Here is a 57,671-nt window from a genome sequence, read left to right as displayed (position 1 = left end):
TTCATCCTGCCGATCATCATGGGTGCCACCATGTTCATCCAGCAGCGCCTGAACCCGACCCCGCCCGATCCTATGCAGGCGAAGGTAATGAAAATGATGCCGATCATCTTCACCTTCTTCTTCCTGTGGTTCCCGGCTGGTCTGGTGCTGTACTGGGTTGTGAACAACTGCCTGTCGATCGGACAGCAGTGGTACATCACTCGTCGTATCGAGGCTGCGACCAAGAACGCAGCCGCTTGACGGGCTGCTACGCTAGCCTGTGAACAAAAACGCCCCCCTGGGGCGTTTTTGCTATCTGTCGTATTCGTTGTAGAGGTTCGAGCATGAACACAGTGCGTGAAACCATTGCCGCCATCGCCACCGCCCAGGGCCGTGGCGGGGTAGGCATCGTCAGATTGTCCGGCCCGCTGGCCCGCCAGGCCGGGCAAGTCATTACCGGACGCAATACGCTGAACCCGCGGCATGCCCATTACGGCCCGTTCCGCGATGACGATGGCCTGGTGCTGGATGAAGGGATCGCGCTGTTCTTCCCCGGGCCGAACTCGTTCACCGGCGAAGATGTGCTGGAGCTGCAGGGCCACGGCGGCCCGGTAGTCATGGACATGCTGCTGCAACGTTGCCTGCAGCTCGGTTGCCGACTGGCACGTCCAGGCGAATTCAGCGAGCGAGCGTTCCTCAACGACAAGCTCGACCTGGCCCAGGCCGAGGCAATCGCCGACCTGATCGAAGCCAGCTCCACGCAGGCTGCGCGCAATGCCTTGCGTTCCCTGCAGGGGGCATTCTCCAAGCGTGTGCATGGCCTCACCGAAGCTCTGATCGCCCTGCGCATCTATGTCGAAGCCGCCATCGACTTCCCAGAGGAAGAGATCGACTTTCTTGCCGATGGCCATGTGCTGCGCATGCTCGATGAGGTGCGTGACACGTTATCCACAGTTCAGCGCGAAGCGGGGCAAGGCGCGTTGCTTCGCGATGGCATGACCGTGGTCATCGCAGGCCGGCCGAACGCCGGCAAGTCGAGCCTGCTCAACCAGTTGGCCGGGCGTGAAGCGGCAATTGTCACCGATATCGCCGGCACCACCCGGGATATCCTCCGCGAACATATCCACATCGACGGCATGCCGCTGCATGTGGTCGACACCGCAGGCTTGCGCGACACCGATGACCATGTGGAAAAGATCGGTGTGGAACGGGCGCTCAAGGCCATCGCCGAGGCCGACCGTGTGCTCCTGGTGGTCGATTCGACGGCACCGGAAGCCAGTGATCCGTTTGCCTTGTGGCCAGAGTTTCTCGATCAGCGCCCCGACGTGGCCAAGGTCACCCTCATTCGCAACAAGGCGGATCTCAGTGGTGAGGTCGTGGGCCTGGAGCAAAGCGACGATGGGCACGTCACCATCACCCTCAGCGCCCGGGACAGCGACATGGGCCTGGACCTGCTGCGTGAGCATCTCAAGGCTTGCATGGGCTATGAACAAACCGCCGAAAGCAGCTTCAGCGCTCGTCGCCGGCACCTGGAGGCGCTACGCCAGGCCAGTGCCCACCTCGAGCATGGCCGTGCGCAGCTGACCCTCGCCGGTGCCGGTGAGCTGCTTGCAGAGGATCTGCGCCAGGCACAGCAAGTGCTGGGTGAAATTACCGGAGCATTCAGCTCGGATGACCTGCTGGGGCGGATTTTCTCCAGCTTCTGCATTGGCAAGTGATCCCATAGGGTTCGATTCGCAACAAAGCCGCTCTCTGGAGCGGTTTTTTTTTGCCCGCGATTCGTGTGGGTACGGGTCATTGCAAGCAGACCAGCAACCACGGACGACACGCGCCGCGGAAAGAATTTCATCAACAGCGCCTCGCACGCCTGGATAAGCTCTGTGGAAAACTCGACCTCAGCTCCGTTGATAACCAGGCTTTTTTTCTGAGGACAAACCTGCCTGTGGGTAACAGCATGATTCATCCACAGGTTAAACAGCGGTATCCAGAGCCCCCAGGGCCACTTCGACACAGGGTTTTGATTCTCTGTACACATTGATATGTATGGGCTGCAGAGACTTATGCACAGATAGGTTGGTGCCTAAACATAAACATAAAAACAAAGCTTTTTTAAATTTTTCCTCTTTGTTTTCTTTTACCTGCCACTCATCCACAGCCTGGTCAAATTTTGCTCAGAAGGTTTCTTTGAAGGGCGGGAAGTCCCTATACTTGTCCGCTTACCTTCTCTATTCGCAAAAACAGGCACGAGGTGCGTGGTGGATTTCCCTTCCCGTTTTGAAGTGATCGTCATCGGCGGCGGCCATGCCGGTACCGAGGCTGCGCTTGCGTCCGCACGCATGGGTGTGAAAACCCTGCTGCTGACCCATAACGTGGAAACCCTCGGTCACATGAGCTGCAACCCGGCCATCGGTGGCATTGGCAAGAGCCACCTGGTCAAGGAAATCGATGCGCTCGGCGGCGCGATGGCGCTGGCCACCGACAAGAGCGGCATCCAGTTCCGCGTTCTGAACAACCGCAAGGGCCCGGCGGTACGCGCCACCCGCGCACAGGCGGACCGCGCCATCTACAAGGCCGTGGTACGTGAAATCCTGGAAAACCAGCCGAACCTGTGGATATTCCAGCAGTCGTGCGATGACCTGATCGTCGAGCAGGACCAGGTCAAGGGCGTGGTCACGCAAATGGGCCTGCGGTTCTTCGCCGACTCCGTGGTACTGACCAGCGGGACTTTCCTCGGCGGACTTATCCACATCGGTTTGCAGAACTATTCCGGTGGCCGCGCGGGCGATCCGCCCGCCAATGCCCTGGCCAACCGCATGCGTGAATTGCCGCTGCGTGTCGGCCGGCTGAAAACCGGTACACCGCCGCGCATCGATGGCCGTTCGGTGGACTTCTCGGTGATGACCGAGCAACCGGGCGATACGCCGATCCCGGTAATGTCGTTCATGGGCAACGCCGACATGCATCCGCGTCAGGTGAGCTGCTGGATTACCCACACCAACGCCCGCACCCACGAGATCATTGCCTCGAACCTCGACCGTTCGCCGATGTACTCGGGGGTGATCGAAGGCATTGGCCCGCGTTATTGCCCGTCGATCGAGGACAAGATCCATCGCTTCGCCGACAAGGAAAGCCACCAGGTGTTCATCGAGCCGGAAGGCCTGACCACCCATGAGCTGTACCCCAACGGTATTTCCACGTCGTTGCCGTTCGACGTGCAGCTTGAGATCGTCCGCTCGATCCGCGGCATGGAGAACGCCCACATCGTGCGCCCGGGCTATGCCATCGAGTACGACTACTTCGATCCACGCGACCTGAAGTACAGCCTCGAGACCAAGGTCATCGGCGGCCTGTTCTTCGCAGGCCAGATCAACGGCACCACCGGCTACGAAGAAGCCGGTGCCCAAGGCCTGCTGGCCGGGACTAACGCCGCGCTGCGCGCCCAGGGCCGTGAAAGCTGGTGCCCGCGTCGCGACGAGGCGTACATCGGCGTGCTGGTCGACGACCTGATCACCCTCGGCACCCAGGAGCCGTACCGCATGTTCACTTCGCGAGCCGAGTACCGGCTGATCCTGCGCGAAGACAACGCCGACCTGCGCCTGACCGAGAAGGGCCGTGAACTCGGCTTGATCGACGATGAGCGCTGGGCGGCCTTCAGCGCCAAACGCGAAGGCATCGAGCGAGAAGAACAACGCCTGAAAAGTACCTGGGTGCGCCCGAACACGCCGCAAGGCCAGGCCATTGTGGATAAGTTCGGCACGCCATTGGCGCATGAGTACAGCCTGCTCAACCTGCTTGCCCGCCCTGAAATCGACTACGCTGGCCTGATCGAGGCAACCGGCGGCGAGAACATCGATCCACAGGTCGCCGAGCAGGTCGAGATCAGGACCAAGTACGCCGGCTACATCGACCGTCAGCAGGAAGAGATTGCCCGCCTGCGCGCCAGTGAGGACACGCGCCTGCCTGTGGATATCGACTACACGACCATCTCCGGGCTGTCCAAGGAGATCCAGGGCAAGCTCGGCGACACCCGGCCAGAGACCCTGGGCCAGGCTTCGCGTATTCCCGGCGTCACCCCCGCGGCGATTTCCCTGTTGTTGATTCACTTGAAAAAACGCGGCGCAGGCCGCGAATTGGAGCAAAGCGCTTGAGTTCCCCGGTCACCCCGCAACATGCCGAAGAGTTGTCCACAGGTGCGCGTCAGCTTGGTGTCGAGCTGACCGCGCAGCAGCACGAACTGCTGCTGGGCTACCTGGCCCTGTTGATCAAATGGAACAAGGCCTACAACCTGACGGCCGTGCGCGACCCCGACGAGATGGTCTCGCGTCATTTGCTCGACAGCCTCAGCGTCATGCCGTTTATCCACAACGACACCCAGCGTTGGCTGGATGTCGGCAGCGGCGGCGGCATGCCGGGCATACCGCTGGCCATCCTGCATCCGCACAAGCAGGTGACGGTGCTCGACAGCAACGGCAAGAAGACGCGCTTCCTCACCCAGGTGAAGATGGAGCTGAAACTGGACAACCTCACGGTTATCCACAGCCGGGTGGAAGAGGTCCAGCCCGAGCAGCCGTTCTGCGGGATCGTCTCCCGGGCCTTCAGCAGCATGGAGAATTTCACCAACTGGACCCGCCACCTGGGTGACAGCCGCACGCAATGGCTTGCAATGAAGGGGCTGCATCCTGCCGATGAACTGGTAGCATTGCCCGCAGACTTCACAGTGGAAAGCGAGCAGGCCCTGACCGTTCCAGGTTGCCAGGGCCAGCGCCATCTGCTGATACTGCGCCGCAAGGCATGACTGGGAACACGAGCAACAATGGCTAAGGTATTCGCAATCGCGAACCAGAAGGGTGGTGTGGGCAAGACCACCACCTGCATCAATCTCGCCGCATCGCTGGCCGCGACCAAGCGTCGCGTGCTGCTGATCGACCTCGATCCACAGGGCAACGCCACCATGGGCAGCGGTGTGGATAAGCACGAGCTCGAGCATTCGGTGTACGACCTGCTGATCGGGGAATGCGACCTGGCCCAGGCCATGCACTACTCCGAACACGGTGGTTACCAGCTGTTGCCGGCCAACCGCGACCTGACCGCCGCCGAAGTGGTGCTGCTGGAAATGCAGATGAAGGAGAGCCGTCTGCGCAACGCGTTGGCGCCGATCCGCGAGAACTACGACTACATCCTCATCGACTGCCCGCCGTCGCTGTCGATGCTGACGCTCAATGCGCTGGTCGCCTCCGATGGCGTGATCATCCCCATGCAGTGCGAGTACTACGCGCTGGAAGGGTTGAGCGACCTTGTGGATAACATCAAGCGCATCGCCGCCCGGTTGAACCCGGAGCTGAAGATCGAAGGCCTGCTGCGGACCATGTACGACCCGCGTCTGAGCCTGAACAACGATGTTTCGGCGCAGCTCAAGGAGCATTTTGGCGAGCAGCTGTACGATACGGTGATCCCGCGCAACATCCGCCTGGCGGAGGCGCCGAGCTTCGGCATGCCGGCACTGGCCTACGACAAGCAATCCCGTGGCGCGCTCGCCTATCTGGCGCTGGCCGGGGAACTGGTCCGTCGGCAGCGTCGTCCCTCACGCATTGCACAAACAACTTAAGGAATCCGCATGGCCATCAAGAAACGCGGTCTCGGACGTGGGTTGGATGCACTGCTCAGTGGTCCTTCCGTCAGCGCGCTCGAAGCGCAGGCTGTCAAGATCGACCAGAAGGAACTGCAACACCTGCCGGTCGAGCTGATCCAGCGCGGCAAGTACCAGCCGCGTCGCGACATGGATCCCGAGGCGCTGGAAGAACTGGCGCACTCGATCCGCACCCATGGCGTCATGCAGCCGATCGTGGTTCGCCCGATCGGTGACAACCGCTACGAGATCATCGCCGGTGAGCGCCGCTGGCGCGCCACCCAGCAGGCTGGCCTGGATACCGTTCCGGCCATGGTCCGCGAAGTACCCGACGAAGCCGCCATTGCCATGGCGCTGATCGAGAACATCCAGCGCGAGGACCTCAACCCGCTGGAAGAGGCGCTCGCCCTGCAGCGTCTGCAACAGGAATTCGAACTGACCCAGCAGCAGGTGGCCGATGCCGTCGGCAAGTCGCGGGTCACCGTGGCCAACTTGTTGCGGCTGATCTCGCTGCCCGAGGCGATCAAGACCATGCTCGCCCATGGCGACCTGGAGATGGGCCACGCCCGCGCCTTGCTCGGCCTCGAGGAAGATCGGCAGGAAGAAGGGGCGCGTCATGTTGTCGCACGCGGCCTCACCGTGCGCCAGACCGAGGCACTGGTGCGTCAGTGGCTCAGTGGCAAACCTGAGCCGGTCGAGGCGAGCAAACCTGATCCGGATATCACGCGTCTTGAACAGCGTCTGGCAGAGCGCCTGGGCTCGGCGGTACAAATTCGCCATGGCAACAAGGGCAAAGGCCAGTTGGTTATTCGCTACAACTCCCTTGACGAGTTGCAAGGCGTGCTTGCTCACATCCGCTGAAACAATTCCTGTTGTAGCGCGCAGTCGGAAATCACTACCCAAGAGTTGAATAGGGGTTAATCCACCCCTATACTCTGCGCGCATTTTGTCGGCACAAATTATGCCAAGTCATTGTTGACGAGGCGGTCGACTTTCGAGGAGCAGTTGTGATGGAAATCCGCACGCCAAACCGCCTGCCTTTCCATCGCTGGGCGGTTTTTCCGGTACTGCTGGCTCAATTTGTCGTACTGCTGCTGGCAACGCTGGTGTTGTGGCAGTGGAAAGGGGTAGTCAGTGGATATTCAGGCCTTTGCGGAGGTTTGATTGCCTGGCTGCCCAATGTGTATTTCGCCTGGAAGGCTTTTCGCTTCAGCGGAGCCCGGGCGGCGCAGGCCATCGTCAAGTCGTTTTACGCGGGCGAGGCAGGCAAGATGATTTTGACGGCAGTGCTGTTTGCACTGACCTTTGCAGGAGTGAAGCCATTGGCGCCGTTGGCAGTATTCGGCGTCTTCGTGCTGACCCTTTTGGTCAGCTGGTTCGCGCCCCTGCTGATGAATAAAAGACTTTCGAGACCTTAGGGCGTTTGAGGCAACCATGGCAGCAGAAACCGCTTCGGGCTATATCCAGCACCACTTGCAGAACCTGACCTACGGTCAACTACCAGACGGCAGCTGGGGCTTGGCCCATTCGGCTGCAGAAGCCAAGGCAATGGGCTTCTGGGCGTTCCACCTGGACACCCTGGGTTGGTCCGTTGCGCTGGGTCTGATCTTCCTGTTCATATTCCGCATGGCGGCTAAAAAGGCCACTTCCGGCCAGCCTGGCGCCCTGCAGAACTTCGTCGAAGTGCTGGTGGACTTCGTCCACGGCAGCGTGAAGGATTCCTTCCACGGCCGCAGCCCGGTGATCGCCCCGCTGGCGCTGACCATCTTCGTCTGGGTATTCCTGATGAACGCCATCGACCTGGTACCGGTCGACTGGATTCCTCAGCTGGCCATCCTGATCTCCGGTGATCCGCACATTCCGTTCCGCGCGGTGTCGACCACCGACCCGAACGCCACCCTGGGCATGGCCCTGAGCGTGTTCGCGCTGATCATCTTCTACAGCATCAAGGTCAAGGGCATCGGCGGCTTCATCGGCGAGCTCACCCTGCACCCGTTCGGTAGCAAGAACATCTTCGTGCAGATCCTGCTGATCCCGGTGAACTTCCTGCTCGAGTTCGTCACCCTGATCGCCAAGCCGATTTCGTTGGCACTGCGTCTGTTCGGCAACATGTACGCCGGCGAGCTGGTGTTCATCCTGATCGCGGTGATGTTCGGCGCCGGCATCCTCTGGCTCAGCGGCCTGGGTGTGGTGCTGCAGTGGGCGTGGGCGGTGTTCCACATCCTGATCATCACCCTGCAAGCTTTCATCTTCATGATGCTGACCATCGTCTACCTGTCGATGGCTCACGAAGATAACCATTAAGACCGCCTGGCGTGTCTGATAGCCTTCCCCGCCCGTCTGGGGGGAGGGCTTAAAAAGTCCGCAAGGGCATGCTGTATCAAACGATTTGTTTTACCGCTTCAAACTAAAAACCTAACCAATACGACGTAAAAGTCGGGAGGAAAGATGGAAACTGTAGTTGGTCTGACCGCTATCGCTGTTGCTCTGCTGATCGGCCTGGGTGCTCTGGGTACCGCCATTGGTTTCGGCCTGCTGGGCGGCAAGTTCCTGGAAGGCGCTGCTCGCCAGCCAGAAATGGTTCCAATGCTGCAGGTCAAGATGTTCATCGTTGCCGGTCTGCTCGACGCCGTCACCATGATCGGTGTTGGTATCGCTCTGTTCTTCACCTTCGCAAACCCCTTCGTTGGTCAGATCGCCGGCTAATCACTCGTTTCCAACGAGTGAAAGGCTGTGATGAACAAAGACCGAGCGAGGTGTTGGCGTGAACATTAATGCAACCCTGATTGGCCAATCCGTTGCTTTCCTGATTTTTGTGCTCTTCTGCATGAAGTACGTATGGCCTCCGGTCATCACTGCTCTGCAAGAGCGCCAGAAGAAGATTGCTGACGGCCTGGACGCTGCCAATCGCGCTGCTCGCGACCTGGAGCTGGCCCAAGAGAAAGTGGGTCAGCAACTGCGTGAAGCGAAGGCACAGGCAGCCGAAATCATTGAGCAAAGCAAGAAACGCGCTGCTCAGCTTGTCGAGGAAGCCCGTGAACAGGCCCGCGTCGAAGCTGACCGTGTGAAGGCTCAGGCTCAAGCCGAGATCGAACAGGAACTGAACAGCGTCAAAGACGCCCTGCGTGCCCAAGTGGGTGCCCTGGCTGTTGGCGGTGCTGAAAAGATCCTTGGCGCCACAATCGATCAAAACGCGCATGCGGAGCTGGTTAACAAACTGGCCGCTGAAATTTAAGCGAGGGCGATCATGGCAGAACTGACCACGTTGGCCCGACCTTACGCTAAGGCTGCCTTCGAGCATGCCCAGGCCCATCAGCAACTGGCCAATTGGTCAGCCATGCTCGGCCTGGCTGCTGCGGTGTCGCAAGACGACACCATGCAGCGCCTGCTCAAGGCCCCGCAACTGACTAGCGCAGAAAAGGCCGCCGCATTCATTGAAGTGTGCGGTGACAAGTTTGACGCCAAGGCACAGAATTTCATTCATGTTGCCGCGGAAAACGAACGTCTCCTGCTTCTGCCGGAGATTTCGACTCTGTTCGACCTGTACAAGGCCGAGCAAGAGAAATCCGTGGACGTGGAAGTCACCAGTGCTTTTGCGTTGAACCAAGAACAGCAAGACAAACTCGCCAAGGTTCTCAGTGCACGGTTAGGCCAGGAAGTGCGCCTGCACGCGTCGGAGGATGCCAGCCTGATCGGCGGCGTCGTCATCCGCGCTGGCGACCTGGTAATCGACGGTTCGGTTCGCGGGAAAATCGCGAAACTGGCCGAAGCCTTGAAATCTTGAGTTTGAAGGGGCAGCAGAGCAATGCAGCAACTCAATCCTTCCGAAATTAGTGAAATCATCAAGGGCCGCATCGACAACCTCGATGTCGGCTCCCAAGCCCGTAACGAAGGTACCGTCGTTTCGGTTTCCGACGGCATCGTGCGGATCCACGGTCTGGCCGACGTCATGTACGGCGAAATGATCGAGTTCCCTGGCAGCGTATTCGGCATGGCCCTGAACCTGGAGCAAGACTCCGTAGGTGCAGTGATCCTGGGTGCCTATGACACCCTCGCCGAAGGCATGAGCGCCAAGTGCACCGGCCGCATCCTGGAAGTTCCGGTTGGTAAGGAACTGCTGGGTCGCGTCGTCGACGCACTGGGTAACCCGATCGACGGCAAAGGTCCTCTGGGCAACACCCAGACCGACGCGGTCGAGAAAGTAGCTCCAGGCGTGATCTGGCGTAAGTCGGTAGACCAGCCTGTACAGACTGGCTACAAGTCCGTCGACGCTATGATCCCTGTTGGCCGTGGCCAGCGTGAGCTGATCATCGGTGACCGTCAGATCGGCAAGACCGCCATGGCCATCGACGCCATCATCAACCAGAAAGACTCCGGTATTTTCTGCGTTTATGTTGCAGTCGGCCAGAAGCGTTCCACCGTTGCCAACATCGTTCGCAAGCTGGAAGAAGCCGGCGCCCTGGCCAACACCATCGTGGTTGTTGCCAGTGCTTCGGAATCCGCCGCACTGCAGTTCCTGGCGCCTTATGCCGGCTGCACCATGGGCGAGTTCTTCCGTGACCGCGGTGAAGACGCCCTGATCGTTTACGATGACCTGTCCAAGCAGGCCGTTGCCTACCGTCAGATCTCCCTGCTGCTGCGCCGTCCACCAGGACGTGAAGCGTACCCAGGCGACGTGTTCTATCTCCACTCCCGTCTGCTGGAGCGTGCATCGCGCGTTTCCGAAGAGTACGTCGAGAAGTTCACCAACGGTGCCGTAACTGGCAAGACTGGCTCGCTGACCGCTCTGCCGATCATCGAAACCCAGGCTGGCGACGTTTCCGCGTTCGTTCCGACCAACGTGATCTCGATCACCGACGGTCAGATCTTCCTGGAATCGGCCATGTTCAACGCAGGTATCCGTCCTGCCGTTAACGCCGGTGTGTCGGTATCCCGTGTTGGTGGTGCCGCCCAGACCAAGATCATCAAGAAGCTGTCCGGTGGTATCCGTACCGCCCTGGCCCAGTACCGTGAACTGGCGGCCTTCGCCCAGTTTGCTTCGGACCTGGACGAGGCTACCCGCAAGCAGCTGGAGCATGGTCAGCGCGTTACCGAGCTGATGAAGCAGAAGCAGTACGCGCCAATGTCGATCGCCGACATGGCCCTGTCGCTGTACGCCGCTGAGCGTGGTTTCCTGACCGACGTAGAAGTCTCCAAGGTTGGCAGCTTCGAGCAAGCTCTGATTGCCTACTTCAACCGTGATCACGCCGAACTGATGGCCAAGATCAACGTGAAGGGTGACTTCAACGACGAAATCGACGCTGGCATGAAAGCCGGTATCGAGAAGTTCAAGGCCACCCAGACCTGGTAAGCCGCAGCGGGGGCTCCGGCCCCCGCTTGCTAACCTGATAGGTGATACATGGCAGGCGCAAAAGAGATTCGCAGTAAGATTGCGAGCATCAAAAGCACGCAAAAAATTACCAGCGCCATGGAGAAAGTGGCGGTCAGCAAGATGCGCAAGGCACAAATGCGCATGGCTGCTAGCCGTCCTTACGCGGAGCGTATCCGCCAGGTGATCGGTCATCTGGCCAACGCCAACCCGGAATACCGCCACCCGTTCATGATCGAGCGCCCTGTAAAGCGCGCTGGTTATATCGTGGTGAGCAGTGACCGTGGTCTGTGCGGTGGCTTGAACACCAACCTGTTCAAGGCCCTGGTCAAGGACATGAGCGAAAACCGCGAACAGGGCGTTGAAATCGACCTGTGCGTGATCGGCAGCAAGGGTGCGACTTTCTTCCGCATCTTTGGCGGCAACGTCGTAGCCGCGATCAGCCACCTGGGCGAAGAGCCATCGATCAACGATCTGATCGGCTCCGTCAAAGTGATGCTGGACGCCTACCTCGACGGCCGTATCGATCGCCTCTCGGTGGTTTCGAACAAGTTCATCAACACCATGACCCAAAAACCGACGGTCGAGCAGTTGGTACCGTTGGTGGCAACCCCGGATCAGGAACTCAAGCACCACTGGGACTACCTGTACGAACCCGACGCAAAAGAGCTGCTGGACGGCTTGATGGTGCGTTACGTGGAGTCGCAGGTGTACCAGGCGGTGGTCGAGAACAACGCTGCTGAACAAGCGGCCCGGATGATCGCCATGAAGAACGCCACAGACAACGCCGGTGATTTGATCAAAGAGCTTCAGTTGATCTACAACAAGGCGCGTCAGGCTGCGATCACCCAGGAGATCTCGGAAATCGTCGGCGGCGCTGCCGCGGTTTAACGGTTCAAAAATTCAGAGGATCCAGCTATGAGTAGCGGACGTATCGTGCAAATCATCGGCGCCGTCATCGACGTGGAATTCCCACGTGATGCCGTGCCGAGTGTTTACAACGCGCTGAAAGTACAAGGCGCGGAAACCACCCTGGAAGTTCAGCAGCAGCTGGGCGACGGCGTGGTTCGTACCATTGCGATGGGCTCGACCGAAGGTCTGAAGCGCGGTCTGGATGTCGTCGACACCAAGGCTGCCATCTCGGTACCCGTCGGCAAGGCAACCCTGGGCCGTATCATGGACGTCCTGGGCAACCCGATCGACGAAGCCGGCCCGATCGGCGAAGAAGAGCGTCGCGGTATCCACCAGCCAGCGCCTTCGTTCGCTGACCAGGCAGGCGGCAACGACCTGCTGGAAACCGGCATCAAGGTTATCGACCTGGTCTGCCCGTTCGCCAAGGGTGGTAAGGTTGGTCTGTTCGGTGGTGCCGGCGTCGGCAAGACCGTGAACATGATGGAACTGATCCGTAACATCGCCATGGAACACAGCGGTTACTCCGTGTTCGCTGGTGTGGGTGAGCGTACTCGTGAGGGTAACGACTTCTACCACGAGATGAAGGACTCCAACGTTCTCGACAAGGTAGCGCTGGTCTACGGTCAGATGAACGAGCCACCAGGAAACCGTCTGCGCGTAGCGCTGACCGGCCTGACCATGGCTGAGAAGTTCCGTGACGAAGGTAACGACGTTCTGCTGTTCGTCGACAACATCTATCGTTACACCCTGGCCGGTACCGAAGTATCCGCACTGCTGGGCCGTATGCCTTCGGCAGTAGGTTACCAGCCGACCCTGGCCGAAGAGATGGGCGTTCTGCAAGAGCGTATCACTTCGACCAAGGAAGGTTCGATCACCTCCGTCCAGGCCGTATACGTACCTGCGGACGACCTGACCGACCCGTCGCCAGCGACCACCTTCGCCCACTTGGACGCCACCGTCGTTCTGTCCCGTGACATCGCTTCCCTGGGTATCTACCCAGCGGTCGACCCACTGGACTCGACTTCGCGCCAGCTGGACCCGAACGTGATCGGCACCGAGCACTACGACACCGCTCGTGGCGTTCAGTATGTTCTGCAGCGCTACAAAGAGCTGAAGGACATCATCGCGATCCTGGGTATGGACGAACTGTCCGAAGCCGACAAGCAACTGGTTGCCCGCGCTCGTAAGATCCAGCGCTTCCTGTCGCAGCCGTTCTTCGTGGCCGAAGTCTTCACCGGCTCGCCAGGCAAGTACGTTTCGCTCAAGGACACCATCGCTGGCTTCAGCGGCATCCTCAAAGGTGACTACGACCACCTGCCAGAACAAGCGTTCTACATGGTCGGCAGCATCGACGAAGCGATCGAGAAAGCCAAGAAACTGTAATCCCGGCGCCCCGCAAGGGGCGCTAATCAGGTTGAGGCAAGCAGATGGCTATGACAGTCCATTGCGATATCGTCAGCGCGGAAGGAGAGATCTTCTCCGGCCTGGTCGAGATGGTAGTAGCGCACGGCAACCTGGGCGATCTGGGTATCGCTCCAGGCCACGCGCCGCTGATCACCAATCTCAAGCCTGGTCCGATCACGCTGACCAAGCAAGGTGGCGATCGTGAGGTGTTCTACATCTCCGGTGGCTTCCTCGAAGTGCAGCCGAACATGGTCAAGGTTCTTGCCGACACCGTGCAGCGCGCTGCCGACCTGGACGAAGCTCAGGCTCAGGAAGCCCTCAAGGCTGCTGAGAACGCGCTGAACGCGAAAAGCTCGGACTTCGACTACGGTGCTGCTGCCGCACGTCTGGCCGAAGCTGCAGCTCAGCTGCGTACTGTCCAGCAATTGCGCAAGGGCAAGTAACCTGGCCTTGGCCGGTCACTTCCAATGCGATTGAGTTAAAGGGTAGCCTCGGCTACCCTTTTTCTTTTCTGAATTTCCCCTTTGGTCACGTCCCTGACCGCTTAGGATTGGTAGCCAGTCAATGTCCCTTGATATCGTCATTCTCGCCGCAGGCCAAGGCACCCGCATGCGCTCCGCGCTGCCCAAGGTACTGCACCCGGTCGCCGGCAACTCCATGCTCGGCCACGTTATCCACAGCGCACGCCAGTTGCAGCCCAAGGGTATTCACGTGGTTATCGGCCATGGCGCGGAGTTGGTGCGCGAACGCCTTGCAGCGGACGATCTGAATTTCGTCCTGCAGGACAAGCAATTGGGCACCGGCCATGCGGTGGCCCAGGCGCTGCCGGCGATCACTGCCGACACCGTGCTGGTGCTCTACGGCGATGTGCCGCTGATCGAGGTGGAAACCTTGCAGCGCCTGCTGGCCAAAGTCAGCGAGCAACAGCTCGGGCTGCTCACGGTGACCTTGCAGGACCCGACCGGCTATGGCCGCATTGTGCGTGACGCCGCGGGCAAGGTGGCGGCGATCGTCGAGCACAAGGACGCCAGCGAAGCGCAGAAGGCGATCAAGGAAGGCAACACCGGTATCCTCGCCATGCCGGCCGCGCGCTTGGCCGACTGGATGGGACGCCTGTCCAACAACAATGCCCAGGGCGAGTACTACCTCACCGACGTGATTGCCATGGCCGTGGACGATGGCTTGGTGGTCGCCACCGAGCAGCCCCACGACCCGATGGAAGTGCAAGGCGCCAACGACCGCCGCCAGCTTTCGGAACTCGAGCGTCACTACCAGCTGCGCGAAGGCCGTCGCCTGATGGCCCAGGGCGTCACCCTGCGCGATCCGGCGCGCTTCGATGTGCGCGGTGAGGTGACCGTCGGCCGGGATGTACTGATCGATATCAACGTCATTCTCGAAGGCAAGGTAGTCATCGAGGACGACGTGCAGATCGGCCCGAACTGCGTGATCAAGGACAGCACACTGCGCAAAGGCGTGATCATCAAGGCCAACAGTCATATCGAAGGCGCGGTGATGGGCGAGGGCAGCGATGCCGGCCCGTTCGCCCGCTTGCGCCCAGGCAGCGTGCTGGAGGCCAAGGCACATGTGGGTAACTTCGTCGAGCTGAAGAATGCGCACCTGGGCGAGGGCGCCAAGGCCGGCCACCTGACCTACCTGGGCGACGCCGAGATCGGCGCCCGCACCAACATCGGCGCTGGCACCATCACCTGCAACTATGACGGTGCCAACAAGTTCCGCACGGTGATGGGTGAGGACGTGTTCATCGGCTCCAACAATTCGCTGGTGGCCCCTGTGGAAATCCAGGCCGGGGCCACTACCGCAGCGGGCTCGACCATCACCCAGAAGGTTGAAGCCGGACAGTTGGGCGTGGCACGTGCGCGCCAGCGCAATATCGAAGGCTGGAAGCGGCCGGAGAAAATCAAGCAGAGCTGAGTTATCCACAGCGCGTTTTGCACAGGCCGACTTATGTGAATAAGTCGGCCTTTTTATTTTCCGGTCCTGCTGACTTGACGAATCGTTTGACTTAGGTTTTGATTGCAACACTTATCTTTCGAATCGAAACTTAACCGAAATGTCGAAACGAAATACTCCCCAACGTCGCCACAACATCCTGGCCTTGCTCAACGAGCAGGGCGAGGTCAGTGTCGACGCTTTGGCCAAGCGTTTCGAAACCTCCGAAGTGACCATCCGCAAGGATCTGCACGCCTTGGAGGCCAACGGCCTGCTGCTGCGCCGCTATGGCGGCGCGGTGACGATGCCTCAGGAGCTGCTGGGCGACACGGTTCAGCCGGTGTCCCTCTACAAGCAGGCCATCGCTCGTGCGGCGGTGGAACGCATCCGTGAACATGCGCGCATCATCATCGACAGCGGCAGTACCACGGCGGCGATGATCCCGCAGCTCGGGCGCCAGCCAGGCCTGGTGGTGATGACCAACTCGCTCAATGTGGCCCGGGCTATCAGCGAACAAGAGCATGAACCTGTGCTGCTGATGACTGGTGGTACCTGGGACCCGCACTCGGAGTCCTTCCAGGGCCAGGTGGCCGAGCAGGTACTACGCTCATACGACTTCGACCAGCTGTTCATCGGTGCCGACGGCATCGACCTGGAACGTGGCACAACCACCTTCAACGAACTGCTGGGATTGAGCCGGGTCATGGCCGAAGTGGCCCGCGAGGTCATCGTCATGGTCGAGTCGGATAAGGTCGGCCGCAAGATCCCCAACCTCGAGCTGCCCTGGGGCAGCGTGAACACCCTGATTACTGACGATCGCCTGCCCGCCGAGGCACGCGACCGGATTCAAGCCCGCGGCATCACCCTTATCTGCGCCGCTATCAGCTAGGAGCAACATCTTATGTGTGGAATCGTCGGTGCCGTTGCTGAGCGCAATATCACAGCCATTCTCATCGAAGGCCTCAAGCGTCTGGAGTACCGTGGTTATGACAGCGCCGGCCTGGCCGTCCTGACCCAGCAAGGCGCGCTCGAGCGTCGCCGCCGCATCGGCAAGGTCAGCGAACTGGAAGGCGCGGTTGCCGCCGACCCGCTGGCTGGCCAACTGGGCATCGCCCACACCCGTTGGGCCACCCATGGCGCGCCGACCGAGCACAATGCCCACCCGCACTTCTCTGGCCATGAAGTGGCGGTGGTGCACAACGGCATCATCGAGAATCACGAGGAACTGCGCGAAGAGCTCAAGGGCCTGGGCTACACCTTTGTCTCGCAGACCGACACCGAGGTGATCGTGCACCTCATCCACCATCTGCTCAAGACTATCCCCGACCTCACCGATGCGCTCAAGGCAGCGGTAAAACGCCTGCATGGCGCCTATGGCCTGGCCGTGATCAGCGCCAGCCAGCCTGACCGTCTGGTGGCTGCCCGCAGTGGTAGCCCCCTGGTGATCGGCCTGGGTCTCGGTGAAAACTTCCTGGCCTCGGATCAACTGGCCCTGCGCCAGGTCACCGACCGTTTCATGTACCTGGAAGAGGGCGATATCGCCGAGATTCGTCGCACTCAGGTGCAGATCTGGGACCAGGCCGGTCAGCCGGTCCAGCGGGAGACGGTGCAGTACCACGAAGGTGCGGAAGCCGCCGAGAAGGGCAACTACCGCCACTTCATGCTCAAGGAGATCCACGAGCAACCCGGCGTGGTACAGCGCACGCTGGAAGGTCGCCTGGGCAATGACCATGTGATGGTGCAGGCCTTCGGTCCACAGGCCGCCGAGCTGTTCGGCAAAGTGCGCAATGTGCAGATCGTCGCCTGCGGTACCAGCTACCACGCCGGCATGGTCGCCCGTTACTGGCTCGAAAGCCTGGCCGGCATCCCTTGCCAGGTGGAAGTTGCCAGTGAGTTCCGCTATCGCAAGGTGGTGGTGCAGCCGGACACGCTGTTTGTCTCCATCTCGCAATCCGGCGAGACCGCCGACACTTTGGCTGCCTTGCGCTATGCCAAGGAGCTGGGTTTCCTCGGCAGCCTGGCCATCTGCAACAAGGGCATCAGCTCGCTGGTGCGTGAATCCGACCTGACCCTGCTGACCCTGGCCGGGCCGGAGATCGGCGTTGCCTCGACCAAGGCCTTCACCACCCAGCTGGTCTCGCTGATGCTGCTGACCCTGGCCCTCGGCCAGGTGCGCGGTACCCTCGAGGCCGGTGTCGAAGCCGAGTTGGTGGACGAGTTGCGCCGCCTGCCGGCGCGCCTGAGCGAAGCGCTGGCGATGGATGGCGTGGTCGAGAAGATCGCCGAGCTGTTCGCCGACAAGCACCACACCCTGTTCCTTGGCCGCGGTGCCCAGTACCCGGTGGCCATGGAAGGCGCGCTCAAGCTCAAGGAAATCTCCTATATCCACGCCGAAGCCTATCCGGCCGGTGAGCTCAAGCATGGTCCTCTGGCGTTGGTGGACAACGATATGCCCGTGGTGACCGTGGCTCCTAACAACGAACTGCTGGAAAAGCTCAAGTCGAACCTGCAGGAAGTCCGAGCCCGTGGTGGCGAGCTGGTGGTGTTCGCCGACGAGAATGCTGGCATGAGCAATGGCGAAGGCACCCACGTGATCAACGTGCCGCACATCAACGATGCGCTGGCGCCGATCCTCTACACCATCCCGCTGCAACTGCTGTCCTACTACGTCGCCGTGCTCAAGGGCACCGACGTAGACCAGCCGCGCAACCTGGCCAAGTCAGTGACGGTGGAGTAACGCTACTGCTGTTGCAAAGGGAGGGCGCCGCACAGGCGCCCTCCCTTTATGCTGTCTTCCTTCCTCTCAAAGTCTCCTTCGCAACCTGTTCGAGCAGGTAAAAACGCATATTCGATATGCAGTGCTGGTGCATCGCGTAATCGAGAAACGTCATATCCTTCTGCTGCTCGATGAAGCCGTGCCTTGCGGCCTAGCGATGCAGCGACACACTGGTCGACCCAGGATGGGCGATCCGACAACAAGAACAAGAGAAGTCATCGACATGGATGTGAGATGTGATCAGCTCAAGACGCTGACGGGCACGCTGTGCCTGGCATTTGCCAGCGGCCTGCCACTGTCGGCTGCGGCGGCCTATCAGGACACTGGCCGCCTGGGCGACCCCGCCAGCTGGCGCTCGGTCGAATACCTGCAGGACTGGGGCCTGGAGCGCATGCAGGCGAGCCAGGCCTATGCCGCCGGGTTCACCGGTGCCGGGGTCAGCATCGGCGCCCTGGACTCGGGATTCGATCCCGCCCATCCCGAAGCCAGCCCCGGGCGTTTCCACGCGGTCACTGCCACCGGCCAGTACCTGGACGGTACCCCGTTCAGTGTGTCCGGGGTGCTCAATGGCGCCAACGACAGCCATGGTACCCATGTCACCGGCACCATGGGCGCGGCCCGTGATGGCGTGGGCATGCACGGCGTGGCCTTCAATGCCCAGGTATACGTGGGCAACACCAACAAGAATGACAAGTTCCTGTTCGGCACCGATCCCGATCCGCGGTATTTCAAGGCGGTCTACGACGCCCTGGTGGATGCCGGGGCTCGGGCCATCAACAACAGCTGGGGCAGCCAGCCCAAGGATGTCAGCTACCAGACCCTCGGCGACCTGCGCGCGGCCTACGCCCAGCATTTCCAGCAGGCCACCTGGCTCGATGCCGCTGGCGATGTGGCGCGTCGGGGTGTGATCAATGTGTTCAGCGCCGGCAACAGCGGCTATGCCAATGCCAGCGTGCGCTCGGCGCTGCCGTACTTCCAGCCGGAACTGGAAGGCCACTGGCTGGCGGTATCGGGCCTGGACAAGAACAACCAGCAGAAATACAACCAGTGCGGCATCGCGAAGTACTGGTGCCTGGCGACTCCGGGGGCGGCAATCAGCAGTACCGTGCCCGGTGGCGGCTATGCCACCTACAACGGTACTTCGATGGCCGCGCCCCATGCTACCGGGGCTTTGGCTGTGGTCATGGAGCGTTATCCCTATCTGAACAACCAGCAGGCCCTGCAAGTGCTGCTGACCACTTCGCGCCAGCTCGACGGCTCGCCGACCCAGGCACCCAGCGAGCGGGTGGGCTGGGGCGTCCCGGACCTGGGGCGGGCCTTGCACGGCCCAGGGCAGTTGTTGGGGGAGTTCAACGTCAACCTGGAGCGTGGGCAGGGCGATAGCTGGAGCAACGGCATCTCCGACCAGGCGCTGGTGCAGCGTCAGGCCGAGGACGTCGCGGAACGTCAGGCCTGGCAGCAGACCCTCAAGGATCGCGGCTGGGAGCATGGCCTGGCAGCGGGCGCCAGCCAGCAGGACCGCAGTGACTATGCCCTGGGCATGGCCCGTGACGCAGCGGCTGCGCAGCGGGTTTACCAAGGCAGCCTGGTCAAGTCCGGGGCCGGCTGGTTGGTGCTCACGGGTGACAGCAGCTACCGCGGCCCGACCCGCGTCGATGGCGGGTTGCTGGCGGTTAACGGCAGCCTGCAATCAGCGGTGACGGTCAATGCTGGCGGTACAGTGGGCGGCAATGGCCGGGTCGCTGCCCTGATCGCCAACGCTGGGGGCGTGGTGGCCCCGGGTAACTCCATCGGTACCTTGAATGTCGCCGGCAACCTGGACTTGCAGCCGGGTTCGACCTATCAGGTGGAGCTGTCGCCCACGGCCAGTGATCGACTCGTGGTGGATGGTCAGGCCAGCGTCGGTGGCGCCAACCTCAGCCTGGTGCCCCAGGCTCGGCCGAACCTGCTGGCCGGTGGCCCGGTCACCAGCCTGGTAGGGCGCCAGTTCGACATCCTGCAGGCAGCAGGCGGCGTCGATGGGCGCTTTGCCCAGGTCCAGCCCGGCTACCTGTTCCTTGGAACCGTGCTCGACTATTCCGCCAACGGCGTGCAGTTGGACGTGACGCGCAGCGCCGCAACGTTCGACAGCGTCGCGGCCACGCCCAACCAGCTCGCCAGCGGCGCCGCCGTGGAGCGCCTGGGGCCGGGCAACCCGGTGTATGAAAGCCTGCTGCTCTCGACCTCGGCGAACCAGGCCCGGGACGGCCTGCGCCAGCTCGCCGGGGAGATCTATCCGGCGCTGGACTCGATGCTGCTCAGCCAGGGCTCGGTGTTGCGTGACGCCTTGGGCGAGCGTGTGCAAGGCGCCGCACTGCCTGCCAATGCGCCTGGGACGACGGCGCCCGAGACAGGCTCGACCCAGCTCTGGCTCAAAGGCCTGGGCAGTTGGGGGCGCATCGAGGGCGTGCAGGGCAGCGAGTCCTATACCAGCTCCCTGGGCGGCATGCTGCTGGGCTTGGACCGGGACTTCGACGAGCAGACCCGCGCCGGCCTGGCCGTTGGCTACAGCGACAGCTCCCTGGGCATGGGCGGCAGCCACTCCCGGGCCACGGTCGACAGCTACCACTTGGGCGCCTATGTCCGCCACGACGTCGACCAGCTGCGCTTGAGCCTGGGCGGTAGCTACAGCTGGCACCGTGCCGAAGTTCGCCGCGACCTGGCCTATGCCGAGGTGTCCGGCCGCCAGCGCGCGCGGATTGATGCCCGCAGCCAGCAGCTGTTTGCCGAGGCGGCCTATCGCTTGGCGTTGCCGGCGGTGCAACTGGAGCCGTTCGCCAACCTGACCTACCAGCACCTGGACCGTGATGGCTTCCATGAGAAAGGCGATGCCGCAGCGTTGCAGGCGGGCGACGAGCAGCGTGATGCCTGGTTAAGCACCTTGGGCCTGCGTGGGCGCCAGCAATGGCAAGTGGGCCCGCAGCAGGACCTGCAGCTGGCGGCGAGCCTGGGCTGGCAGCACCGGCTGAGTGGAACCCAGGACCGCGAGCACCTGGCCTTTGCCGGCAGTGACCTGCCGTTCCGGGTGGAGACGTCGCCGGCCTTGCGCGATGCCGCGCTGGTCGGGCTCCAGGCACGGGTGGGACTGACCCGCGACCTGGACCTGAGCCTGGACTACCAGGGGCGCCTGGCCAGTCGTGAACAACAGCATGGCGCGGGGCTCAACCTGCAATGGCGTTTCTGAGGCGTCGTGGCGCCAGTTGTTGCAATACGGAGTTCGACCAACGCGGTATTCAATCCATACAACTAAGGAAGGTCGTAGTGAAGCGAGTCAGACAGGATGACAGCGCACTTGGGCAGGGCTGGGCCCTGGCACCACTGGGGCGAGTATTGGTGGGCTGGGCGGCATTGATGGGCACGGCCCAGGCCGCGCCCTATGTGGAGAGTGGCCGGCTGGGCGACGCCAGCAGCTGGCGCAGCAGCGAATTCAAGGCCGAATGGGGGCTGGGGGCGATCCATGCCGACAGCGCCTATGCCGCCGGCTACAGCGGCAAGGGGGTGAAGCTGGGAATCTTCGACCAGCCGGTGTATGCCCCGCACCCCGAGTTCGCCGGCAAGGACAAGATCGTGACCCTGGTCACCAGCGGCATCCGCCAGTACACCGACCCCTACATCCCGGTAAAGGCCGGTGATGCCTTCCGCTACGACGGCAGCCCGTCGGTAGGTTCGGATGGCAAGCTCGGCTCCCATGGCACCCACGTCGGCGGGATCGCCGCCGGCAACCGTGATGGCGTGGAGATGCATGGCGTGGCCTTCAATGCGCAGATCATCAGCGCCGACAACGGCGACCCCGGCCCCGAGGATGGCATTGTCCTGGGCAACGATGGCGCGGTGTACAAGGCCGGCTGGGACAGCCTGGTGGCCAGCGGCGCGCGGATCATCAACAACAGCTGGGGCATCGGCATCACCGATCGCTTCGCCAAGGGCGGGCGTAATCCGGACTTCCCGCATTTCACGGTGGATGATGCCCGGGCGCAGTTCGCGCAGATCCAGCCGCTTCTGGGCACCTTGCCTGGCGGCGCCTATGACGGCGCCATCGCCGCCGCCCGTAGCGGGGTGCTGACCATCTTCGCCGCCGGCAACGACTACAACCTGAACAATCCCGATGCGATTGCCGGGTTGGGCTATTTCGTACCGGAGATCGCCCCCAACTGGATGACCGTGGCGGCGTTGCAGCAGAACCCCGACACCAGCAGCGCCAACCCGTACGTGATCAGCACGTTCTCTTCGCGCTGCGGCTATACCGCAAGCTTCTGCGTATCGGCCCCCGGCACCCGCATCTACAGCGCGGTGATTGGCGGTACCAGCCTGGAGGACCTGACTCAGGGTTACGCCAACAAGAACGGTACCTCCATGGCCGCGCCTCATGCCGCTGGCGCAGCGGCGGTGCTGATGGAGCGTTTCCCCTACATGAGCGGCGCGCAGATCGCCAGCGTGCTGCGCACCACCGCAACCGACATGGGCGCGCCCGGTATCGATGCCCTGTACGGCTGGGGCATGATCAACCTGGACAAGGGGATCCGCGGCCCCGGCATGCTGGTTACCGAGCAGGACATTCCCGAGGAGTTGCGTATCGCTGGCGGCTACGGCCCAACCCAGTTCGTCGCTGACCTGCCGGGTGTCGGCGCCCTGGTGGATGCCGGCAGGCCTACTGAAAGGCGCTGCACCGACCTGAGTTGCGTGCTGGACCTGTGGAGCAACGACATCTCCGGGCATGGCGGCCTGACCAAGCAGGGCATCGGCACCCTGGTGCTCAGCGGTAACAACACCTACGCCGGGCCGACGCTGGTCAACCAGGGACGGCTGGCGGTCAATGGTTCGCTGCAGTCGACCGTGACGGTCAACGACGGTGGCGTGCTGGGCGGCAATGGCAGGATCGGTGCGCTGGTGGTCAACCGCGGCGGCGTGGTGGCGCCCGGTAACTCCATCGGTACCTTGCGCGTGGCTTCCGACGTGACCTTCCAGCCGGGCTCGACCTATGCGGTGGAGGTGGACAGCACCGGCAGCGACCGCCTGGTCAGCGATGGCCAGATAGCTGTGGGTGGCGCGAACCTGGCCCTGGACCTGCAGAACCCAGGCGTTTCGCTGCAGTCCCAGCAGGCCAGCAGCCTGGTGGGGCGGCAGTTCGACATCCTCGATGCCGCAGGCGGCGTGCAAGGCAGTTTTGCCCAAGTGCAGTCCAACGCGTTGTTCCTCGGTGGTGGCTTGGCGTACACCGGCAGTGGGGTGCGGCTGGCGGTGCAGCGTAATGCCACCTCGTTCGCCAGTGTCGGCCTGACCGCCAACCAGCGTTCGGTGGCCGCGGCGGCCGATCGGCTCGGTGCGGGCAACCCGGTCTACGAGAGCCTGCTGTTGTCGGCCGATGCCGTCAGCGCCCAGCAGGCATTCGATCAGCTATCCGGCGAAATCCACCCGGCGGTGGGTAACTTGCTGCTCAACGACAGTCGCCAGTTGCGCGACGCCATGGGCGAGCGTACCCGGCTACAGGGTGTGGAAGGCCAGGACAACGGCCTGTGGGTCAAGGCCCTCGGCGCCTGGGGCAAGGCCGACGGTGATTCCGGACATGCGCGCTATAGCAGTTCGATTGGCGGCATGCTGCTGGGGATCGACGGGCAGATGAGTGAGGACACCCGTGTCGGCGTCTTCACCGGCTACAGCGACAGCTCGCTGAGCATGGGCGATGGCCGTCATTCCTCGGCCAGCGTCGACAGCTACCACTTGGGCGCCTATGCCGGCAAGGAACTGGAGCAGCTGCGCCTGAGCGTGGGCGCCAGCCACAGCTGGCACCGTATCGAGACCAAGCGCGAACTGCAGTACAACGAGGTCAGCGATCGCCAGAAGAGCAAGCGTGATGCCCAGAGCACCCAGGTGTTCGGCGAGGCGGCCTGGAAGGTCGAACTGCCGAGCGTGGCGCTGGAGCCGTTCGCCAATCTGGCCTACGTGCATATCGCCAGCGACAGCTTCAGGGAGCATGGCGGCGCTGCCGCGCTCAAGGGGGGGCAGGATAACCGCGATGCCTGGCTCTCGACCTTGGGCATGCGGGCCGGCAAGCAATTGCAGTTGTCCAGCGGCCAGGCGGTTGAGCTTGCCGCCACTCTGGGCTGGCAGCACAACCTGAGTTCTACCGGGGCCGACCAGCACCTGGCGTTCGCGGGCCAGGGCGATACTTACAAGGTTCAGGCTCTGTCACTGGATCGTGATGCGGCAGTGGTCGGTGCACGGGTAGGGATTGCCCTGAGTCGCCAGGCCCGGGTCAACCTGGACTACAACGGACTGCTGGGTAGTCGCGACAAGAGCCATGGGGTCGGCCTGACCCTGGATTGGGCGTTCTGACGCCCCGTTTACCCTGGGAGAGACTGCAGAGCGCAAAATGCTGAACCCTTGCGCGACAGGTTCAATGCTCTGAATTCAACGGTGCTCAGCCCCTGCGACGTTAATGTGCAGGGGCTTTTTATTGAGTAATATCCTTATGACCTGAAGCAAAAAGTGCCGTGTCATGGCCTTTACAATTGGACCACACAGTTCGATTAATTGGATAACCATGCTTCCAGGTTCTCTAAACAGTCTTTTTTGCTTTGATCTGTTATCGCCACTCGCGATAAAAGACAAGGCGTTCTGGACAAAACCCAGCAGATAACTGCCCCTCATTTGAATGGTTGTCCATCACCCTCATCAACTTGGTGTGATCAATACCACTTATAAAACGACCCACCATTCGATAAATTTACCGTTGTGGTTATCACCTGCTGCATGAAATAGTGCAGCCGCCGCCGTACCTGAACTATTGTTCAACTAACTGATCTGTTGAGTTTTTTGTTTACTTTCCACAGATGGCGATGTGATGGCCTTTTCCAGAAAGCACGCACTTATGCCCATTCAGTTGGCTACAGGCTGGTGTCGTTATTCGATAGCCGGCCAGCGTGGCGTAGCAAAACGGTAAACATCTATTTGTAGGGTCTACCTGGCTACCGCGTCGGGGGGGCAGCGCTGGACAATGTAAACAGTGCCTGCTTAGGATTTTGCAGCTGATCGATTCAGCCGTTGTTGCCTATTGTCGAGTGGCCGTACAAGAGACGTACGCCGTTGCCCTGCTCAAGGAGAGAGACTGATGGTTTCCCAGGAAACGTCTACCCTGGCTGCCGCCGCCCTGAAGAAACTGGCCATGAACAAAGCGTGCAGGGAGGCGTTCAGTGAGGACGCCTTGTTCTTCAAGTTGTTCGAGCCTGCCGCGCAACGCTATTTTCTTGCGGCGAACCGGGAAGCCCTGCTGCCCAAATTGCAACTGCTCAACGGCAAGGGCTATGCGCTGAGCGTCGAGTACGTGGGCGAGGAGAATGCCGACCCGGCGGTGGTACAGCGTTTCGTCGATGAATACCTTGCATCGATCCAGCCATTTGCCGAAGCGGGGCTCAAGCCCCAACTGAGCTTCGACCTCAGTGCCGTTGGCCTGGCGGTCTCCCAGGAGATGGCCTACAAGAATGCCTCCATCATCATTGCCGCTGCGGCGGAGCATGATCTGCCGGTCATGATCAGCATGGAACACGCCTCGGCGGTGGATAGCATCCTTGAGGTATACGGCGAATTGGCGCCTGCCCACGCAAACGTTGGCGTGACCCTCCAGGCCTATTTGCACCGCACCCTCGACGACCTGCCGAAGGTCCTTGGTTACGGACGCAAGATCAGGTTGGTCAAGGGTGTTTACAACGAACCATTGGAAGTGGCACTGCCACGTGGCGACGCGCTGGATGAACGCTACCTGCACCTGCTGCGCAGGGTGCTGGACGCGGGTGTGCCCGTCAGTTGCGCCACTCAGGACCCGGCGCTGATTCCGCGGATTCTGGCTGAGCTACGGCATGCCGCGAACCTGGAACTGGAGATGCTGCATGGTGTGCAACCGGCAGTGCTACGCCGGGCCAGGGAGACCGGAGTGCCTTGCCGTATCTATGCGGTGTACGGCGGTAGTTGGTACCTGCACTTCTTGCACCGCCTGGCGGAGTCGCCAATCGAGATCCTGGGGGCGCTGGCCGATTTTAGCGACCCTTCCCGCGTTGTATTTGGCGCCGATTACTAAACCACCCAGCGGTTATATATCCGTTGACCTGCCTACGTTTCAGCTAACGTTGGTTTCCCTTCGTTGCTTCGCGCTTGAGCGGCAATGTTTTGACAATAAACGTGAAAGTTTCACGCGGTGCTCCGTGTGAACTAAAAGGCATGCCTTTCACATGACAATATCAGGGAGTAGACATGTTCATTGACCTCAGAAGCGATACTGTAACAAAGCCCACAGAGGGTATGCGCAAGGCAATCTACGAGGCCGAGGTCGGTGATGATTGCTTTGGAGAAGACCCCAGTGTCAGCGCGCTGGAAAGGTATTGTGCGGACTACTTCCAGAAGGAAGCCGCGCTGTTTACCACCGGTGGCACGTTGAGCAATCAATTGGCGATCAAGGCCATGACGCGGCCGGGCGACGAGATCTTCCTGGATGCGTCCTATCACATTAACTTCTATGAATCCGCTTCGACTTCGGCCTTCTCCGGGGTGAACTTTTCCCTGACCCAGCATGACGATGGCTTGTTCGATGTAGCGGACCTGGAGCGACTCCATGCCTCCAAATGCCGTTGGAGCCAGAATTATGCGACGCCTCGTGTCGTTGTGGTGGAAAACACCCTGGGTTGCAAAGGCGGCGGCATCTTTCCGCTCGAGCAGATGAACCAGGTGTTTGCCTATGCCCAGCGTATCGGCGCGTACCGCTACCTGGATGGCGCGCGCATCCTGCATGCGTCAATTGCTACCGGTATCGATGTGACGTCGTACACCGACAATGCCGACCTGCTGTCCATGTGCCTTTCCAAAGGCCTCGGTGCTCCGGTCGGATCGATCATGATGGGTTCGCGTGAGCTTATCCAGCAGGCCAAGAAGTACCGCAAGTGGTTCGGCGGCGATCAGCACCAGAGTGGAATGATGGCTGCGGCAGGCCTTTATGCCATGCGCAACAACATCGAGCGCCTGGCCGAGGACCACGAGCACGCGGCGCTGTTGCATGCCCAGTTCGCCGAAGTTGAAGAAGCGCGCTCGGGTTACAAAGGGACCAACATGGTCACCCTCGACATTTCCCGCCTTGGGGTCACGCCGATGCGGTTTGCCGAGCTGCTCAAGGATCGTGGCGTGGGGGCACTCCCCTACAACGACAAGGAAATCCGCCTGGTTCCCCACATCAATATCGATCGGGCACAGATCATCAAGGCCGCAGAGCTGATCAAGACCCAGGTAGGTGAACTCGCCCATGCCAAGGAGGCCGTGAAATGATCTACAAGAAGAACGTGGTGCTGGTGGTGGATGCCTATTCCATCGGCAGCCTGATCGCCCCGGCATTCATTTCACGCGGCTACGAGTGCATTCATGTGCGTTCGACCGACAACGTCAACGCGTTCTACGAGTCATGGTTCCGGGCAACGGACTTCATCGCCGATCTGCATTACCAGACCGACGCCACGCTCGATGAAGCGCTGAGCCAGTACAAGGTGCAGTTCGTCCTCGCAGGGTGCGAGTTCGGCGTCGAGCTGGCGGCTCATCTGGCGGCGCATTTCAATGTCGCGCGGCACAACGATCCCGCGCACGCGATTCGCTGGAGAAACAAGTATGAAATGCACGAAGCCCTCAAGGGGGCGGGGGTGCGTTCCATCAAGCATTTCCGTTCGGCGGAGTTGGCCGAGATCCAGGCATGGATCGAACAGCAGGATCTCTTCCCGGTTGTATTGAAACCCATCAACAGTGCGGGTTCCGACAACATCCACATCTGTACCGATTCTGCCGAGGTGGCTCACGCCTTCGCGACCATCAAGTCCAGTCGCAACATTTTCCTGGCGCAAAACGAACAGGTTTTGGTGCAGCAGTATCTGGACAACTCCGATTTCTTCTCCGAACTGAAGTCGGACAAGGGTAGGGACGTCGATATCGAATACTGCGTCAACACGGTCAGCGTGGACGGCCAGCATTTCGTCAGTGAGATCATTCGCGTGTACCGCACCCGCATCGGTGCCGCGCCCGTGCATGACTACAACCAACTGATGTGCCCGGTCGACAATCAGGACGTGTACCGCCGGTTGTCCGAGTATGTCTTCTCGGTGCTGGATGCCTTGGGTATCCAGCAAGGGGTCGGGCACAGCGAACTGATGATCGTCAACGACGAGCCGGTTTTGCTCGAGACTGCCGCCCGGATGCCAGGGGGGATCGACCTGTCGGCCTATACCCGGGCCCTGGGGCACAACCAGCTCAATCTCTGGGTGGAGTCGCTGATCAATCCACAAGGCTTCCTGGAGTACCGGGCCCAACCCAGGAAGAAACTTTACTTCCACTCCAGCTGTGTCTTCCTCATTGCCCGTGCCAGCGGAACCATCAGGCAGCGCCCAGATATTTCGGTGTGGAAGCACATCCCTGGGTTGCACAGCATCAAGATCCAGCATGAGGGCGTGCTCAGCGAGACGAATTCGCTGGAGAACTCTCCAGGGCATGTATTCATCCTGGACAAGGACCGCTCTTCGATTCAGGACAGCATCCAGCTGTTGCGAGAGGCCGAACCGGCCATCTATCAGGGCATGCTGGCATGAAGCAGGGCGCTGCCGAGCTGACGCTGGCCGAGGGCAGGCTGTACACCCCGCCTGTGATGCTGCTGCTGTCGGCCACCTTCATCCTCACCCTGGCGCGGGCAATGACCCTGCCTTATCTGGTGGTCTATTGCGCGGAGCGCTTCGGCCTGGGGGTGGCTGATGTCGGGTTGGCGCTGGGAGGGGCGTTGATGGCGAGCTCCCTTCTCAGCCTGTACGGTGGTTTCCTGGTCGACCGGTTTTCCAGTTATCGGATTCTCCTGGTGGCCGGAAGTCTGTTCGCCCTGGCGTTTGGCGCTGCCTTTCATACCACCATGCTCGGCGTGTTCTTCCTGGCGATCGTGGTGGTGAACCTCGCCTATGCAGTCATCGATATCGCCGTCAAAGCCTGCATCGGCACACTGGTGGTCGCGCAGCGAAGAGGCGCGGTGTTCTCGGTCAAGTACACACTCACCAATATCGGCTTTGCCGCAGGGCCATTCCTTGGGGTCATGCTTGCCAAGGTAAGCCCTGGGGTACCTTTCGCGGCTGCCGGACTGGTGGGAGCGGTGTTCGTGCTGGCGTATGCCTTGCTGGGCGAAAAGTTATCCACACCCGTTGCCAATGCCCCGGCCGAGCAGGGGTTCTTCAAGGTGCTCGGGTATCTCTTCAAAGACTATCGCCTGGTGTGCTTCACCTTGGGTGGCCTGCTCAGCGTGATCGTGTTCGGCCAGTTCTCCGCCTACCTGTCCCAATACCTGCTGGTCACCAGCAGCCCGGAGCACACCTATCAGGTCATCAACTACCTGGTCACCACCAATGCCTGCGTGGTCATTGGCCTGCAGTACCTGGTGGGCTCGCGGATCAACCAGGGCAATCTTTTTCGCATGCTGTGCCTGGGAATGCTGTTTTTCCTGGTGGGATTGGTCGGCTTCAGCGTCGCCGAGCAAGTGCCGGTTTGGGTGATCGCGATGATCGTGTTCACGGTGGGCGAAATCATCATCATCCCCACCGAATACCTGTTCATCGACTACATCGCTCCTGCGCATCTGCGCGGCATCTACTACGGCGCGCAAAACCTGTCGAACCTGGGGGCTGCGCTGGGGCCGGTGCTCTGCGGGCTGGCGCTTTCGCTGTACCAGCCACAGGTCATGTTCTATGTGCTGTGCCTGTGTGTGGTACTGGCGACGGGTTTCTACTACATGGGTTGCAAGGCCAAGGAGGGTGCGCATGATTCACTTTAATACCGCCGGCGCGGGGCTATTGTCGGCGCACGCGTTGGAGGCAATGCAGGGGTTTCTGCAACGCGAACGGGATCAAGGTGGTTACGAGGCCGAGCTGGCCAGTGCGCAAGTGTTGGACAATGAGCTCTACCACAACATCGCCCGCCTCATCGGGGCGCAGCCCGGCGACATCGCGCTGTTCGACAGCGCGACGAAGGCCTGGGTGACGGCGCTCGACGCACTGGATTGGCACGTCGGTGACCGTGTCCTGGTAACGCCCTACGAGTATGCGGGCAATCTCATCGCTCTCGAGCACTTGCGCCAGCGCCATGGGGTGGCGGTCGATGTCATCCCCTTGCTGGAAAACGGCGACCTCGATCTGGCCTGGCTGGCCGAGCATCTGCGCGATGACGTCAAGCTCGTCTCGATCGTCCACGTGCCGTCTTGCTGCGGCATCGTCAATGATGTGGAGGCGGTCGGGAGGCTGCTGCGGGGCCACCCTTGCGTCTTTTTCGTCGACGCCTGCCAGTCGCTGGGGATGTTGCCGATCGATGTCCAGGCCATCGGCTGCGATGTGCTGACAGCTGCCGGGCGCAAGTTTCTCTGTGGCCCCAGAGGCACCGGATTCGCTTACTTGTCCGAGGCGTTTCGGGCCGTTGCAAAGCCGAGGTTCACCGATCTGCATCGGGCGACCTTCAGCGTTGCCAATGGTGTAAGCCTGGATCAGCGCGATGCGCGCTGCTTCGAGTATGCGGAACGCAACAGCGCCGCGTTTATCGGGTTGAACATCGCTGTGCTGGAGCGGCTGGCGGGGGGCTATGTCGATGATTGCGCGGCTTACCGGTTCCTGGTGCAGGCGCTCGAGGGCAATGCGCAGCTGCGCCTGATCGCTCCTGGGGCGCGTCAGCGAGGGATCGTGTCGTTTTTCCATGCAGGGGTTCCTGCACCTGAGGTGGTCAGCAGGCTTCGCTTCAATGGCATCAACTGTTGGGCAGGTTATGCCGTTCACACGCCGTACTTCATGAGTGACCGTGGGGGCCCGCGTTTCGTGCGTGTTTCGCTGGGGTCCGCCAGCACCGTTTCACAGGCCGAACAGTTCGTGCACTTGCTGCGAAACATTCACCAGTAACGACTGTGGCGTGAGTGACACCGCCCTCGATGGCTGTCACCTGCAACTGGGCCCTATCTGCGCCTCGGCATCGGCTGGCGCCAGGAGCAAGGGCCTTCCATCGCCTCGACTTAACGAACAGGGACTTTCGATGAACGATGTGAACCGATTCAAACCGTCCGCTGAAATCAAGGAGCGCTTGCGTCCTTTATACGAGAAGGACAACTGGCACTGGGCGCTTGGCCTTTCTCTGGATGTGGCCGTCATCGCGCTCGCGGTGTACCTGAGCCTGCAAAGCCCGTATTTCTATCCGCTGACCGTACTGATGATCGGCTCACGTCAGCGCGCGCTCGCTTCGTTGTTGCACGAAGCGGCGCACATGACCTTGATGAGCCACAAAGTGCTCTGCCGGCTGATCGGCGAATACTTGCTTGCCTACCCGATCTTCCAGAACTACGAAGCGTATCGCCGCTCCCACGTGCAACTGCATCATCATCACCTGGGGGACCAGCACGCCGATCCCGACCACAGGTACTACATCGACTCCGGTCTGTATGCCGCGAGTGATCGGCTCGACTTTCTCCTGCGTCACCTGCTCAAGAGCATCACGCTGACCAACACCTCGCATTATTTCGTCTACCTGGTGAAAAACCGCGCTGGTGATGTCGTGGCCAAGCCCATGCAGGGCCTCAAACTGCTGGCCGTGCACCTGGTGATCCTGGCCCTGTTCTGGTACTCGGTGGGGCCCTGGGGTTACCTGCTGTTCTGGCTTGTGCCGTACTTCACCGCGTTTCAGGTGATCGGCTGGCTTTCCGAGATATCCGAGCACTTCGGTATGTTCGGGGTATACAAGGATGAAGTGAAGTTGACCCGCAATCGCTTCCCCAGCCTCATCGAGCGCGTGTTCATTGGCATGCATGGCGACAACTATCACCTTACGCACCACCTTTTTGCCGGCGTGCCCTTCTGGAACCTCAAGAAGGCGCACCTGGTACTGATGGACGATCCCAGCTACGCAGAGGCGAACCGTGGTTGTGGCGGAATCTTCACCGCCAAAGGCGAAGCCAGATCCAGCCTTGCCCAGATCTTCGATGCCTATAGAAGCGGTAAGATCAGCGCGGTAATGACCGCCGAGTGACCCGGCAGGGCCGATACGTTCCAATCTGGAACGTATCGGCCACTTGCTTGATTCGCCTTTCATCGAGTGTGTGCCTGGCTGTGTGGTTGTCATGGCATAGGTCATCTTTTCCGGACGGAATCTGCCTTACCTTCACGATCCTGCCTAAACAAGGACGACGAGGTAAACGCTGATGCTGGAAAGGAAACTCGATATTCAGCCACTGTCGGGCGCCGACCTGACGATTCATCTAAACGGTACCCCGGTGGTTGCCGCACCCGGTGAAACCGTACTGAGCGTCTTGAATGCCGTCGGGCTGCGCCAGGTTGCGCGCAACGATCATGGCCAGCTCAGCGGTGCCTATTGCGGCATGGGGGTCTGCCACTGCTGTCTGGTGCAGATCGACGGCCGACCCAAGCGTCGGGCTTGTCAGACTGTGGTCAAGCCGGGGATGAGCATCGAGACTGAAGTCAACCGAGTGCAAGAGGAGGTTCGCCCATGAGCCTTCGTCCTGTGATCGTCGGTGGCGGCTCGGCCGGCATGGGGGCGGCCATCGAGCTGGCCGAACATGGCGTGGATTGCCTGCTGTTCGATGAGGCCTCGCGCCCCGGTGGCGTGGTCTATCGTGGCCCGTTGCGCGCTGGCGTCGACCTGGGCTACCTGGGCCCGCGCTACACCAAGGCCCTGACCCGCCTGCACGAAGATTTTGCCGCCTGCGCCGAGCGCATCGACCTGCGCCTGAACCATCGCGTGGTGGGCGGGGACGACCAGCGGCTGATGGTGCTCGATAGCGATGAGCGCCTGCACGAGATCGACTATTCCCACCTGCTGCTGGCCGCCGGTTGCCATGAGCGCAACGTGCCGTTCCCCGGCTGGACCTTGCCGGGCGTGATCCTGCTCGGTGGCTTGCAATTGCAGATCAAGAGCGGTGTGGTCAAGCCGCTGGGCAGCACCCTGATTGCCGGTACCGGGCCCTTGCTGCCGCTGGTCGCGTGCCAGCTGCACGCTGCCGGTGCCAAGGTGGCGGGCGTGTACGAGGCCTGCTCGTTCAACCGCATCGCCAAGGAAAGCCTGGCGCTGATGAACAAGCCGCAGCTGTTCCTCGACGGCTTGAGCATGCTCGCCTACATGAAGCTCAACGGCATCCCCATGCATTACGGCTGGGGCGTGGTGGGCGCCACGGGGGAAGGCGAACTGCAGGAAGTCGAGGTCGCACCTTATACCCAGGACTGGCAGCCGGACATGACCCGTGTCCAGCGCGAGTCGGTACGGACCTTGGCTGTGGGCTATGGCTTCATCCCACGTACCCAGCTCAGCCAGCAACTGGGCCTGGCCCATGGCTTCAGCGAGGACGGCTACCTGCGCGCCGAATGCAACGTGTGGCAGCAAAGCAGCCAGCCGAACATTCACCTGGCGGGCGACATGGCCGGGATCCGCGGCGGCGAGGCGGCCATGTTGACCGGGCGCATCGCCGCGGTTTCGATGCTCCAGCAGATGGGCAAGCTCGACGCCGAGCAGGCGATCGAGTGCCGTGAGCGCTACCTGGGCAAGCTGGCGGCGATCAAGCGCTTCCGTTCCGGGGTGGAGCGCTACACCGCCCGCGGCGCAGCGCAAGTCGAACTACCCCAGGCCGATACGGTGATCTGCCGTTGCGAACACGTGACTCGCGAGCAGATCGATCTGGCCCTGGAGCAGGGCGTTCAAGACATGGCCAGCCTGAAGATGCGCACACGAGTGAGCATGGGCGACTGCCAGGGGCGAATGTGCGTCGGTTACTGCAGCGACCGTCTGCGCAGCGCCACCGGACGCAAGGACGTGGGTTGGCTGCGCCCGCGCTTCCCGGTGGACCCGATCCCGTTTTCCGCATTCGAACAACTCGGCACGGAGGCCTGAACATGAACAAGCACTACGACATCATCATCGCCGGTGGTGGAGTGATCGGCGCGTCCTGCGCCTACCAGCTGTCCAAGCGCAGCAACCTGAAGATCGCCCTTATCGACTGCAAGCGCCCGGGCAATGCCACCCGCGCCTCGGCCGGCGGCCTGTGGGCCATCGGTGAATCGGTGGGGCTGGGCTGCGGGGTGATCTTTTTTCGCATGATGTCCTCGCGCAGCAAGCGCGAGGCCAACGGCGCGGCGGTGGTGGTCGATTCGAGCACACCGCATATCCTGCCGGAATGCTTCTTCGACTTCGCCTTGCAGTCCAACGCGATTTATCCACAGCTGCACCAGGAACTGATCGAACGCCACGGCATGGACTTCAAGTTCGAGCGCACAGGGCTCAAGTACATCATCCAGGATGAAGAAGACCAGTTGTACGCCGAGCACATCGTCAAGCAGATCCCGCACCTGGCCGATCAGGTGCGCTGGCTCGACCGCGACGCGCTGCGCGCTTCGGAGCCGGCGGTAACGCTCAAGGCCAATGGCGCGCTGGAGTTTCTCTGCGATCACCAGGTCAGCCCGTTCCGCCTGGGTGATGCGTTCATGGAGGCGGCGCGGCAGAACGGCGTCGACCTGTACCCGAACGTGAACATCACCGGCGTGCTGCATGAAGGCACCCGGATCAAGGGCGTGCGCACCGCCGAGGCTGGTGAGTTCCATTGCGGCACATTGATCAATGCCGCTGGCGCCTGGGCGGCGGAATTGAGCGAGTGGGCCACCGGGGAGAGCATTCCGGTCAAGCCGGTGAAAGGCCAGATCGTGCTGACCGAGCGTCTGCCCAAGCTGCTCGATGGCTGCATCACCACCAGCGATTGCTACATGGCACAGAAGGACAACGGCGAGATCCTGATCGGCAGTACCACCGAGGAGAAGGGCTTTGATGTCACCAATACCTTCCCGGAGATCAACGGGTTGGTGCAGGGGGCGATCCGCTGTGTGCCACAGCTGGCGCAGGTGAACCTCAAGCGCACCTGGGCTGGCTTGCGGCCTGGGTCACCGGACGAGCTGCCGATTCTCGGGCCTGTGGATAATGTCCAAGGGTATTTCAACGCCTGTGGACATTTCCGTACCGGGATTCTGACCTCGGCGATTACTGGCGTGCTGCTGGACAAGGTTGTCCACAATGAGGCGCTGCCGCTGGATATCACGCCATTCCTGGCGTCGCGCTTCCACAGCGCTGGGGATAAACAGCGGGCCCATGGCTAAGTGGGCTTTGCCCCGCGATCGCGTTGGCAGGCATGACGCAATCGCGGGGCAAGCCCGCTCCCACGGGCGGTGCTGAAAGGTCCGGTCAGATCTGCATCGCCATCCCTTCCACATTCATCGCCGCCTGGCGCAGGGCCTCGGAGCGGGTCGGGTGCGGGTGGCAGGTGAGGGCGATGTCCTCGGCCGAGGCCGAGAACTCCATAGCCACGCAGAACTCGCCGATCATCTCGCTCACGCTTGGGCCGACCAGGTGTACGCCCAGCACCTCATCGGTCTCGGCATCGGCGATGACTTTGGCGAAGCCCTCGGTCTCATGGTTGATCTTGGCGCGGCTGTTGGCGGTGAAGGGGAACTTGCCGACCTTGTAGGCCCGCCCTTCGGCTTTGAGCTGCTCTTCGGTCTTGCCGACGCTGGCCAGCTCCGGGCGGGTGTAGATGACGCCCGGGATGAGGTTGTAGTTGACCTCATGGGCCTTGCCAGCGATGCGCTCGATGCACGACACCGCTTCGTCCTCGGCCTTGTGTGCCAGCATCGGTCCGGAGGTGACGTCGCCGATCACCCAGATGCCAGGCACCGCGCTGCGGTGATGGTCGTTGGCGAGCATGCCGCGCTTGTCGGTTTGCAGCCCTGCGCTTTCCAGGTTCAGGCCCTGGGTATAAGGACGGCGGCCGATGGCTACCAGCACGTAGTCGGCCTGCAGGGTTTCGGCGGTACCACCGGCGGCGGGTTCCAGGGTCAGTGTGACGCCGTCGGCCGCGGCCGTGGCCTGGGTCACCTTGCTGCCCAGCTTGAAGGCCATGCCTTGCTTGGCCAGGGCTTTCTGCAGGGTCTTGGCGGTTTCTTCGTCGGTGCCAGGGCAGATGCGGTCCAGGTACTCGATCACCGTCACTTCGGCACCCAGGCGACGCCATACCGAACCCAGCTCCAGGCCGATCACCCCGGCGCCGATGACGATCAGGTGCTTGGGCACCTGGGGCAGCGACAGGGCACCGGTGGAGTCGATGATGCGCTGGTTGTCGATGGTCACGCCAGGCAGCGGCGTGGGTTCCGAGCCGGTGGCGATGACGATGTCCTTGGCCTGCAGGGTGGTTTCGCGGCCGTCCTCGGCCTTGACGATCACCTTGCCAACCCCGTCCAGGCGGCCCCAGCCCTTGACCCAGTCGACCTTGTTCTTGCGGAACAGGTATTCGATGCCCTTGGTCAGGCCCGTCACGCTTTCATCTTTCTGCTTCATCATCTGGCCCAGGTTGAGGGTCGGCTTGACTTCGATCCCCAGATGGGCGAACTCATCGCCACTGGCTGCCTCATACAACTCGGAAGCGTGCAGCAATGCCTTGGAAGGCATGCAACCGACATTCAGGCAGGTGCCGCCCAAGGTCGAGCGACCCTCGACACAGGCCACGCTCAGGCCCAGCTGGCCCGCGCGGATCGCTGCGTTGTAGCCGCCGGGGCCGCCGCCGATGATCACCACGTCATAGGATTTCATGGGTTTCGTTACTCCGAGAGTGTGAGGAAGCGAAGAGGGCACAAGGTTAATCTGAGCGGGAAGGATTGTATACAATCTGCTGAATAGGCTGCGCCAGATAGTTCTAGACTATGGTCGTGATTACCGGAAACTTCGTACGAATGAACTACCCTGATGCGGTGACGTCCGACACATTAAGGCGTGGCGTCCCGTATCAACGAAAGGGAGGGTCATGAATGCTTGCGCAACTTCCACCTGCGTTGCAGAGCTTGCACTTACCTTTGCGCGTCAAGCTGTGGGACGGCAACCAGTTCGATCTGGGGCCGAGCCCGCAAGTCACCATCGTGGTCAAGGAACCCCAGCTCATTACCCAGCTCACCCATCCCAACCTCAATGAGCTGGGATCGGCCTTCGTCGAGGGCAAGCTGGAGCTGGAAGGCGATATAGGCGAAGTCATCCGGGTTTGCGACGAACTCAGCGATGCCTTGCTTCAGGATGAAGATGAGGCCGTGCCGGCACGCACTGCTCATGACAAGGCCACCGATGCCGAAGCGATTTCCTATCACTACGACCTGTCCAACGAGTTCTACCAATTGTGGCTCGATCCGGACATGGTCTATTCCTGTGCCTATTTCAAGGAGCCGGACAACGCCCTGGCCCCTGCTCAGCAGGACAAGTTCGACCACTTGTGCCGCAAGCTGCGCCTGCAGGCTGGCGATTACCTGCTGGATGTCGGTTGTGGCTGGGGCGGGTTGGCGCGATTCGCCGCTCGCGAGTATGGCGCCAAGGTGTTCGGCATCACCCTGAGCAAGGAGCAGCTGAAGCTGGGCCGCCAGCGGGTGAAGGAGGAGGGCCTGGCTGACAAGGTCGACCTGCAGATCCTCGACTACCGCGACCTGCCCCAGGATGGCCGCTTCGACAAGGTGGTCAGCGTCGGCATGTTCGAGCATGTCGGCCACGCCAATCTCGAGCTGTACTGCAAACGGCTGTTCGGTGCGGTGCGCGAAGGTGGCCTGGTGATGAACCATGGCATCACTGCCAAGCATGTCGATGGCCGCCCCGTCGGCCGCGGCGCGGGCGACTTTATCGACCGTTATGTGTTCCCCCATGGCGAGCTGCCGCATATCTCGATGATCACTGCACGGATTTGCGAAGCGGGTCTGGAGGTGGTCGACATCGAGAGCCTGCGCCTGCACTACGCCAAAACCCTGAACCACTGGAGCGAGAACCTCGAGAACCAGTTGCATCGTGCTGCCGCGCTGGTGCCGGAGAAGACCTTGCGTATCTGGCGCCTGTACCTGGCCGGTTGTGCCTATGCCTTCACCAAGGGCTGGATCAACCTCCATCAGATTCTCGCAGTGAAGCCTTACGCCGACGGTCACCACGACCTGCCATGGACCCGTGAGGACCTGTATCGCTGACCTGTACAGCGGCGTGCTTGTCCGGCACGCCGCTGCGCGCTACAGGATTGGTGAAATCAGGCGTGCGATGCGCATCCCCAACTGCTGCAGACGATGGGTGTCGCGGCTGTCTTCAGCGGTGATCTCCCTGGCCTGCTCGAAATCATTCACCAGCATGTGCTCGACCTGATCGGCAAAGGCGCGATCCACTGTGAGCAAGGTGATCTCGAAATTCAGCCGGAACGACCGGTTGTCGAGGTTGGCGCTGCCGATGGCACTGACCTCATCGTCCACCAGCACCACCTTCTGGTGCAGGAAGCCCGGTTGATAGCGGAACATGCGCACCCCGGCGCGAACCGCTTCGAAGGCGAACAGGCTGGAGGCGGCGTAGACGATGCGGTGGTCGGGGCGTGAGGGAATCAGGATGCGCACATCGACGCCCCTCAGTACCGCCAGGCGCAGGGCGGCGAAGATGGCTTCGTCGGGAATGAAGTAGGGGCTGGTGATCCATACCCGGCTGCTTGCCGAGTGAATCGCCTCTAGGAAGAACAGCGCGCAGGTTTCCTGGGGGTCGGCCGGGCCGCTGGCCAGTGCCTGGCACAGCACGCCATCCTCGGGGTAGGCATCAGGCAGGATCAGCGGCGGGAGCTGGCGCGTGGCCCAGTACCAGTCCTCGGCGAAGGACTCCTGCAGGCAGGCCAGCACCGGGCCGCTTATCTGCACGTGGGTATCGCGCCACGGCGAGAGCTTGGGGTGTGCCCCGAGGTATTCGTCGCCCACGTTGTGGCCGCCGAGAAAACCTTGCAGGCCATCGACCACCACGATCTTGCGATGGTTGCGAAAGTTGACCTGGAAACGGTTGAACCAGCCGCGCCGTGTGGCGAACGCTTCGATCTGCACGCCACCGTCACGCAGCACCTGGCTGTAGCTGCCCGGCAGCGCGTGACTGCCGACGCGGTCGTAGAGCACGAACACCCGTACACCTTCGGCGGCCTTGCGCAGCAATAGCTGCTGCAGCTCCTTGCCCAGGGCATCGTCGTGGATGATGAAGAACTGCACCAGCACGGTGTCCCGCGCCATGCGGATGGCGGAAAAGATCGCCTCGAACGTGGCCGAGCCATCGATCAGCAGTTTCACTTCGTTGTTGGCCAGGCATGGCATGCGCCCGAGCCTGGGCATGGCGCGCAGGGCGGCATAGCCGCCCGACTCCCGGGCGGTCAGTGCTTCCTCCACCCATGGGCGCCAGTTCAGGTTGGCCATGGCCACATGCATTTCCTGGTTGGCCTGACGCCGCGCCTGGATATACGCATAGAAGGAGCGTGCGCCGAATACCAGGTAGGGGACGAGGGTGAGGTAGGGGATGAACAGCAGCGACATGGCCCAGGCAATCGCACCTTGGGCGGTGCGTACGGTGAACACCGCATGGAGCGCGGCGGTCAGGCCGAGCAGGTGAATCAGACCGAGCACGTAACCGAAAAAGTAGGGGCTGTGGTAATCCATACGCATCCTGCTTGCCGAGAGCACTGCTGCTAACAGACCACGTTCGAGGGGGCCACTGCAACCCGCAGGCGAATTCGGCGTCTAAAGGCTCAGTCCGGCCAGAGCCGGTATTTCGAGGAGCTTTCATCCATGAAGATTCGTCTGCCACTGCTCGCCCTGGTACTGGGGTTGGGCAGCCCGCTGGTTCACGCGCAGATGTTGCAACCCGGCTTGTGGGAGTTGACCACCAGCAACATGCAGGTCGATGGCAAGCCGTTGCCAGACATGGAGTTCATGCTCGGCCAGTTGAAGAACCTGCCGCCCGAGCAACGGGCGATGATGGAAGGTGCCCTGGCCAAGCAGGGCATCACCGTGGGCGGCAAGGGTGTGCGTTCGTGCCTGACACCCGAGCAGGTCAAGACCAACGACATTCCGCTGCAGGACCCGCAATCGGGCTGTACGCAGAAGATCACCGAGCGCAATGGCAATGTCTGGAAGTTCCAGTTCAGCTGCCCGAAAGCCCAAGGCAACGGCCAAGCCACCTTCCTCAGCGACCGTGAGTTTGTTACCAAGGTCAACGGCACATTCAATGCGTCCGGCGTTCAGCAACAGGGCAGCATGGATACCCGGGCGGTCTGGCTGGGTAACGACTGTGGAACAGTGAAGCCACGCAGTTGAAGTAGCGCTCACCACCGATGTTGAGTAACCGCGACCGCGTCGTGGGCATGCAGGCTCTCTGCGTGTTCCACGCGCACGCTGAACCCCGCCACCTCCTCTATCTGCGTCAATGCCAGGTGCAGGCGCCGGGCAGCATCTTCGCAGAACATCAGGTTCTGACCATTGGCCAGGGCAAATGCCTGTTCGTCTGCGCGCTTCACGGCGGTCTGCACTGCAGTGCCCAGCGCAGCTTCCGCCGCGTCGATCAGCCCTGTCAGGTTCAGCGCTTCCCCTGCAAGGCGTACCTGAAGCCTGGCCAGGCTCCGTTGGCTATGGGGCGTCGCGACGATCCCGTCACTGCTGCCCAGCCATTGGCGAATGCCGCGCCTATCCAATGGCCGATGGGCAAAGTCCCTGTCGAACTGCTCCTGGATCAGCTGCCTTGCAAGTGCTGCCGAGCATGGGCAGGTCGACGAGTAGGGCACATCTACTGATAGTTCCACGTGGAACATTTCATATTCCAGCTTGGCATCCACGGTCACCGGGTAGCGCTTCCAGCCAGCCAACGGGCTGATCAGTGCCGACCGTTTGAGCAGATGATCAAAGGTCAGGCGCAGATAAGCATTGTTGGACAGGCCGGTGTGGCTAAGCAGAAATGCCCGCAGTATCTGGCGTAGAAGCGGGGGTGACAGGGGTTGATGCTCCAGCGCCTCCAATGCCAGGTACAGCCGGGACATGTGGATGCCGCGTGAGGCACCATCGTCGAGGCTCACTCCGGCATCGGCGAATGCGGTGACGGTGCGCCCGTCGAGTTGCAGCGCAACGGCGATACCACTCATGCCCACCCAGTCCAGCGGCAGTGCCTGTTGGTTGCTCTGGGCGGCGACATCGGGAAGGGAGAGGCTGGTCATGGAAGAAATCCTGAACGGTTAAGTCACTGGCAACCGCCGATGAGGCTGCAATGCAGGTTGAAGCGTTGGCCGCTGGAGCTGGAAACACGATTCAGCGTGGTCCAGCCAATACGCCGGCTGTAGCCGACCCAAGCCTCGCCGTCGCTGGCCAGGCCGGTGAAAAACGTTAATGCGCCGTGGCGGCTGTTGGTTTGTGCCCACAGCCGCTTGCTCGCAACTTCATACCCGCGCAAGTAAAAGGTGCTGCCCTCGGTTCGCACGCTGTAGTAATTGCCCTTGCTGTCTTGGCAGGCCAGCAGGGTTGCGCTGCGGGTGCACCGTGCAAGGTCGGTAGTGGGCATGGCAAAGAGCTGCTCTGGATGGACGAGCAGCAGCAGGGCGATGACGCCAGGTAGTTTCATGACGCTCTCCAGACAACCGTTCGGCGATACGGCTTGGCGAAATTGTATTGTTATAATATAACATTATGCAATGCATCGTTTCGAATGCGCCTGCCCGATGAGGTTCGTCATGCCCAACCGTCTTCCTGTCACCGTGCTGTCCGGCTTCCTGGGTGCCGGCAAGAGCACGTTGCTCAACCATGTCCTGCGTAACCGCGACAACTTGCGCGTGGCCGTGATCGTCAACGACATGAGTGAAATCAACATCGATGCCAGTGAGGTGCAACGCAATGTCAGCCTCAACCGCGCTGAGGAAAAGCTGGTTGAGATGAGCAACGGCTGCATCTGCTGCACACTGCGTGAAGACCTGCTGGAGGAGGTGGCCCGGTTGGCGGGCGAGGGTCGCTTCGATTACCTGCTGATCGAGTCCACGGGTATATCAGAGCCGCTGCCGGTCGCCGAGACGTTCACCTTTCGTGATGAGCAGGGCCGCAGTCTCTCCGACATGGCACGCCTCGACACCATGGTCACCGTTGTCGATGGGCTGAACTTCCTTCGCGATTATCAGGCAGCCGAAAGCCTGGCCAGCCGGGGCGAGACCTTGGGCGAAGGTGACGAACGTTCGATCAGTGACTTGCTGATCGAGCAGGTCGAATTCGCCGACGTATTGTTGCTGAGCAAGATCGACCTGATCAGCCAGCATGAGCGCGAAGAATTGACCGCCATCCTGCGCAGCCTCAATGCGCGGGCGCAGATCGTGCCGATGGTGATGGGCCAGGTGCCTTTGGCGCGCATCCTCGATACCGGCCTGTTCGATTTCGACCAGGCCGCGCAGGCGCCGGGCTGGCTGCAGGAGCTGCGTGGCGAACATGTGCCGGAAACCGAGGAGTATGGCATTGCCGCGACCACCTGGCAGGCGCGCCGGCCATTCCACCCGCAGCGCTTCTTCGACTTTATCCACAAGCCCTGGAGCAACGGCCGCTTGCTGCGCTCCAAAGGGTTCTTCTGGCTGGCCAGCAAGTTCCAGGAGGCCGGTAGCTGGTCGCAGGCCGGGGGCATGATGCGCCATGGCCTGGCTGGTCGTTGGTGGCGTTTCGTGCCGCGCGAGCAGTGGCCGCAGGATGAAGAGAACACTGCGGCGATCCTCAAGCAGTGGTCCGCGCAAGCGGGTGACTGCCGGCAGGAACTGGTCTTCATCGGGCAGAACATCGACTTTGTTCGGTTATCCACAGAGCTGGAAGCCTGCCTGCTCGATGACCAGGAAATGGAGTTGGGGCCGATGGGCTGGCTGCGCCTGCCGGACCCGTTTGGTGCGTGGCATGAGGACGCTGCGGCATGACTGTGGATATCCGCCAGGTCTTTGGTGAGTCACCCCAGGTGATGACGGAGATTCTCCAGGATGGGGTCAACCTCGCGGTCTGGCAGCGCCGCCTGCCGGCCCAGGTCGAGGACTTCGCCAACCTGGTGCTGAGCCTGGGCCAGCCATTGGCCGATGAGCGCGTGATCGAGGTGGATGAACGCCAGCCGCCAGCGTTGCCCGGGCTGCTCAGAGAAACCGCCGATCTGCATGGCTACGATGGTTTCGTCGCCGATGTGGCCTGGCTGGTGGCGGCCTATACCTGCCTGCTGGGCGCTCGGCGCCTGGGGGTGCGGCTGCGGGTGCTTGAGGGGGCGATGTGCCCGCGCATGCATGTGGACCATGTGCCATTGCGCCTGCTCAGTACCTACGCCGGCGCAGGTAGCGAATGGCTGCCAGAGGGAGCCATCGACCGTACCCGGTTGCAGCTGGCGCCGCCGCCTGTGGATAACGTCCGGCGATTAGCGGCGGGAGAGGTAGCCCTGCTCAAGGGCGAGAAGTGGCTGGGCAACGAGGGTGCGGGCTTGGTCCACCGGTCCCCGCAGACCCCCGCCGGGGAACGTCGCTTGCTGTTGAGCCTGGACTGGTTGGAATGAATTGCCGGACGCCCCGGTATAGACTGCCATCAAGCCCTTGCGATACCGAGCCATGTTGCAGAACATCCCCACCCATGTGATCGCCGGCCCGCTAGGTGCCGGCAAGACCAGCCTGATCCGTCACTTGCTGGACCAACGACCGATTGGTGAGCGTTGGGCCGTGCTGGTCAACGAATTTGGCCAGATCGGCCTGGATGCCGCCTTGCTCAGCCGTGATGAGGCGGGCATCGCCATCGGAGAGGTGGCGGGAGGCTGCCTGTGCTGCGTCAATGGCGCACCGTTCCAGGTGGGGCTCGGCCGTCTGCTGCGCAAGGCGCGCCCGGATCGCCTGTTCATCGAACCGTCCGGCCTCGGTCACCCCCTCCAATTGCTAGAGCAGCTGGAGCGGGCGCCTTGGACCGGTGTATTGTCGGTCCAGCCACTGTTGATGGTGCTGGATGCCGCGGCTCTGTCCAGGGGGGTTGGCTTGCCCGAGGCGCAGAGCATGGCATTGGCGAAGGCGGGGTTGCTGCTGTTCAACAAGGCGAGTGCCGTGGATGCTGCCACCCGCCTGTTGATAACTGCATCATTGCCTGAAGTCCCGGCGTTGTGGACGGATCATGGCGCGCTAGCGCTCGCCGGTTTGCCTGTATCGTCCGCGGCGTCAGCGGGTTCACTCGACCTTGCCAGCCTGCCTGTGGATAACAGCCCCGTACCACGGCCCTCCTTGTGGGTGGATCCGCAGCAACCGATCTGTCAGTCCCGGTTGGCGGAGGAGGGCTGGAGCGTAGGTTGGCGCTGGCATCCGGGCCAGGTCTTCGATGAAATGGCGCTACGTGGCGTTCTTGAACAATGGTCGTGGCGCCGGGCAAAGGGGGTTATCCACAGCGCGGCGGGGTGGCAGTCGTTCAATGGCCTGGAACGTGGGGCGCTGGAATGGCGCCCCAGCGAATGGCGCAGGGACTCGCGCATCGAGCTGATATTCGATCAGCCACAACCCTTGCAGATGCTCCAGGCGGCCATCGGCAAGTGTTACCTGGCGGGGTGATCAATTGCGCCAGCGGTTATGTTCCTGGCGCCACTGCTGCATTTCGATGACGTTGTCGGTACGTGGTGGGGTATTTATCTCGAACGGGTAGGGGGCGAGTTCGATCTGCATGGTGTGGGCACCGAACTGGGTGACGGTGCCGGGGTGGCGTTGTTCGCCGGTAACGGTGAACTCGAAGTTGTAGATGCGCGCCAGGCGCTTTCGGCCATTGGCGTCGCGCACGAAGGCGATGCGCTTGAGTGCCACGGCGTCGTCGAGCAGTTCCAGGTCGAGCTTGGCGCAATGCTGCTTGACCCGCGCCAGGGCCTTCTCGCGAAGCCCGTGGTTGTGCCACAGCCAGGCGCCTGCGGTCGCCACCAGCATCAGGACGAAAAGGTTTTCCAGGGTCAGCATTTGCGTAAGCTCCAGACAGGTCGATCCAGCTTAACTGCGTCTCTGGCCTGTCGTACAGATGGCAATCAGGTTCATACTGCGGGCCGCACATTTCTTCACACAGTTTCGGAAGCGCCCTGCATGAAACGTACACCGCACCTGCTCGCCATTCAGTCCCACGTGGTCTTTGGACACGCCGGCAACAGCGCCGCGGTGTTTCCCATGCAGCGGGTCGGGGTCAACGTCTGGCCACTCAACACGGTGCAGTTCTCCAACCACACTCAGTATGGCCAGTGGGCGGGGGAAGTGCTTGCGCCAGCGCAAATTCCTGCGTTGGTGGAAGGCATTTCCAATATCGGCGAATTGGGCCACTGCGATGCGGTGCTGTCGGGTTACCTGGGCAGTGCCGAGCAGGGGCGGGCGATCCTGGCTGGCGTCGAGCGGATCAAGGCGGTCAATCCCAGGGCCTTGTACCTGTGCGATCCGGTCATGGGCCACGCCGAGAAAGGTTGCATCGTGCCGGCCGAGGTCAGTGAGTTCCTGCTCGAGCAGGCCGTGGCCAAGGCCGATATCCTGTGCCCCAACCAGCTCGAGCTGGACAGTTTCTGTGGCCGTCGCGCGCAGTCGCTGGAGGATTGCGTGGGCATGGCGCGCGGGTTGCTGGAGCGTGGGCCGCAGGTTGTGCTGGTCAAGCACCTGAATTATCCACAGCGCGCGGACGATGCCTTCGAGATGCTCCTGGTGACCCGTGAAGCCAGCTGGCACCTGCGTCGGCCGTTGCTGGCGTTCCCGCGTCAGCCGGTAGGGGTGGGCGACCTGACGTCAGGTTTGTTCCTGGCCCGGGTGCTGCTTGGCGACAACTGGCTGCACGCCTTCGAGTTCACCGCCGCCGCCGTGCATGAGGTGCTACTGGAAACCCAGGCCTGCGCCAGCTACGAACTGCAACTGGTGCGGGCCCAGGATCGCATCGCCCATCCACGGGTGCGCTTCGAGGCGCAGCGCTTGATGTACTAGATCGCGTCGGTCTTGAGGTTCTGGTAGCGCTGCTCCAGCTCCTGGCGGATCTGGCGGCGCTGCTGGCCTTGCAGGAAGCGGCGCTTCTCCTCGCTGCTCTGCGGCTGGCGCGGTGGCACCTTCACCGGACGACGGTCGTCGTCCACCGCGACCATGGTGAAGAAGCAACTGTTGGAGTGGCGCACCGAGCGCTCGCGGATATTCTCGGTGACAACCTTGATGCCCACCTCCATCGAGGTGTTGCCGGTGTAGTTGACCGAGGCCAGGAAGGTCACCAGCTCGCCGACGTGCACCGGCTCGCGGAAGATCACCTGGTCCACCGACAGGGTCACCACATAGGTGCCGGCATAGCGGCTGGCGCAGGCATAGGCGACTTCGTCGAGGTACTTGAGCAGGGTGCCGCCGTGTACGTTGCCAGAGAAATTGGCCATGTCCGGTGTCATCAGGACGGTCATGGTCAGCTGGGCGTTTCCAGGTTCCATAGAGAGCTCACGGTGAATTTGCACGGTATCGGGGCGGGTATCTGCAGACACTTCTGTTTCCCCTCTTTGAGGTTTCCCATCCTGGTACGGGACGTCGGCTGACGCTCCATCGTCACGCCAATATTGCCATCGGCGGTGTCGAATCTGCCGATCTGTTTCTGCATATTGCATTGGCAATTTGCGGCAAGGCGCGATGTTAACCTGACGACGCCCATGCAACGTGGGCTTTTGCGTCAATCACAACAGTATGTGCCCGCTCCGCGCCCAGGGTCTTATCGGTAGAGGAGCGGTTCGCCCCAGCATCGAAAACAAGGAGTAACACGCCATGCATGCCATCAGCTTCATCCAGGATCTGGCGGTGATCATGCTGGTTGCCGGGGTGGTCACCATTCTCTTTCATCGCTTCAAGCAGCCTGTGGTGCTGGGCTACATCGTCGCCGGCTTCATCATCGGTCCACACACGCCGCCGTTCGGGCTGATCCACGACGAAGACACGATCAAGACCCTGGCCGAACTGGGGGTGATCTTCCTGATGTTCTGCCTGGGCCTGGAGTTCAGCCTGCGCAAGCTGTTCAAGGTCGGCGCCACGGCGTTCATCGCCGCCTTCCTGGAAATCGTCCTGATGATCTGGATCGGTTTCGAGATAGGTCGCTGGTTTGGCTGGAACACCATGGATTCGCTGTTCCTCGGGGCGATCCTGGCGATTTCCTCGACCACCATCATCGTCAAGGCGCTCAACGACCTGAAAATGAAGAACGAGCGCTTTGCCCAACTGATCTTCGGCGTGCTGATCGTCGAGGACATTCTCGGCATCGGTATCATCGCGCTGCTGTCGGGCATAGCCGTCAGTGGCACGGTGAGCTCTGGCGAGGTGTTCTCGACCGTGGGCAAGTTGTCGCTGTTCATGATCGTCGCGCTGGTCATCGGCATCCTGCTGGTGCCGCGGTTGTTGGCCTACGTGGCGAAGTTCGAAAGCAACGAGATGCTGCTGATTACCGTGCTGGGCCTGTGTTTCGGCTTCTGCCTGCTGGTGGTCAAGCTTGAGTACAGCATGGTGCTGGGTGCCTTCCTGATCGGCGCGATCATGGCCGAGTCCCGTGAGCTGCTGAAGATCGAGCGCCTGATCGAGCCGGTGCGCGACTTGTTCAGTGCCATCTTCTTCGTGGCCATCGGCTTGATGATCGACCCGTCGATCCTGCTCGAATACGCCTGGCCGATCGTGGTCATCACCCTGGCGGTGGTGCTGGGCAAGATGCTCTCCTGCGGCATGGGGGCGTTCATTGCCGGCAATGATGGACGCACTTCGCTGCGTGTGGGGATGGGGCTTTCGCAGATCGGTGAATTCTCCTTCATCATCGCCGCCCTGGGCATGACCCTGCAGGTCACCAGCGACTTCCTCTACCCGGTCGCGGTGGCCGTCTCGGCCATCACCACCTTGCTCACACCCTACCTGATTCGCGCTGCCGACCCGTTGTCGATCAAGCTGGGCAAGGTAGTACCAAGCCGTCTGGCACGGGTGCTTTCACTGTACGGCGAGTGGTTGCGCAGTATCCAGCCCCAAGGCGAGGGGGCCATGCTGGCGGCGATGATCCGGCGCATCTTGTTGCAGGTGGGGGTTAACCTGGCGCTGGTGATCGCGATCTTCTTCAGTGGCGGCTACTTTGCCGGGCGTATCGGCGCCTGGTTGAGCGAATGGGTCTCGGATGCCGGTCAGCAGAAGGCACTGATCTGGGGCGCGGCGTTGCTGCTGTCGCTGCCGTTCCTGATCGCCGCCTATCGCAAGCTCAAGGCGCTGTCGATGCTGCTGGCGGAGATGGGGGTCAAACCCGAGATGGCGGGGCGGCATACCCAGCGTGTACGGCGGGTAATTGCCGAGGTGATACCGTTGTTGTCACTGCTGGTGATCTTCCTGCTGCTGTCAGCCTTGTCGGCGAGCATTCTGCCGACCAGCGAACTGCTGCTGATCATCGCGGTAGTGGCGGCGGTGGTGGTGGCGCTGCTGTGGCGCTGGCTGATCCGTGTGCATACGCGAATGCAGGTGGCGTTGCTAGAGACGTTGGAGAACAGCCGCGATCATTCGCACTGAGGGAGCGGTTAACGCTTTCTGCGCAAGATTTCACCGTCGTCCGAGGGGATGGAGCGGTAGCAGTGTCGCCAGGCGCAGAGAGCCTGGCGATTCTACGAGTGATTGGTAGCTATAAGCCATCACTTTGTGCGGGTATTTCTCATTCAGCTTTCCAGCCAGACATCCCGCGCCCAGTGCCAGACCGATTCCCAGCTTTCCTCGGTGACGATTTCCTCTTCACCGGACCACAGCACCACGGTGCCGTCCTCTTCAACGCAGTAGAAATCGTCTCCGTCCTGGCAGATCGGGATGAGGTCGCGGGGCACGCCGGCGTCCCAGGCATTGGCCGCCACCTCCGGCAGGTAGGTGTGGGATTGCGGGTCGGTCACGGTCACCGGCTCGAGGCTGCCGTACACCACGTCACTGACGGTCAGCAGGTATTCCTTGAACACGAAGGGGATATTGATGAACAGCTCTTCCTCGATTTCGACCAGCTGATCCTCGTCCGGCAGTTCCAGCGGCACCGGTACCGGCTCGTTGGCTTCACGGAGTTGTTCGATCACTTCTTCCACGGTTCACATCCTCTGACCTTATGACAACGCTGCGCGTTATACCCTAGTAGGCCGCTCTGGCAAAAGCAAAAACCCCGGGACAGGCCCGGGGTTTTTTCTGCAACGTGCGACGGTTAACCGTTTTGGCGGATACCGGCCAGCAGCCAAGGCTGGTTTTCGCCCTGGGCGCGAACCATGTGCCAGCTTTCGCTGAACGCTTCGCCCTGGTCGAAGCGCGAAGTCTTCGACACGCCACGGAAGGTAAGGGTGGCGTCGGTCTGGTCGGCGCGGTCGTCTACGCCGTCCAGTTGCACATCGAGGTCGTCGATGTAGGTGGACTGGAAGCCTTCACCTTGTTCCGCGCGCTCACGCTTGAGGAACTCGAGCATCTGCGGGGTGACGAACTCGGCGATCTTGTCCATCTCGTTGGCGTCCCAGTGCTGCTGCAGCGACTGGAAGTGCGAACGGGCGGCGGCCAGGAAGCTGGCTTCGTTGAACCAGGCCGGGGCGTTGATTGCAGGCGCGGCAACCGGTGCGGCGGCACCGCCGAAGATCGACTGCGGGGCGGCCTGCGGCTGGGCTTCACGCTGGTACGGGGCATGGCCGGCGGCAGCGTGTTGCGGCTGCTGCTGGCGGCGTCGCGCGGCGATGAAGCGGAAGACCAGGAAGGCGATCAGGCCCATGATCAGGAAGTCGAGGATCTGCATGCCATCGAAGCCGTCGCCCATGAACATGGAGGCCAGCAGGCCACCGGCGGCGAGGCCGGCCAGTGGACCGAGCCAGCGCGAGGCGCCGCTGGCGGCAGCGGGTGCGCGGCCTGGCGCGGTTGGGGCGGCGGCAGGGGTGGTCGGGGTTGCCTGGCGGGTCTGGTGGATAGGCGCGGAGCCCGAGCTCTTGCCGCCACCGAAGCGCTTGGCGTTGGCGTCGAGGCTCAGCGTCAGGCCGACGCAGAGCGCCAGAGCGATGCTAAGAAAACGTTGCATAAGTTGGGGATTCCCGTTTGTGTGGATTGCACGCGCGTCATGGTGCACATGAACCGGCAGACATAGCCAGCGACAACATGTTTCGAGCTTTTGCCTGATAGTCGGGAATGCGGACGGGCGTTGTCTGAAAGGTCATCGCGGGGCACGCCCCGCGATTGGGCTCAGATGGCTTCCAGCTTGGCGTATCCAAGCATCAGCCATTTGCTGCCTTCGGAGAAGTTCACCTGCACCCGCGCCTGGGCACCGGAGCCCTCGAAGTTGAGGATCACGCCTTCGCCGAACACCGCATGCTGCACCCGCTGGCCAAGGCTGAAGGCGGTCTGCGGGATGCTGGCGTTGGCGAACAGGCTGCTCGCGGGCGTCTTGGCGCCGCCGAACGGGCGGCTGACGGTATTCGACAGGCGCACTTCCTGCACCAGCCCGGCCGGAATCTCCCGGACGAAACGCGACACCTTGTTGTAGGTTTCGCTGCCGTACAGGCGACGGGTTTCGGCGTAGGTCATGAACAGCTGGCGCATGGCCCGGGTGATGCCCACATAGGCCAGGCGCCGTTCTTCTTCGAGGCGGCCGGGTTCTTCGAGGCTCATCTTGTGCGGGAACAGGCCTTCCTCCATGCCCACCAGGAACACGTAGGGGAACTCCAGGCCTTTGGCGCTGTGCAGGGTCATCAGCTGGATGCTGTCCTCGTGCTCGTCGGCCTGGGTGTCCCCGGCCTCCAGCGAGGCATGACCGAGGAACGCCGACAGTGGCGACAGGTCGGCGTCGTCGTCGCTGGTCTCGAAGTTGCGCGCCGCGCTGACCAGTTCCTCAAGGTTTTCCACCCGGGCCTGGCCTTTCTCGCCCTTTTCTTCCTGGTGGTAGATGATCAGGCCGGACTGTTCGATGACGGTCTGGGTCATCAGGTGCAGTGGCATGTCCAGCACCTTGGCGGCGAGGTTCTCGAGCAGCTCGATGAAGGCACCCAGCGCACTGGCGGCGCGGCCCTTGAGGGCCTTGGCAGCCAGCAGCTGGCACATGGCGTCCCACATCGACAGCTGGCTGTGGCGGGCGTGTTCGCGGATGGCCTCGACGGTCTTCTCGCCGATGCCGCGTGGCGGCACGTTGATCACCCGCTCCAGCGCCGCGTCGTTGCCGCGGCCCTCGAGCAGACGCAGGTAGGCCATGGCGTTCTTGATCTCGGCGCGTTCGAAGAAGCGCTGGCCGCCATAGATGCGGTAGGGAATGCGTTCGCGCAGCAGGGCCTCTTCCAGCACCCGCGACTGGGCGTTGGAACGGTAGAGGATGGCGATCTCGTCGCGAGCGTTGCCCTGCTTGATGAGACTTTCGATGGTCTCTACCACGTAGCGCGCTTCGTCGTGCTCGTTGTACGCAGCGTAGAGCGTTAGGGGTTCGCCCTCGCCCATGTCGGTCCACAGTTCCTTGCCCAGGCGTCCGCTATTGTTGGCGATCAGGGCGTTGGCCGCCTTGAGGATGCCGCCGGTGGAACGGTAGTTCTGCTCCAGGCGGATCAACTCGGCGTCGGGGAAGTCGGCGGTGTATTGGTGGATGTTCTCGATCTTGGCGCCACGCCAGCCGTAGATCGACTGATCGTCGTCACCCACCGCCATCAGGCTGTCGCCACCGGAGGCCAGCAGGCGCAGCCAGGCGTACTGCACGGCGTTGGTGTCCTGGAACTCGTCCACCAGCAGGTGGCGGAAGCGGCGCTGGTAATGCTTGAGCAGGTCCGGTTGGTCGCGCCACAGGTCGAGGGCGCGCAGCAGCAGTTCGGAGAAATCGATGACCCCGGCGCGGTCGCAAGCCTGTTCATAGGCGACATAGATGTCGCGCATGGTGGCCAGGAACAGGTCGCCGCTGGCCTGGATATGCCGCGGGCGCAGGCCCTCGTCCTTCTGGCCGTTGATGAACCACTGCACCTGGCGCGCGGGCCATTTCTGCTCGTCCAGGCCCATTTCGCGGATCACCCGCTTGACCAGGCGCTGCTGGTCGTCGCTGTCGAGGATCTGGAAGTTCTGCGCCAGCCCTGCCTCCTGCCAGTGCGCCCGCAACAGCCGGTGGGCCAGGCCGTGGAACGTGCCGACCCACATGCCGGCCGGATTGATGCCCAGCAGTTGCTCGATACGCTGGCGCATTTCCGCCGCGGCCTTGTTGGTGAACGTCACCGACAGGATCGAGTGCGGCGAAGCCTGTTCGACCTGGATCAGCCAGGCGATACGGTGCACCAGCACGCGGGTCTTGCCCGAGCCGGCGCCGGCCAGCACCAGTTGGCGCCCGACGGAGGCCGCCACGGCCTGGCGCTGGGCGTCGTTGAGGGAGTTCAGCAGGAGGGAGAGGTCGTCATTATGCATGCGGGCATTCTATGGCCGCGCGCAGGCAGGGGCAAACGCCCGCGCTGCAAATCACCGCACAGGCCATCTACCGTTCATCGGCGCTGCTGGCAGCGCCCCGTGGTTGAGCGGTCAGACCTGGACGGACAAGACATTTTCCAAATCATGACGTAGAGCAGTTTGGTCTGACGCGACGCTTGTGTATTCTCCCTGCACATTTGTGGTCAGCCATAACAAGAACTCAAAAGAATCCAGCCATATGACCCAGGATTGCATGGCGATCGGAGCATCGCCGGAGACGACACGGAGCGTTCGCAGGCAATTCGCCACCCAACTGTCGATCGAGCGTACTCGCCTGCTTTACCAGGGCTCTCTGCTGCCCACGTTGTTCATGCTGCTCAACGGCCTGCTCAGCGCCTGGCTGCTGTGGGGCCCTGGGCGCTATCTGCTGGTTGGCGTGTGGATGGCCTGGCTGCTGGCACTGGTGGTGCTGAGGGTGATCCAGGTGGCGGCCTTCGAATCGGCGACACCGGTTCGTCAGGCCAAACCAGTCTGGCGGCGGATGTTCCTGCTCGGTTCTGCGTTCAGCGGCCTGACCTTGGCCAGTGCGGTGATAGCCCTGGCGCCGGCGGACAACTTCGTGCAGCAGGCCTGGGTGTTCGGCTTGCTCGGGGCGGCGGCGTTGTCGGCCAGTGTCGCCTACGCGGTCAGCCTGCCGGCGTTCCTCAGCTTCGCGGTGCCGTGCCTGCTGCCGCCCATCGCGTTTCTCTTCGTCTATGACGCCGGGCACCAGCGTGGCTGGGGGTGGCTGGGGCTGATCCTGCTGGTGGCGCTGATGGTGGTGGCCTGGCAGGTCAATCGCCTGATTGAGCGTGGCTTGCTGCGTCGCTTCCAGAACCAGGCCCTGATCGAACATCTGCAGTGCGCCCAGCGCCACAGCGAGGGGCTGAACCGCAAGCTCAGCGCCGAAATCGCCCAGCGCCGCCAGGCCGAGGATGACCTGCGCCAGGCCCATGCCGGCCTTGAACAGCGCGTGGCCGAGCGCAGCCATGAACTGGACCTGGCCAACCAGGCCCTGAGCAAGAGCGAGCAGCGCCTGGCCCTGGCCCTGCAGGCCAGCGAGCTGGGGCTGTGGGATTGGAACCTGGAGACTGACGAGGTCCATCACACGCAACTGCATGCCCTGTTCGGCCTCGACGCCGAGCAGGTCCGTTCGGTGCGCGCCGACCTCAAGCCGCGGCTGCACCCCGATGACCTGCCGCTGCTGCGGCGCACGCTGGTCGAACACCTCAAGGGGCGCACCGAGGACTACCGGGTCGAGTACCGGGTGCGCCATGCCCAGGGCCACTGGTGCTGGATCGAGGACCGTGGGCGGGCGGTGGAATCCGATGCCCAGGGCAAGGTCCTGCGCATGCTGGGCACCCGTCGTGATATCACCGTACAGAAGGAGCAGGAGGAGCAGCAACGTCTGGCCGCGACGGTGTTCGAGGCAGCCAGCGAGGGCATCGCCATTCTCGATGCCGACTTCCAGCTGCTGGCGGTCAACCAAGCCTTCTGCGATGTCACTGGCTATGGCCGCGCCGAGCTGATAGGCCGCAACGCCCTGGAGCTGCCCTGCAGTCGTGACGCCCGGCGCCACAGCCAGGCCATTGATCAGGCGCTGGACCAGCAGGGCCGCTGGCAGGGCGAGTTGGTCGAGGCGCGCAAGAGCGGCGAACTCTACCCCCAATGGTTGCAGCTCAACAGCGTGAGCGATGTGCGGGGGCGCATCGTCAATATCGTCGGCTTCTTCACCGACCTGTCGGCGCGCCGAGAATCTGAGGAGCGCCTGCGCTACCTGGCACATTACGACGACCTCACCGGCCTGGCCAACCGTGCGTTGTTCCGCCTGCGCCTGCACGAGGCGGCGCAGCGCCTGCGCCTGAATGGCCGCAGCCTGGCGCTGCTGCACGTCGACCTGGACCGCTTCAAGCTGCTCAACGAGAGCCTGGGCCATGAACTGGCCGACCAGTTGCTCAAGAAGATGGCCCAGCGCCTGGCCAACGCGGTGCCCGAGGCCGACACCGTGGCGCGCCTGTCTGGCGACGAGTTCGCGGTGCTGTTCGACGGCTATACCAACTTATCCAGCCTGGTGCGTGTCACCACCCGGCTGCTGGACAAACTGCGCGTGCCCCTGCGTGTGGGCGGGCACGAGGTGGTGATCAGCGCCTCGGTGGGCATCAGCTTGCTGTCCGACGCCAGCCTGGATCTCAATGCCCTGGTCAGCCAGGCCGACATGGCCAAGCAGCATGCCAAGCATCTGGGCGGCGACAGCTTCCAGTTCTATACCGAGAGCCTGCGTGCCAGCACCTTGGAGCGCCTGCAACTGGAGAACCAGTTGCGCAAGGCCATCGACGAAGGCCAACTGCTGGTCTACTACCAGCCCAAGCTGTGCCTGCGCACCGGCCAGCTGCACGCCGCCGAGGCCCTGGTACGCTGGCAGCACCCGCAATGGGGCATGGTGCCACCCAGCGAGTTCATCGGTCTGGCGGAGGAAACCGGGTTGATCGCGCCCATGGGCGAGTTCGTGCTGCGCCAGGCCTGCTGGCAAGCCTGCGAGTGGCTGCGCCAGGGCCTGGAAGTGCGTGTTTCGGTCAACCTGTCGGTGTACCAGTTGCGCCAGGGCAAGCTGGTCAGCCTGGTGCGTCAGGTACTGCAGGAGTCCGGCCTGGCGCCGCACCTGCTGGAGCTGGAACTGACCGAAAGCCAGTTGCTGGACAGTGTCGAGCACATCATCGCCACCTTCGAGCAGCTACATGCGCTGGGGGTGAAGCTGGCCATCGACGATTTTGGTACCGGTTATTCGTCACTGAGCTACCTCAAGCGTTTCCCGGTCGATTACGTGAAGATCGACCAGGCGTTTATCCGCGGCCTGCTCGAAGGCACGCAGGACGCGGCCATCACTCGGGCGATCATTGCCATGGCCCAGAGCCTGCAATTGAAGGTGGTGGCCGAAGGGGTGGAAACCCGTGAGCAGCTGCAGTTCCTGCGCGAGCACGGCTGTGACGAGGTGCAGGGCTACCTGATCAGCCGGCCGGTCGATGCCGCGTCGTTCAAGGCGCTGCTGGGGCGTTCGACCGCCGACCTGGACTAGGCGTGCCAGGCCTGGCCCAGGCGCGCCAGCAGGCTGTTGGCCTGTTCCGGGCCATTGCTGCCGGCGGGGTAAGGGCGCGGCGCCTGGAAATGCTCCTCCCAGCCCTGCAGGATCGGGTCGATCCAGGCCCAGGCGGCTTCGACCTCGTCGCGGCGCATGAACAACGTCGAATCGCCTTCGAGTACATCCAGCAACAGCCGTTCGTAGGCCTCCCAACGGCGGGTCTGGGCGAAGGCCTGGGCCAGGTTGAGGTCCAGCTCGACCGGCGCCAGGCGCATGCCCTTGCCTGGGCTCTTGGTCATCATGCGCAGGCTGATGTGCTCGTCCGGTTGTAGCTGGATCAGCAGCTGGTTGACCTGGCCGCCGCTGAACAGCTCGTGCGGAACGGGTTTGAACTGGATGACGATCTGCGAGGAGCGCCGCGCCATGCGCTTGCCGGTACGCAGGTAGAACGGCACGCCGGCCCAGCGCCAGTTGTCGATGTGCGCCTGGACCGCGACGAAGGTTTCGGTGTCGCTGTCGTTGTCCACGTCCTTCTCGAAATAGTAGGCCGGCACTTCCTGGCCGCCGATCTTGCCGGCGCCGTACTGGCCGCGCACGGTCTTGTCCTGTACGTCCTGGCCGGTGATGGGCTTGAGGGCGCGGAGGATCTTCACCTTCTCGTCGCGTACCGCCTCGGCCTCGAACTCCGAGGGGGGCTCCATGGCCACCAGGCAGAGCAGTTGCAGCAGGTGGTTCTGCAGCATGTCGCGGGTGGCGCCGGCACGGTCGTAGTAGGCGCCACGGTTTTCCACACCGAGGGTTTCACAGACGCTGATCTGCACATGGTCGACCTGGCCGTTGCGCCATACCGGCTCGAGCAAGGCGTTGGCAAAGCGCAGGGCCATGAGGTTCTGCACGGTTTCCTTGCCCAGGTAGTGGTCGATGCGAAAGACCTGGGATTCGTCGAACACCGCGCCGATCGCTTCGTTGATCGCGGTGGCCGACTCCAGCGAGTGGCCGATGGGCTTTTCCAGCACGATGCGCGCTTCGCTGTCGGCCAGGCCGGCGATGCGCAGGTGAGTGGCAATCGGCACGAACAGCTTGGGCGCGGTGGCCAGGTAGAAGATCCGCGTCAGGCCGCCGGGCTCCCCCAGGTAGCGGGCCAGGCGGCCGAAGTCGGCGCTCTGCGCCGCGTCCATGGGGAAGTAGTCGAGCCGCGCCGAAAAGCGCTGCCAGACGTCTTCGTCGAAGTCCTGGCGGGCGACCTGCGCCCGGCAATGGCGTTCGGCGAGCTTGACGTAGTCGGTGCGCGGCAGGTTGCGTCGGGCCAGGGCGATAATCCGCACGGCCGTGTGCAGGCGGGCTTCGCGATACAGGTGGTAGAGCGCCGGGAGCAGTTTGTGCAGGGCCAGGTCGCCCGTGCCGCCGAAGACCAGGATGTCGCAAGGAATCGTCAAACCACCACTCTCCACGTTCGATTAGCTGGGCGGGTTGGCAAGCATGTAGTATAACTACAAGAAAGCTACATCCCGGCACGCCGATCATAACCGAGTCCAGCCCGTGAATCTGTTGCAACATATCGACCAATCGCGGCACCTGCTGCGCAAATCGGAACTCAAAGTGGCCGACCATGTGCTGCTCGATCCGGCTGCCGTCATGCACAGCTCGATGGCCGACCTGGCGCACAGCGTGGGGATCAGCGAACCGACCATCGTGCGCTTCTGCCGGGCGATCGGTTGCTCGGGCTTCCAGGATCTCAAGCTCAAGCTGGCGCAAAGCCTGGCTGCCGGTGCCAGCTTCGGTCAGTTCGCCATCCATGAAGACGACTCGGTCGCCGACTACAGCCTGAAGATCTTCGACACCACCCTGCATACCTTGATGGAAGTGCGCGAGCACCTCGATCCGCAAGCCTTGCAGCAGGCGGTGACGGCCATGGCCCAGGCCCAGCGAGTGGAGTTCTACGGTTTTGGTGCCTCGGGCGCGGTCGCGGCGGATGCGCAGCACAAGTTCTTCCGCCTGCTGCTCAGCGCAGCGGCCTATTCCGATCCGCACATGCAGGCAATGTCGGCTGTCACGCTCAAGCCGGGCGATGTGGCGGTGTGCATTTCCCAGTCGGGGCGCTCGAAGGACCTGCTGATCACCGCCAACCTGGTGCGCGAGAGCGGTGCCAACCTGATCACCCTGTGCCCGAGCCAGACACCGCTGGCCGAGCTGTCGACGGTCAACCTGGCCATCGACGTGCACGAGGACACCGAGATCTAC

Annotated in this window: 48 protein-coding genes (1 of these 48 running past the window's edge); 38 read left to right on the top strand and 10 right to left on the bottom strand. The window is 62.1% G+C overall.

The features are described 5' to 3' along the window. The 29 genes from yidC to hcnC all read left to right on the top strand — a co-directional run. Positions 1-240, top strand: the final stretch of a protein-coding gene (gene yidC / locus AC3WL2_RS03030) for a membrane protein insertase YidC (RefSeq protein WP_102683384.1). It extends 1,443 nt beyond the left edge of the window; only the last 240 of its 1,683 coding nucleotides appear in the window; the start codon falls outside the window, past its left edge; its stop codon occupies positions 238-240. Positions 241-323: 83 nt separating this feature from the next. Next, a complete protein-coding gene (mnmE, locus tag AC3WL2_RS03025; RefSeq protein ID WP_102683385.1) occupies positions 324-1,697 on the top strand; it encodes a tRNA uridine-5-carboxymethylaminomethyl(34) synthesis GTPase MnmE in 1,374 nt (457 codons plus the stop codon). A gap of 537 nt (positions 1,698-2,234) precedes the next feature. Next, on the top strand, positions 2,235-4,127 hold the full coding sequence (gene mnmG / locus AC3WL2_RS03020; protein WP_102683386.1) for a tRNA uridine-5-carboxymethylaminomethyl(34) synthesis enzyme MnmG: 1,893 nt from the start codon (positions 2,235-2,237) through the stop codon (positions 4,125-4,127). Continuing rightward, on the top strand, positions 4,124-4,774 hold the full coding sequence (rsmG, locus tag AC3WL2_RS03015) for a 16S rRNA (guanine(527)-N(7))-methyltransferase RsmG (protein ID WP_102683387.1): 651 nt from the start codon (positions 4,124-4,126) through the stop codon (positions 4,772-4,774). The genes mnmG and rsmG overlap by 4 nt, the downstream gene beginning before the upstream one ends. Before the next feature lie 18 nt (positions 4,775-4,792). Continuing rightward, positions 4,793-5,584 (top strand): ParA family protein, encoded by a 792-nt coding sequence (locus AC3WL2_RS03010; RefSeq protein WP_023628558.1) that lies wholly within the window; start codon positions 4,793-4,795, stop codon positions 5,582-5,584. A 9-nt stretch (positions 5,585-5,593) separates the two neighbouring features. Continuing rightward, the gene (locus AC3WL2_RS03005; protein WP_023628559.1) at positions 5,594-6,466 is read left to right on the top strand and encodes a ParB/RepB/Spo0J family partition protein; all 873 of its coding nucleotides are present in this window, start codon (positions 5,594-5,596) and stop codon (positions 6,464-6,466) included. A gap of 149 nt (positions 6,467-6,615) precedes the next feature. Further along, the gene (locus AC3WL2_RS03000; protein ID WP_011536507.1) at positions 6,616-7,023 is read left to right on the top strand and encodes a F0F1 ATP synthase subunit I; all 408 of its coding nucleotides are present in this window, start codon (positions 6,616-6,618) and stop codon (positions 7,021-7,023) included. A gap of 16 nt (positions 7,024-7,039) precedes the next feature. Continuing rightward, a complete protein-coding gene (gene atpB / locus AC3WL2_RS02995) occupies positions 7,040-7,909 on the top strand; it encodes a F0F1 ATP synthase subunit A (protein WP_023628560.1) in 870 nt (289 codons plus the stop codon). Between the two features lie 144 nt (positions 7,910-8,053). Beyond that, positions 8,054-8,311 (top strand): F0F1 ATP synthase subunit C, encoded by a 258-nt coding sequence (gene atpE, locus AC3WL2_RS02990; RefSeq protein WP_003097235.1) that lies wholly within the window; start codon positions 8,054-8,056, stop codon positions 8,309-8,311. Positions 8,312-8,369: 58 nt separating this feature from the next. After that, on the top strand, positions 8,370-8,840 hold the full coding sequence (locus AC3WL2_RS02985; RefSeq protein ID WP_102683388.1) for a F0F1 ATP synthase subunit B: 471 nt from the start codon (positions 8,370-8,372) through the stop codon (positions 8,838-8,840). A 12-nt stretch (positions 8,841-8,852) separates the two neighbouring features. Next, a complete protein-coding gene (locus tag AC3WL2_RS02980; RefSeq protein ID WP_023628561.1) occupies positions 8,853-9,389 on the top strand; it encodes a F0F1 ATP synthase subunit delta in 537 nt (178 codons plus the stop codon). Positions 9,390-9,410: 21 nt separating this feature from the next. Then, on the top strand, positions 9,411-10,955 hold the full coding sequence (gene atpA, locus AC3WL2_RS02975) for a F0F1 ATP synthase subunit alpha (protein WP_038707082.1): 1,545 nt from the start codon (positions 9,411-9,413) through the stop codon (positions 10,953-10,955). A gap of 48 nt (positions 10,956-11,003) precedes the next feature. Next, positions 11,004-11,864 carry a F0F1 ATP synthase subunit gamma gene (atpG, locus tag AC3WL2_RS02970; protein ID WP_102683389.1) on the top strand — a complete coding sequence of 287 codons (861 nt, stop codon included), beginning with the start codon at positions 11,004-11,006 and terminating at the stop codon, positions 11,862-11,864. A 27-nt stretch (positions 11,865-11,891) separates the two neighbouring features. Beyond that, complete coding sequence (atpD, locus tag AC3WL2_RS02965) at positions 11,892-13,268, top strand: F0F1 ATP synthase subunit beta (RefSeq protein WP_023628563.1); 1,377 nt, start codon at positions 11,892-11,894, stop codon at positions 13,266-13,268. A 44-nt stretch (positions 13,269-13,312) separates the two neighbouring features. Beyond that, positions 13,313-13,732 (top strand): F0F1 ATP synthase subunit epsilon, encoded by a 420-nt coding sequence (locus AC3WL2_RS02960; RefSeq protein WP_011536500.1) that lies wholly within the window; start codon positions 13,313-13,315, stop codon positions 13,730-13,732. A 121-nt stretch (positions 13,733-13,853) separates the two neighbouring features. Next, a complete protein-coding gene (gene glmU, locus AC3WL2_RS02955; protein ID WP_102683390.1) occupies positions 13,854-15,221 on the top strand; it encodes a bifunctional UDP-N-acetylglucosamine diphosphorylase/glucosamine-1-phosphate N-acetyltransferase GlmU in 1,368 nt (455 codons plus the stop codon). Between the two features lie 139 nt (positions 15,222-15,360). Next, positions 15,361-16,128 carry a DeoR/GlpR family DNA-binding transcription regulator gene (locus AC3WL2_RS02950; RefSeq protein ID WP_046857650.1) on the top strand — a complete coding sequence of 256 codons (768 nt, stop codon included), beginning with the start codon at positions 15,361-15,363 and terminating at the stop codon, positions 16,126-16,128. Positions 16,129-16,140: 12 nt separating this feature from the next. After that, a complete protein-coding gene (gene glmS / locus AC3WL2_RS02945) occupies positions 16,141-17,976 on the top strand; it encodes a glutamine--fructose-6-phosphate transaminase (isomerizing) (protein ID WP_102683391.1) in 1,836 nt (611 codons plus the stop codon). Positions 17,977-18,238: 262 nt separating this feature from the next. Continuing rightward, the gene (gene eprS / locus AC3WL2_RS02940) at positions 18,239-21,238 is read left to right on the top strand and encodes an autotransporter serine peptidase EprS (protein ID WP_102683392.1); all 3,000 of its coding nucleotides are present in this window, start codon (positions 18,239-18,241) and stop codon (positions 21,236-21,238) included. Positions 21,239-21,405: 167 nt separating this feature from the next. Next, positions 21,406-24,387 carry an autotransporter domain-containing protein gene (locus AC3WL2_RS02935; RefSeq protein ID WP_256582484.1) on the top strand — a complete coding sequence of 994 codons (2,982 nt, stop codon included), beginning with the start codon at positions 21,406-21,408 and terminating at the stop codon, positions 24,385-24,387. A 775-nt stretch (positions 24,388-25,162) separates the two neighbouring features. Next, a complete protein-coding gene (locus AC3WL2_RS02930; protein WP_102683394.1) occupies positions 25,163-26,125 on the top strand; it encodes a proline dehydrogenase family protein in 963 nt (320 codons plus the stop codon). A 173-nt stretch (positions 26,126-26,298) separates the two neighbouring features. Further along, positions 26,299-27,360, top strand: a complete 1,062-nt coding sequence (locus tag AC3WL2_RS02925; RefSeq protein ID WP_102683395.1) for a threonine aldolase family protein — start codon at positions 26,299-26,301, stop codon at positions 27,358-27,360. Continuing rightward, positions 27,357-28,661 carry an ATP-grasp domain-containing protein gene (locus AC3WL2_RS02920; protein WP_102683396.1) on the top strand — a complete coding sequence of 435 codons (1,305 nt, stop codon included), beginning with the start codon at positions 27,357-27,359 and terminating at the stop codon, positions 28,659-28,661. The genes AC3WL2_RS02925 and AC3WL2_RS02920 overlap by 4 nt, the downstream gene beginning before the upstream one ends. Next, complete coding sequence (locus AC3WL2_RS02915) at positions 28,658-29,881, top strand: MFS transporter (RefSeq protein WP_102683397.1); 1,224 nt, start codon at positions 28,658-28,660, stop codon at positions 29,879-29,881. The genes AC3WL2_RS02920 and AC3WL2_RS02915 overlap by 4 nt, the downstream gene beginning before the upstream one ends. Further along, complete coding sequence (locus AC3WL2_RS02910) at positions 29,868-30,989, top strand: aminotransferase class V-fold PLP-dependent enzyme (RefSeq protein WP_158247479.1); 1,122 nt, start codon at positions 29,868-29,870, stop codon at positions 30,987-30,989. Before AC3WL2_RS02915 ends, AC3WL2_RS02910 begins: the two co-directional genes overlap by 14 nt. Before the next feature lie 130 nt (positions 30,990-31,119). Further along, positions 31,120-32,106 carry a guanitoxin biosynthesis L-arginine gamma (S) hydroxylase gene (gene gntB, locus AC3WL2_RS02905; RefSeq protein ID WP_102683398.1) on the top strand — a complete coding sequence of 329 codons (987 nt, stop codon included), beginning with the start codon at positions 31,120-31,122 and terminating at the stop codon, positions 32,104-32,106. Between the two features lie 172 nt (positions 32,107-32,278). After that, the gene (gene hcnA, locus AC3WL2_RS02900) at positions 32,279-32,587 is read left to right on the top strand and encodes a cyanide-forming glycine dehydrogenase subunit HcnA (RefSeq protein WP_102683399.1); all 309 of its coding nucleotides are present in this window, start codon (positions 32,279-32,281) and stop codon (positions 32,585-32,587) included. Then, positions 32,584-33,978, top strand: a complete 1,395-nt coding sequence (gene hcnB / locus AC3WL2_RS02895; protein ID WP_102683400.1) for a cyanide-forming glycine dehydrogenase subunit HcnB — start codon at positions 32,584-32,586, stop codon at positions 33,976-33,978. Before hcnA ends, hcnB begins: the two co-directional genes overlap by 4 nt. Positions 33,979-33,980: 2 nt before the next feature. Then, complete coding sequence (gene hcnC / locus AC3WL2_RS02890) at positions 33,981-35,231, top strand: cyanide-forming glycine dehydrogenase subunit HcnC (protein WP_102683401.1); 1,251 nt, start codon at positions 33,981-33,983, stop codon at positions 35,229-35,231. Between the two features lie 85 nt (positions 35,232-35,316). Here the strand turns inward: hcnC and lpdA are convergent, their stop codons facing one another. Then, positions 35,317-36,717 (bottom strand): dihydrolipoyl dehydrogenase, encoded by a 1,401-nt coding sequence (gene lpdA / locus AC3WL2_RS02885; protein WP_102683402.1) that lies wholly within the window; start codon positions 36,715-36,717, stop codon positions 35,317-35,319. 215 nt (positions 36,718-36,932) lie between these two features. Here lpdA and cfaB point away from each other — a divergent pair, with 215 nt between their 5' ends. Beyond that, positions 36,933-38,117, top strand: a complete 1,185-nt coding sequence (cfaB, locus tag AC3WL2_RS02880; protein ID WP_102683403.1) for a C17 cyclopropane fatty acid synthase CfaB — start codon at positions 36,933-36,935, stop codon at positions 38,115-38,117. Positions 38,118-38,156: 39 nt separating this feature from the next. Here cfaB and cls read toward each other — a convergent pair whose 3' ends face one another. Further along, complete coding sequence (gene cls, locus AC3WL2_RS02875) at positions 38,157-39,596, bottom strand: cardiolipin synthase (RefSeq protein WP_102683404.1); 1,440 nt, start codon at positions 39,594-39,596, stop codon at positions 38,157-38,159. 129 nt (positions 39,597-39,725) lie between these two features. Here cls and AC3WL2_RS02870 point away from each other — a divergent pair, with 129 nt between their 5' ends. Further along, positions 39,726-40,253: a DUF3617 domain-containing protein gene (locus tag AC3WL2_RS02870; RefSeq protein ID WP_102683405.1), complete on the top strand. Its 528-nt coding sequence runs from the start codon at positions 39,726-39,728 to the stop codon at positions 40,251-40,253. 8 nt (positions 40,254-40,261) lie between these two features. On the opposite strand, the gene folE2 is transcribed toward AC3WL2_RS02870, so the two are convergent. Further along, positions 40,262-41,143, bottom strand: coding sequence for a GTP cyclohydrolase FolE2 (folE2, locus tag AC3WL2_RS02865; protein ID WP_102683406.1), 882 nt, complete (start codon positions 41,141-41,143; stop codon positions 40,262-40,264). Between the two features lie 23 nt (positions 41,144-41,166). After that, positions 41,167-41,544 carry a hypothetical protein gene (locus AC3WL2_RS02860; protein ID WP_023629677.1) on the bottom strand — a complete coding sequence of 126 codons (378 nt, stop codon included), beginning with the start codon at positions 41,542-41,544 and terminating at the stop codon, positions 41,167-41,169. Positions 41,545-41,653: 109 nt separating this feature from the next. Here AC3WL2_RS02860 and zigA point away from each other — a divergent pair, with 109 nt between their 5' ends. The 3 genes from zigA to AC3WL2_RS02845 are packed head-to-tail and all read left to right on the top strand — an operon-like array spanning position 41,654 to position 44,503. After that, positions 41,654-42,862 carry a zinc metallochaperone GTPase ZigA gene (gene zigA / locus AC3WL2_RS02855; protein ID WP_102683407.1) on the top strand — a complete coding sequence of 403 codons (1,209 nt, stop codon included), beginning with the start codon at positions 41,654-41,656 and terminating at the stop codon, positions 42,860-42,862. Continuing rightward, the gene (locus tag AC3WL2_RS02850) at positions 42,859-43,476 is read left to right on the top strand and encodes a DUF1826 domain-containing protein (protein WP_102683408.1); all 618 of its coding nucleotides are present in this window, start codon (positions 42,859-42,861) and stop codon (positions 43,474-43,476) included. Before zigA ends, AC3WL2_RS02850 begins: the two co-directional genes overlap by 4 nt. A gap of 52 nt (positions 43,477-43,528) precedes the next feature. Then, positions 43,529-44,503 carry a CobW family GTP-binding protein gene (locus tag AC3WL2_RS02845; protein WP_102683409.1) on the top strand — a complete coding sequence of 325 codons (975 nt, stop codon included), beginning with the start codon at positions 43,529-43,531 and terminating at the stop codon, positions 44,501-44,503. On the opposite strand, the gene AC3WL2_RS02840 is transcribed toward AC3WL2_RS02845, so the two are convergent. Further along, positions 44,504-44,896: a DUF3301 domain-containing protein gene (locus AC3WL2_RS02840; protein WP_102683410.1), complete on the bottom strand. Its 393-nt coding sequence runs from the start codon at positions 44,894-44,896 to the stop codon at positions 44,504-44,506. 120 nt (positions 44,897-45,016) lie between these two features. On the opposite strand from AC3WL2_RS02840, the gene pdxY reads away from it, so the two are divergent. Next, positions 45,017-45,889 carry a pyridoxal kinase PdxY gene (gene pdxY / locus AC3WL2_RS02835; protein WP_102683411.1) on the top strand — a complete coding sequence of 291 codons (873 nt, stop codon included), beginning with the start codon at positions 45,017-45,019 and terminating at the stop codon, positions 45,887-45,889. On the opposite strand, the gene AC3WL2_RS02830 is transcribed toward pdxY, so the two are convergent. After that, complete coding sequence (locus AC3WL2_RS02830; protein WP_102683412.1) at positions 45,886-46,371, bottom strand: acyl-CoA thioesterase; 486 nt, start codon at positions 46,369-46,371, stop codon at positions 45,886-45,888. The genes pdxY and AC3WL2_RS02830 overlap by 4 nt on opposite strands. Before the next feature lie 325 nt (positions 46,372-46,696). Here AC3WL2_RS02830 and AC3WL2_RS02825 point away from each other — a divergent pair, with 325 nt between their 5' ends. Beyond that, complete coding sequence (locus tag AC3WL2_RS02825) at positions 46,697-48,457, top strand: cation:proton antiporter (RefSeq protein ID WP_102683413.1); 1,761 nt, start codon at positions 46,697-46,699, stop codon at positions 48,455-48,457. Between the two features lie 143 nt (positions 48,458-48,600). Here the strand turns inward: AC3WL2_RS02825 and AC3WL2_RS02820 are convergent, their stop codons facing one another. The 3 genes from AC3WL2_RS02820 to uvrD form a co-directional block, all read right to left on the bottom strand. Then, positions 48,601-49,008, bottom strand: a complete 408-nt coding sequence (locus AC3WL2_RS02820) for an SMI1/KNR4 family protein (protein WP_023629684.1) — start codon at positions 49,006-49,008, stop codon at positions 48,601-48,603. 113 nt (positions 49,009-49,121) lie between these two features. Further along, positions 49,122-49,970 carry a Tim44 domain-containing protein gene (locus AC3WL2_RS02815; RefSeq protein WP_102683414.1) on the bottom strand — a complete coding sequence of 283 codons (849 nt, stop codon included), beginning with the start codon at positions 49,968-49,970 and terminating at the stop codon, positions 49,122-49,124. A gap of 161 nt (positions 49,971-50,131) precedes the next feature. Further along, complete coding sequence (gene uvrD / locus AC3WL2_RS02810) at positions 50,132-52,315, bottom strand: DNA helicase II (protein ID WP_102683415.1); 2,184 nt, start codon at positions 52,313-52,315, stop codon at positions 50,132-50,134. 253 nt (positions 52,316-52,568) lie between these two features. On the opposite strand from uvrD, the gene AC3WL2_RS02805 reads away from it, so the two are divergent. Then, positions 52,569-55,427, top strand: coding sequence for an EAL domain-containing protein (locus AC3WL2_RS02805; RefSeq protein WP_102683419.1), 2,859 nt, complete (start codon positions 52,569-52,571; stop codon positions 55,425-55,427). Here AC3WL2_RS02805 and zwf read toward each other — a convergent pair. Further along, positions 55,424-56,866: a glucose-6-phosphate dehydrogenase gene (gene zwf, locus AC3WL2_RS02800; RefSeq protein WP_102683416.1), complete on the bottom strand. Its 1,443-nt coding sequence runs from the start codon at positions 56,864-56,866 to the stop codon at positions 55,424-55,426. The genes AC3WL2_RS02805 and zwf overlap by 4 nt on opposite strands. Before the next feature lie 103 nt (positions 56,867-56,969). Here zwf and AC3WL2_RS02795 point away from each other — a divergent pair. Then, positions 56,970-57,671: SIS domain-containing protein (locus AC3WL2_RS02795; RefSeq protein WP_102719659.1), on the top strand; the 702-nt coding region annotated here is incomplete at its 3' end.

The organism is Pseudomonas sp. FW305-96 (genome assembly GCF_058783825.1).
The sequence above is the reverse complement of the archived record's forward strand: the minus strand, read 5'-3'. Positions and strand labels throughout refer to the sequence as shown.

Coding starts and splice junctions, on each gene's coding strand:
- mnmE (WP_102683385.1), top strand. CDS start 324: ATGAACACAGTGCGTGAAACCATTGCCGCCATCGCCACCGCCCAGGGC.
- AC3WL2_RS03010 (WP_023628558.1), top strand. CDS start 4,793: ATGGCTAAGGTATTCGCAATCGCGAACCAGAAGGGTGGTGTGGGCAAG.
- AC3WL2_RS03005 (WP_023628559.1), top strand. CDS start 5,594: ATGGCCATCAAGAAACGCGGTCTCGGACGTGGGTTGGATGCACTGCTC.
- AC3WL2_RS03000 (WP_011536507.1), top strand. CDS start 6,616: ATGGAAATCCGCACGCCAAACCGCCTGCCTTTCCATCGCTGGGCGGTT.
- atpB (WP_023628560.1), top strand. CDS start 7,040: ATGGCAGCAGAAACCGCTTCGGGCTATATCCAGCACCACTTGCAGAAC.
- atpE (WP_003097235.1), top strand. CDS start 8,054: ATGGAAACTGTAGTTGGTCTGACCGCTATCGCTGTTGCTCTGCTGATC.
- AC3WL2_RS02980 (WP_023628561.1), top strand. CDS start 8,853: ATGGCAGAACTGACCACGTTGGCCCGACCTTACGCTAAGGCTGCCTTC.
- atpA (WP_038707082.1), top strand. CDS start 9,411: ATGCAGCAACTCAATCCTTCCGAAATTAGTGAAATCATCAAGGGCCGC.
- atpG (WP_102683389.1), top strand. CDS start 11,004: ATGGCAGGCGCAAAAGAGATTCGCAGTAAGATTGCGAGCATCAAAAGC.
- atpD (WP_023628563.1), top strand. CDS start 11,892: ATGAGTAGCGGACGTATCGTGCAAATCATCGGCGCCGTCATCGACGTG.
- AC3WL2_RS02960 (WP_011536500.1), top strand. CDS start 13,313: ATGGCTATGACAGTCCATTGCGATATCGTCAGCGCGGAAGGAGAGATC.
- glmU (WP_102683390.1), top strand. CDS start 13,854: ATGTCCCTTGATATCGTCATTCTCGCCGCAGGCCAAGGCACCCGCATG.
- AC3WL2_RS02950 (WP_046857650.1), top strand. CDS start 15,361: ATGTCGAAACGAAATACTCCCCAACGTCGCCACAACATCCTGGCCTTG.
- glmS (WP_102683391.1), top strand. CDS start 16,141: ATGTGTGGAATCGTCGGTGCCGTTGCTGAGCGCAATATCACAGCCATT.
- eprS (WP_102683392.1), top strand. CDS start 18,239: ATGGATGTGAGATGTGATCAGCTCAAGACGCTGACGGGCACGCTGTGC.
- AC3WL2_RS02935 (WP_256582484.1), top strand. CDS start 21,406: ATGGGCACGGCCCAGGCCGCGCCCTATGTGGAGAGTGGCCGGCTGGGC.
- AC3WL2_RS02930 (WP_102683394.1), top strand. CDS start 25,163: ATGGTTTCCCAGGAAACGTCTACCCTGGCTGCCGCCGCCCTGAAGAAA.
- AC3WL2_RS02925 (WP_102683395.1), top strand. CDS start 26,299: ATGTTCATTGACCTCAGAAGCGATACTGTAACAAAGCCCACAGAGGGT.
- AC3WL2_RS02920 (WP_102683396.1), top strand. CDS start 27,357: ATGATCTACAAGAAGAACGTGGTGCTGGTGGTGGATGCCTATTCCATC.
- AC3WL2_RS02915 (WP_102683397.1), top strand. CDS start 28,658: ATGAAGCAGGGCGCTGCCGAGCTGACGCTGGCCGAGGGCAGGCTGTAC.
- AC3WL2_RS02910 (WP_158247479.1), top strand. CDS start 29,868: ATGATTCACTTTAATACCGCCGGCGCGGGGCTATTGTCGGCGCACGCG.
- gntB (WP_102683398.1), top strand. CDS start 31,120: ATGAACGATGTGAACCGATTCAAACCGTCCGCTGAAATCAAGGAGCGC.
- hcnA (WP_102683399.1), top strand. CDS start 32,279: ATGCTGGAAAGGAAACTCGATATTCAGCCACTGTCGGGCGCCGACCTG.
- hcnB (WP_102683400.1), top strand. CDS start 32,584: ATGAGCCTTCGTCCTGTGATCGTCGGTGGCGGCTCGGCCGGCATGGGG.
- hcnC (WP_102683401.1), top strand. CDS start 33,981: ATGAACAAGCACTACGACATCATCATCGCCGGTGGTGGAGTGATCGGC.
- lpdA (WP_102683402.1), bottom strand. CDS start 36,717: ATGAAATCCTATGACGTGGTGATCATCGGCGGCGGCCCCGGCGGCTAC.
- cfaB (WP_102683403.1), top strand. CDS start 36,933: ATGCTTGCGCAACTTCCACCTGCGTTGCAGAGCTTGCACTTACCTTTG.
- cls (WP_102683404.1), bottom strand. CDS start 39,596: ATGGATTACCACAGCCCCTACTTTTTCGGTTACGTGCTCGGTCTGATT.
- AC3WL2_RS02870 (WP_102683405.1), top strand. CDS start 39,726: ATGAAGATTCGTCTGCCACTGCTCGCCCTGGTACTGGGGTTGGGCAGC.
- folE2 (WP_102683406.1), bottom strand. CDS start 41,143: ATGACCAGCCTCTCCCTTCCCGATGTCGCCGCCCAGAGCAACCAACAG.
- AC3WL2_RS02860 (WP_023629677.1), bottom strand. CDS start 41,544: ATGAAACTACCTGGCGTCATCGCCCTGCTGCTGCTCGTCCATCCAGAG.
- zigA (WP_102683407.1), top strand. CDS start 41,654: ATGCCCAACCGTCTTCCTGTCACCGTGCTGTCCGGCTTCCTGGGTGCC.
- AC3WL2_RS02850 (WP_102683408.1), top strand. CDS start 42,859: ATGACTGTGGATATCCGCCAGGTCTTTGGTGAGTCACCCCAGGTGATG.
- AC3WL2_RS02845 (WP_102683409.1), top strand. CDS start 43,529: ATGTTGCAGAACATCCCCACCCATGTGATCGCCGGCCCGCTAGGTGCC.
- AC3WL2_RS02840 (WP_102683410.1), bottom strand. CDS start 44,896: ATGCTGACCCTGGAAAACCTTTTCGTCCTGATGCTGGTGGCGACCGCA.
- pdxY (WP_102683411.1), top strand. CDS start 45,017: ATGAAACGTACACCGCACCTGCTCGCCATTCAGTCCCACGTGGTCTTT.
- AC3WL2_RS02830 (WP_102683412.1), bottom strand. CDS start 46,371: ATGGAACCTGGAAACGCCCAGCTGACCATGACCGTCCTGATGACACCG.
- AC3WL2_RS02825 (WP_102683413.1), top strand. CDS start 46,697: ATGCATGCCATCAGCTTCATCCAGGATCTGGCGGTGATCATGCTGGTT.
- AC3WL2_RS02815 (WP_102683414.1), bottom strand. CDS start 49,970: ATGCAACGTTTTCTTAGCATCGCTCTGGCGCTCTGCGTCGGCCTGACG.
- uvrD (WP_102683415.1), bottom strand. CDS start 52,315: ATGCATAATGACGACCTCTCCCTCCTGCTGAACTCCCTCAACGACGCC.
- AC3WL2_RS02805 (WP_102683419.1), top strand. CDS start 52,569: ATGGCGATCGGAGCATCGCCGGAGACGACACGGAGCGTTCGCAGGCAA.